The 54,981-nt window shown below is 70.3% G+C and carries 53 protein-coding genes and 2 tRNA genes (2 of these 55 cut by a window edge); 24 read left to right on the top strand and 31 right to left on the bottom strand.

Annotated features, from left to right (window positions below):
- The 4 genes from B0I28_RS01575 to B0I28_RS01560 all read right to left on the bottom strand — a co-directional run.
- Positions 1–2,035 carry the 5' portion of a polyribonucleotide nucleotidyltransferase gene (locus B0I28_RS01575; protein ID WP_106362055.1) on the bottom strand. The gene continues 398 nt to the left of window position 1, outside the view, so only the first 2,035 of its 2,433 coding nucleotides appear in the window; the start codon lies at positions 2,033–2,035; its stop codon lies off the left edge, out of view.
- Between the two features lie 317 nt (positions 2,036–2,352).
- Positions 2,353–2,628, bottom strand: coding sequence for a 30S ribosomal protein S15 (gene rpsO, locus B0I28_RS01570; RefSeq protein ID WP_106362054.1), 276 nt, complete (start codon positions 2,626–2,628; stop codon positions 2,353–2,355).
- Positions 2,629–2,716: 88 nt separating this feature from the next.
- Positions 2,717–3,646 carry a bifunctional riboflavin kinase/FAD synthetase gene (locus tag B0I28_RS01565; protein ID WP_106362053.1) on the bottom strand — a complete coding sequence of 310 codons (930 nt, stop codon included), beginning with the start codon at positions 3,644–3,646 and terminating at the stop codon, positions 2,717–2,719.
- A gap of 76 nt (positions 3,647–3,722) precedes the next feature.
- The gene (locus B0I28_RS01560; protein WP_106362052.1) at positions 3,723–3,962 is read right to left on the bottom strand and encodes a hypothetical protein; all 240 of its coding nucleotides are present in this window, start codon (positions 3,960–3,962) and stop codon (positions 3,723–3,725) included.
- 232 nt (positions 3,963–4,194) lie between these two features.
- On the opposite strand from B0I28_RS01560, the gene B0I28_RS01555 reads away from it, so the two are divergent.
- A complete protein-coding gene (locus B0I28_RS01555) occupies positions 4,195–5,301 on the top strand; it encodes a phospholipase D-like domain-containing protein (protein ID WP_181245597.1) in 1,107 nt (368 codons plus the stop codon).
- A 48-nt stretch (positions 5,302–5,349) separates the two neighbouring features.
- Here the strand turns inward: B0I28_RS01555 and B0I28_RS01550 are convergent, their stop codons facing one another.
- From B0I28_RS01550 to B0I28_RS01540, 3 genes are all read right to left on the bottom strand, one after another.
- Positions 5,350–6,315: a carbohydrate ABC transporter permease gene (locus B0I28_RS01550; RefSeq protein WP_106362050.1), complete on the bottom strand. Its 966-nt coding sequence runs from the start codon at positions 6,313–6,315 to the stop codon at positions 5,350–5,352.
- The gene (locus B0I28_RS01545) at positions 6,312–7,286 is read right to left on the bottom strand and encodes a carbohydrate ABC transporter permease (RefSeq protein ID WP_106362049.1); all 975 of its coding nucleotides are present in this window, start codon (positions 7,284–7,286) and stop codon (positions 6,312–6,314) included. The genes B0I28_RS01550 and B0I28_RS01545 overlap by 4 nt, the downstream gene beginning before the upstream one ends.
- A gap of 83 nt (positions 7,287–7,369) precedes the next feature.
- A complete protein-coding gene (locus B0I28_RS01540) occupies positions 7,370–8,701 on the bottom strand; it encodes an ABC transporter substrate-binding protein (protein ID WP_106362048.1) in 1,332 nt (443 codons plus the stop codon).
- Between the two features lie 334 nt (positions 8,702–9,035).
- On the opposite strand from B0I28_RS01540, the gene B0I28_RS01535 reads away from it, so the two are divergent.
- Positions 9,036–10,382: a GH1 family beta-glucosidase gene (locus B0I28_RS01535; RefSeq protein ID WP_106362047.1), complete on the top strand. Its 1,347-nt coding sequence runs from the start codon at positions 9,036–9,038 to the stop codon at positions 10,380–10,382.
- 9 nt (positions 10,383–10,391) lie between these two features.
- Here the strand turns inward: B0I28_RS01535 and B0I28_RS01530 are convergent, their stop codons facing one another.
- Positions 10,392–10,961 carry a thiamine phosphate synthase gene (locus B0I28_RS01530; protein ID WP_106362046.1) on the bottom strand — a complete coding sequence of 190 codons (570 nt, stop codon included), beginning with the start codon at positions 10,959–10,961 and terminating at the stop codon, positions 10,392–10,394.
- 158 nt (positions 10,962–11,119) lie between these two features.
- On the opposite strand from B0I28_RS01530, the gene B0I28_RS01525 reads away from it, so the two are divergent.
- Both B0I28_RS01525 and B0I28_RS01520 read left to right on the top strand, forming a co-directional pair.
- Complete coding sequence (locus B0I28_RS01525) at positions 11,120–11,902, top strand: maleylpyruvate isomerase family mycothiol-dependent enzyme (RefSeq protein WP_181245596.1); 783 nt, start codon at positions 11,120–11,122, stop codon at positions 11,900–11,902.
- A gap of 141 nt (positions 11,903–12,043) precedes the next feature.
- Entirely contained in the window at positions 12,044–13,327 is a 1,284-nt protein-coding gene (locus B0I28_RS01520; RefSeq protein WP_219926496.1) for a YibE/F family protein, read from the top strand.
- Here B0I28_RS01520 and B0I28_RS01515 read toward each other — a convergent pair.
- Positions 13,324–14,244: a LysR family transcriptional regulator gene (locus tag B0I28_RS01515; protein ID WP_106362044.1), complete on the bottom strand. Its 921-nt coding sequence runs from the start codon at positions 14,242–14,244 to the stop codon at positions 13,324–13,326. The two genes, B0I28_RS01520 and B0I28_RS01515, sit on opposite strands and share 4 nt — an antisense overlap.
- A 101-nt stretch (positions 14,245–14,345) precedes the next feature.
- On the opposite strand from B0I28_RS01515, the gene B0I28_RS01510 reads away from it, so the two are divergent.
- Positions 14,346–15,599 carry a pyridoxal phosphate-dependent aminotransferase gene (locus tag B0I28_RS01510; protein ID WP_106362043.1) on the top strand — a complete coding sequence of 418 codons (1,254 nt, stop codon included), beginning with the start codon at positions 14,346–14,348 and terminating at the stop codon, positions 15,597–15,599.
- 45 nt (positions 15,600–15,644) lie between these two features.
- Here the strand turns inward: B0I28_RS01510 and B0I28_RS01505 are convergent, their stop codons facing one another.
- From B0I28_RS01505 to B0I28_RS01495, 3 genes are all read right to left on the bottom strand, one after another.
- Positions 15,645–15,995 carry a hypothetical protein gene (locus B0I28_RS01505; RefSeq protein WP_106362042.1) on the bottom strand — a complete coding sequence of 117 codons (351 nt, stop codon included), beginning with the start codon at positions 15,993–15,995 and terminating at the stop codon, positions 15,645–15,647.
- Positions 15,996–16,114: 119 nt separating this feature from the next.
- A complete protein-coding gene (locus B0I28_RS01500; protein WP_106362041.1) occupies positions 16,115–16,405 on the bottom strand; it encodes a 4a-hydroxytetrahydrobiopterin dehydratase in 291 nt (96 codons plus the stop codon).
- 26 nt (positions 16,406–16,431) lie between these two features.
- Positions 16,432–17,043, bottom strand: coding sequence for a carbonic anhydrase (locus B0I28_RS01495; RefSeq protein WP_219926495.1), 612 nt, complete (start codon positions 17,041–17,043; stop codon positions 16,432–16,434).
- Positions 17,044–17,246: 203 nt separating this feature from the next.
- Between B0I28_RS01495 and B0I28_RS01490 the strand changes: the two genes are divergently transcribed.
- Complete coding sequence (locus B0I28_RS01490; RefSeq protein WP_181245595.1) at positions 17,247–17,921, top strand: winged helix-turn-helix transcriptional regulator; 675 nt, start codon at positions 17,247–17,249, stop codon at positions 17,919–17,921.
- Positions 17,922–17,933: 12 nt separating this feature from the next.
- Here B0I28_RS01490 and B0I28_RS01485 read toward each other — a convergent pair whose 3' ends face one another.
- A complete protein-coding gene (locus tag B0I28_RS01485; RefSeq protein ID WP_106362039.1) occupies positions 17,934–18,749 on the bottom strand; it encodes a putative hydro-lyase in 816 nt (271 codons plus the stop codon).
- A gap of 236 nt (positions 18,750–18,985) precedes the next feature.
- Between B0I28_RS01485 and B0I28_RS01480 the strand changes: the two genes are divergently transcribed.
- Together B0I28_RS01480 and B0I28_RS01475 are read left to right on the top strand one after the other, a co-directional pair.
- Complete coding sequence (locus B0I28_RS01480) at positions 18,986–22,018, top strand: AfsR/SARP family transcriptional regulator (protein WP_181245594.1); 3,033 nt, start codon at positions 18,986–18,988, stop codon at positions 22,016–22,018.
- 87 nt (positions 22,019–22,105) lie between these two features.
- Positions 22,106–23,086: a zinc-binding dehydrogenase gene (locus B0I28_RS01475; RefSeq protein WP_106362037.1), complete on the top strand. Its 981-nt coding sequence runs from the start codon at positions 22,106–22,108 to the stop codon at positions 23,084–23,086.
- A gap of 50 nt (positions 23,087–23,136) precedes the next feature.
- Here the strand turns inward: B0I28_RS01475 and B0I28_RS01470 are convergent, their stop codons facing one another.
- Both B0I28_RS01470 and B0I28_RS01465 read right to left on the bottom strand, forming a co-directional pair.
- The gene (locus B0I28_RS01470; RefSeq protein ID WP_106362036.1) at positions 23,137–24,327 is read right to left on the bottom strand and encodes an MFS transporter; all 1,191 of its coding nucleotides are present in this window, start codon (positions 24,325–24,327) and stop codon (positions 23,137–23,139) included.
- 188 nt (positions 24,328–24,515) lie between these two features.
- Positions 24,516–25,355, bottom strand: a complete 840-nt coding sequence (locus tag B0I28_RS01465) for a helix-turn-helix transcriptional regulator (protein ID WP_106362035.1) — start codon at positions 25,353–25,355, stop codon at positions 24,516–24,518.
- Between the two features lie 101 nt (positions 25,356–25,456).
- Here B0I28_RS01465 and B0I28_RS01460 point away from each other — a divergent pair, with 101 nt between their 5' ends.
- Positions 25,457–26,188 (top strand): SDR family oxidoreductase, encoded by a 732-nt coding sequence (locus tag B0I28_RS01460; RefSeq protein WP_106362034.1) that lies wholly within the window; start codon positions 25,457–25,459, stop codon positions 26,186–26,188.
- A gap of 67 nt (positions 26,189–26,255) precedes the next feature.
- Here B0I28_RS01460 and B0I28_RS01455 read toward each other — a convergent pair.
- Positions 26,256–26,329: transfer RNA gene (locus tag B0I28_RS01455), tRNA-Ile, on the bottom strand.
- 313 nt (positions 26,330–26,642) lie between these two features.
- Between B0I28_RS01455 and B0I28_RS01450 the strand changes: the two genes are divergently transcribed.
- From B0I28_RS01450 to B0I28_RS01435, 4 genes are read left to right on the top strand one after another with little or no spacing between them, the layout of a single operon-like run.
- Entirely contained in the window at positions 26,643–28,043 is a 1,401-nt protein-coding gene (locus B0I28_RS01450; RefSeq protein ID WP_181245592.1) for a branched-chain amino acid ABC transporter permease, read from the top strand.
- Between the two features lie 11 nt (positions 28,044–28,054).
- Complete coding sequence (locus B0I28_RS01445; RefSeq protein ID WP_106362032.1) at positions 28,055–29,098, top strand: branched-chain amino acid ABC transporter permease; 1,044 nt, start codon at positions 28,055–28,057, stop codon at positions 29,096–29,098.
- Positions 29,088–29,945 (top strand): ABC transporter ATP-binding protein, encoded by an 858-nt coding sequence (locus tag B0I28_RS01440; protein ID WP_106362031.1) that lies wholly within the window; start codon positions 29,088–29,090, stop codon positions 29,943–29,945. The genes B0I28_RS01445 and B0I28_RS01440 overlap by 11 nt, the downstream gene beginning before the upstream one ends.
- A gap of 8 nt (positions 29,946–29,953) precedes the next feature.
- Positions 29,954–30,787 (top strand): ABC transporter ATP-binding protein, encoded by an 834-nt coding sequence (locus B0I28_RS01435; protein ID WP_106362030.1) that lies wholly within the window; start codon positions 29,954–29,956, stop codon positions 30,785–30,787.
- Between the two features lie 69 nt (positions 30,788–30,856).
- Here the strand turns inward: B0I28_RS01435 and B0I28_RS01430 are convergent, their stop codons facing one another.
- Positions 30,857–32,113, bottom strand: a complete 1,257-nt coding sequence (locus tag B0I28_RS01430; protein ID WP_106362029.1) for an ABC transporter substrate-binding protein — start codon at positions 32,111–32,113, stop codon at positions 30,857–30,859.
- Between the two features lie 284 nt (positions 32,114–32,397).
- Here B0I28_RS01430 and B0I28_RS01425 point away from each other — a divergent pair, with 284 nt between their 5' ends.
- The gene (locus B0I28_RS01425; RefSeq protein ID WP_146147937.1) at positions 32,398–33,519 is read left to right on the top strand and encodes a hypothetical protein; all 1,122 of its coding nucleotides are present in this window, start codon (positions 32,398–32,400) and stop codon (positions 33,517–33,519) included.
- A gap of 50 nt (positions 33,520–33,569) precedes the next feature.
- On the opposite strand, the gene wrbA is transcribed toward B0I28_RS01425, so the two are convergent.
- Positions 33,570–34,166 (bottom strand): NAD(P)H:quinone oxidoreductase, encoded by a 597-nt coding sequence (wrbA, locus tag B0I28_RS01420; RefSeq protein WP_106362027.1) that lies wholly within the window; start codon positions 34,164–34,166, stop codon positions 33,570–33,572.
- Between the two features lie 115 nt (positions 34,167–34,281).
- Between wrbA and B0I28_RS01415 the strand changes: the two genes are divergently transcribed.
- A complete protein-coding gene (locus tag B0I28_RS01415; RefSeq protein ID WP_106362026.1) occupies positions 34,282–35,211 on the top strand; it encodes a carbohydrate kinase family protein in 930 nt (309 codons plus the stop codon).
- Between the two features lie 38 nt (positions 35,212–35,249).
- Here B0I28_RS01415 and B0I28_RS01410 read toward each other — a convergent pair whose 3' ends face one another.
- The 4 genes from B0I28_RS01410 to B0I28_RS01395 form a co-directional block, all read right to left on the bottom strand.
- Positions 35,250–36,419 (bottom strand): hypothetical protein, encoded by a 1,170-nt coding sequence (locus B0I28_RS01410; RefSeq protein ID WP_106362025.1) that lies wholly within the window; start codon positions 36,417–36,419, stop codon positions 35,250–35,252.
- 66 nt (positions 36,420–36,485) lie between these two features.
- Positions 36,486–37,337 (bottom strand): glutaminyl-peptide cyclotransferase, encoded by an 852-nt coding sequence (locus tag B0I28_RS01405; protein ID WP_106362024.1) that lies wholly within the window; start codon positions 37,335–37,337, stop codon positions 36,486–36,488.
- Between the two features lie 151 nt (positions 37,338–37,488).
- Positions 37,489–38,370 carry a putative RNA methyltransferase gene (locus tag B0I28_RS01400; protein ID WP_106362023.1) on the bottom strand — a complete coding sequence of 294 codons (882 nt, stop codon included), beginning with the start codon at positions 38,368–38,370 and terminating at the stop codon, positions 37,489–37,491.
- Complete coding sequence (locus B0I28_RS01395) at positions 38,367–38,975, bottom strand: TetR/AcrR family transcriptional regulator (protein ID WP_106362022.1); 609 nt, start codon at positions 38,973–38,975, stop codon at positions 38,367–38,369. Before B0I28_RS01395 ends, B0I28_RS01400 begins: the two co-directional genes overlap by 4 nt.
- Positions 38,976–39,115: 140 nt before the next feature.
- Here B0I28_RS01395 and B0I28_RS01390 point away from each other — a divergent pair, with 140 nt between their 5' ends.
- Positions 39,116–41,593 carry a glycoside hydrolase family 3 protein gene (locus B0I28_RS01390; RefSeq protein WP_106362021.1) on the top strand — a complete coding sequence of 826 codons (2,478 nt, stop codon included), beginning with the start codon at positions 39,116–39,118 and terminating at the stop codon, positions 41,591–41,593.
- A 53-nt stretch (positions 41,594–41,646) separates the two neighbouring features.
- On the opposite strand, the gene B0I28_RS01385 is transcribed toward B0I28_RS01390, so the two are convergent.
- Positions 41,647–41,979 (bottom strand): YtxH domain-containing protein, encoded by a 333-nt coding sequence (locus B0I28_RS01385; protein ID WP_106362020.1) that lies wholly within the window; start codon positions 41,977–41,979, stop codon positions 41,647–41,649.
- 224 nt (positions 41,980–42,203) lie between these two features.
- Here B0I28_RS01385 and B0I28_RS01380 point away from each other — a divergent pair.
- Positions 42,204–42,276 (top strand) — tRNA-Asn (locus tag B0I28_RS01380).
- Positions 42,277–42,332: 56 nt separating this feature from the next.
- Here the strand turns inward: B0I28_RS01380 and B0I28_RS01375 are convergent.
- Positions 42,333–42,602: a hypothetical protein gene (locus B0I28_RS01375; protein ID WP_146147936.1), complete on the bottom strand. Its 270-nt coding sequence runs from the start codon at positions 42,600–42,602 to the stop codon at positions 42,333–42,335.
- A 117-nt stretch (positions 42,603–42,719) separates the two neighbouring features.
- Between B0I28_RS01375 and B0I28_RS01370 the strand changes: the two genes are divergently transcribed.
- On the top strand, positions 42,720–42,977 hold the full coding sequence (locus B0I28_RS01370) for a hypothetical protein (protein WP_106362018.1): 258 nt from the start codon (positions 42,720–42,722) through the stop codon (positions 42,975–42,977).
- A gap of 530 nt (positions 42,978–43,507) precedes the next feature.
- Here the strand turns inward: B0I28_RS01370 and B0I28_RS01365 are convergent.
- From B0I28_RS01365 to B0I28_RS01355, 4 genes are all read right to left on the bottom strand, one after another.
- Positions 43,508–44,764, bottom strand: coding sequence for a hypothetical protein (locus tag B0I28_RS01365; protein ID WP_219926494.1), 1,257 nt, complete (start codon positions 44,762–44,764; stop codon positions 43,508–43,510).
- Between the two features lie 210 nt (positions 44,765–44,974).
- Positions 44,975–45,343, bottom strand: coding sequence for a DUF262 domain-containing protein (locus B0I28_RS27580; protein WP_219926493.1), 369 nt, complete (start codon positions 45,341–45,343; stop codon positions 44,975–44,977).
- A gap of 293 nt (positions 45,344–45,636) precedes the next feature.
- Positions 45,637–46,917, bottom strand: a complete 1,281-nt coding sequence (locus tag B0I28_RS01360) for a prenyltransferase/squalene oxidase repeat-containing protein (RefSeq protein WP_146147935.1) — start codon at positions 46,915–46,917, stop codon at positions 45,637–45,639.
- Positions 46,918–47,263: 346 nt separating this feature from the next.
- The gene (locus B0I28_RS01355; protein ID WP_106362016.1) at positions 47,264–48,619 is read right to left on the bottom strand and encodes a dihydrolipoyl dehydrogenase family protein; all 1,356 of its coding nucleotides are present in this window, start codon (positions 48,617–48,619) and stop codon (positions 47,264–47,266) included.
- A gap of 161 nt (positions 48,620–48,780) precedes the next feature.
- On the opposite strand from B0I28_RS01355, the gene B0I28_RS01350 reads away from it, so the two are divergent.
- From B0I28_RS01350 to B0I28_RS01335, 4 genes are read left to right on the top strand one after another with little or no spacing between them, the layout of a single operon-like run.
- Positions 48,781–49,602 carry an ABC transporter ATP-binding protein gene (locus B0I28_RS01350; RefSeq protein WP_106362015.1) on the top strand — a complete coding sequence of 274 codons (822 nt, stop codon included), beginning with the start codon at positions 48,781–48,783 and terminating at the stop codon, positions 49,600–49,602.
- Positions 49,603–50,277, top strand: coding sequence for an ABC transporter permease (locus tag B0I28_RS01345; RefSeq protein ID WP_106362014.1), 675 nt, complete (start codon positions 49,603–49,605; stop codon positions 50,275–50,277). It begins immediately after the preceding gene.
- Positions 50,274–50,978, top strand: a complete 705-nt coding sequence (locus B0I28_RS01340) for an ABC transporter permease (RefSeq protein ID WP_106362594.1) — start codon at positions 50,274–50,276, stop codon at positions 50,976–50,978. Before B0I28_RS01345 ends, B0I28_RS01340 begins: the two co-directional genes overlap by 4 nt.
- Positions 50,979–51,025: 47 nt before the next feature.
- Positions 51,026–51,949 (top strand): ABC transporter substrate-binding protein, encoded by a 924-nt coding sequence (locus tag B0I28_RS01335; protein ID WP_106362013.1) that lies wholly within the window; start codon positions 51,026–51,028, stop codon positions 51,947–51,949.
- Between the two features lie 42 nt (positions 51,950–51,991).
- Here B0I28_RS01335 and B0I28_RS01330 read toward each other — a convergent pair whose 3' ends face one another.
- Entirely contained in the window at positions 51,992–52,495 is a 504-nt protein-coding gene (locus B0I28_RS01330; RefSeq protein WP_106362012.1) for a riboflavin biosynthesis intermediates N-glycosidase, read from the bottom strand.
- A gap of 91 nt (positions 52,496–52,586) precedes the next feature.
- On the opposite strand from B0I28_RS01330, the gene B0I28_RS01325 reads away from it, so the two are divergent.
- Positions 52,587–53,231 (top strand): TetR/AcrR family transcriptional regulator, encoded by a 645-nt coding sequence (locus tag B0I28_RS01325; protein ID WP_219926492.1) that lies wholly within the window; start codon positions 52,587–52,589, stop codon positions 53,229–53,231.
- 10 nt (positions 53,232–53,241) lie between these two features.
- On the opposite strand, the gene B0I28_RS01320 is transcribed toward B0I28_RS01325, so the two are convergent.
- Both B0I28_RS01320 and B0I28_RS27030 read right to left on the bottom strand, forming a co-directional pair.
- Complete coding sequence (locus B0I28_RS01320) at positions 53,242–53,907, bottom strand: DsbA family oxidoreductase (protein ID WP_106362011.1); 666 nt, start codon at positions 53,905–53,907, stop codon at positions 53,242–53,244.
- Positions 53,907–54,068 (bottom strand): hypothetical protein, encoded by a 162-nt coding sequence (locus B0I28_RS27030; protein ID WP_181245591.1) that lies wholly within the window; start codon positions 54,066–54,068, stop codon positions 53,907–53,909. The genes B0I28_RS01320 and B0I28_RS27030 overlap by 1 nt, the downstream gene beginning before the upstream one ends.
- A 119-nt stretch (positions 54,069–54,187) precedes the next feature.
- On the opposite strand from B0I28_RS27030, the gene B0I28_RS01315 reads away from it, so the two are divergent.
- On the top strand, positions 54,188–54,981 hold the 5' portion of the coding sequence (locus B0I28_RS01315; RefSeq protein WP_106362010.1) for a DUF885 domain-containing protein. Its footprint extends 883 nt past the window's final position; only the first 794 of its 1,677 coding nucleotides appear in the window; it begins with the start codon at positions 54,188–54,190; its stop codon lies off the right edge, out of view.

Below are 54,981 nucleotides of genomic sequence, written 5' to 3'. Positions count from 1 at the left end.
GCGAGATGAACGCGCCGAAGTCGGTGGTCTTGACGACCGTGCCCAGGAACCGGTCGCCCACGTTCGGGAGCGTCGGGTTCGCGATGGCGTTGATCGTCTCGACCGCGGCGGCCGCGGCCTCGCCGTTCTCCGCCGACACGTAGATCGTGCCGTCGTCCTCGACGGTGATGTCCGCGCCCGTGTCGTCCTGGATCTGGTTGATCGTCTGGCCCTTCGGGCCGATGATCGCGCCGATCTTGTCGACGGGGATCTTCAGGGTCGTGATCCGCGGCGCGGTCGAGGCCAGCTCGCCGGGCTCGCTGATCGCGTCGAGCATGACGTCGAGGATCGCGTGGCGGGCGTCGTTGGCCTGCTGGAGCGCCTGCGCCAGCACCTCGGACGGCAGGCCGTCGAGCTTCGTGTCCAGCTGGAGGGCCGTCACGAACTCAGGCGTGCCGGCGACCTTGAAGTCCATGTCGCCGTAGGCGTCCTCGGCGCCGAGGATGTCGGTGAGGGTCACGTACTTGGTGCCCTCGTCGGTCTCCTCGGAGATGAGGCCCATCGCGATGCCCGCGACCGGCGCCTTGATCGGCACGCCCGCGTTCATCAGCGACATCGTGGACGCGCAGACCGAGCCCATCGAGGTCGAGCCGTTCGACGCGAGCGCCTCGGAGACCTGGCGGATCGCGTACGGGAACTCCTCGCGGCTCGGGAGCACCGGCACGAGGGCGCGCTCGGCGAGCGCGCCGTGGCCGATCTCGCGGCGCTTCGGCGAGCCCACGCGGCCGGTCTCGCCGGTCGAGTACGGCGGGAAGTTGTAGTTGTGCATGTAGCGCTTCTTCGAGACCGGCGACAGCGTGTCGATGGCCTGCTCCATGCGCAGCATGTTCAGCGTGGTGACGCCCATGATCTGGGTCTCGCCGCGCTCGAACAGGGCCGAGCCGTGGACGCGCGGCAGGATGCCGGCCTCCGCGCCCAGCGGGCGGATGTACGCGGGGAGGCGGCCGTCGATGCGGACGCCCTCGTTGATGACGCGCTTGCGGACCAGCTTCTTGGTGAGCGAGCGGAGGGCGGCCGACAGCTCGCCTTCGCGGCCCTCGAAGTCGGCGCCGACCTTCTCCAGCATGACGGACTTGACGCGGTCGAGCTCGTCCTGGCGCTCGGTCTTGTCGGCGATCTGGAGCGCCTGGTCCAGCTCGGCGGTCACGGCCGCCTCGACGGCCGCGTAGGCGTCGTCGAGGTAGTCGGGGAAGCGCGGGTAGTCGGCGACGGGCTTGGCGGCGACCGCGGCCAGTTCGGCCTGGGCGCGGACCAGCTCGGCGATGACCGGCTTGACGGCTTCGAGGCCCTCGGCGACGACCTCCTCGGTCGGCTTGGTGCCGCCCGAGGCGATGAGGCTGAGGGTGTTGTCGGTGGCCTCGGCCTCGACCATCATGATCGCGACGTCGCCCGAGTCGAGGACCCGGCCGGTGACGACCATGTCGAACGTGGCCTTCTCGATCTGCTCCAGGGTCGGGAACGCGACCCAGGTGCCGTCGATGAGGACGACGCGGGTCGAGCCCAGCGGGCCCGAGAACGGCAGCCCGGCGAGCTGCGTCGACATGGAGGCGCCGTTCATGGCGACCACGTCGTACTCGTCCTTCGCGTCGACGGCGAGGATCGTGCCGATGACCTGGACCTCGTTGCGCAGGCCCGACACGAAGGACGGGCGCAGGCCGCGGTCGATGAGGCGGCAGATGAGGATCGCGTTCTCGGAGGGGCGGCCCTCGCGGCGGAAGAACGAGCCGGGGATGCGGCCCGCGGCGTACATCCGCTCCTCGATGTCGACGGTGAGCGGGAAGAAGTCGAAGTGGTCCTTCGGGTTCTTCGACGCCGACGTGGTCGAGAGGACCACGGTGTCGTCCATCTGGACGATCGCGGAGCCCTGGGCGAGCTTCGCCAGGCGGCCGGTGCTGAAGTGGATCTTGCGGATGCCGTACTCGCCGTTGTCGATGACGGCGGTGGCGTGGTGATCCCCGAGGTTGTACGCCTCGGGTGTCCGGTCGTTATCGGACATAGAGTGTCGATCTCCTTGTGTAGTTCGGGAAGCGCGTCTCCCGCCACGCTTTCCGGTCTTCGATCGAAGCACTCGGATGTCCTGCCCCCTCGCGGGGTGATCCGGATGCCACTACCGAGGACCGGTGCGGTCTCAGGCGGGCCGCGCCGCGCCTCGCACGAGGCGCTGCGGTGGAGCGTGTTGCTCAACTGCCACCTTACGTTACCCGGCCGACGCGGCGGCAGCCGCGAAGCGAAAGTGAGGCGGGATAACGGCGGCGCCGGGCACGGCGAAGGGAGCGTCCCGGTGCGGGGCGCTCCCTGTCGTCAAGTCTGCGTTTAGGCGTTGTCGCGGATGCCGAGGCGCTCGATGAGGCCGCGGTAGCGCGCGATGTCTTCCTTCTTCAGGTACTTGAGGAGGCGGCGGCGCTTGCCGACCAGCAGCAGCAGGCCACGACGCGAGTGGTGGTCGTGCTTGTGCGTCTGGACGTGAGCCGTGAGCTCCTTGATGCGGTGGGTCAGGATCGCCACCTGCACGTCGGTCGAGCCGGAGTCGCCCTCAGAGGTGGCGTACTCCTTGATGATCTCGGCCTTCTTGACAGCGTCGAGCGCCATGTTCGAACACCCTTCCATTTCGATTCAAGGCCAGTCCGCGGTGTCCAGCAGGCTGGTCGATTGCAACCTTGCCAGGGTAGCAGGGGCGTTACTCCAGCTCCAAGGCCCGGCGGGTGTCTGCGACGTCCGTCTCGATCTGCTTGATCAGCGGCTCCATGCCGGTGAAGGCGACCTGGCCGCGCAGGCGGGCGGTGAAGTCGAGGCGCACGTGCTCGCCGTAGAGGTCGCCGTCGAAGTCGAGGATGTAGGCCTCGACCGTGCGGGCCGAGCCCTGGAAGGTCGGGTTCGTGCCGACGCTGATCGCGGCGGGCAGCCGCTGGGAGCCGCGGCAGAACCAGCCCGCGTAGACGCCGTCGGCGGGGATCGCCATCCCGGCGGGGACGTCGAGGTTCGCGGTCGGGAAGCCGAGCGCCGTGCCGCCGCGGCCCTCGCCGTGGACCACGGTGCCCTCGACGCCGAAGTCGCGGCCGAGGACCTCGGCGGCCGCGGCCACGTCCCCCTCGGCGACGAGCTTGCGCACGCGGGTGGACGAGTACACCTCGTCGTCGGCGGTGAGCGCCTGCGGGAGGACCTCGAAGCCGTACTCGGCGCCGAGTTCGGCGAGGGTCTCGACGTTCCCGGCGGCCTTGTGGCCGAAGCGCCAGTTCTCGCCGACGACGACGGCCTTCGCGTGGAGGCCGCCGACGAGGACGTGGCGCACGAAGTACTCGGGACTGAGCTGCGACAGCTCCTTCGTGAACGGCAGCACGCACACCGCGTCGACGCCGAGCGATTCGAGGAGCTCGATGCGGCGGTCGACGGACGCGAGCTGGGCCGGGACCGCGTGCGGCGCGACCACGGCCGTCGGGTGCGGGTCGAAGGTGACGACGACGCAGCGCGCCTCGCGCTCCGCGGCGGCCTTCGCGGCCGTGCGGACGAGCGCGGCGTGGCCGCGGTGCACGCCGTCGAACACGCCGATCGCGACGACGGATGCGGGCCAGCCCTCGGGAGTCGCGTCTATTCCACGCCAGGTTTCCACGTGGACGATCTTCTCACTGCCGGACGGCGGCGGCCATCCGGACGCGACCGCAGTGAGGGTTCTCGCTCGGCGCCCGTCAGAGCATCATCGACGAGTCGGCGTTGCCGCCCGACGCGAAGATGAGGAGCATCAGGACGCCCACCGCGACCAGGAGGAGGATGCCCAGCAGCAGCCAGGCGTTGCCGGCCAGTTCGGGCTGGCGGGGCTGGTCCTCCGCGAGGACCTGGGGCTCATCGTGTTCGGAGTCCTGCTTCACCGGATCGGTGAGCGTCTGCCGGAACTCCTCTGGCAGTTCACTTGCCGCGTACGAGCTCATGGGTCTCTCCTGACGACGAATTCCGGGTTGCTCCTTCAATTGTCGAGAGACCGTCGGCTATCCGACCGACGTTTCCAGGAATCCGCCTGACAACAACGCGATTTCGCCCTGGTGGAAATTACACGGCCGTGACCGCCCTACCTCGCCGAACGTCCTGTAGCCGACAGAAGTCTCCCCGCGTCACGTAAGACGTGACATCTTCATGTCCAGTACGACCGACAGGAGTCCTGGCATGAACCGCAAGCTCCTCGCGCTGGCCGCCGCCGGCGCCTTCCTCATGGCCGCCGTGGTGCCCGCCCCGGCGCAGGCCGGGGTCACCGGGTGCGTCCGCACCGGCGCCTACACGGTGTGCCGCGCCAACCCGGGCGGCGAGCGCAAGGACAGCACGATCATCAACGAGATCGTCAGGCAGATCAACGCCACCGGCAAGGGCGACACCGTCAGGGCCGCGGTCTACCAGTGGTCGCTGGACCAGCCGGTGACGCCGCTGGCCGAGGCCATGGTCGCCGCCGAGGGCCGCGGGGTCGACGTGCGGGCCGTCGTCGGGCAGCTCAGCTCCAAGCCCACCGCGAACGACCCGGTCATCAGGAAGCTGAAGAACGCGGGCGTGCAGGTCAAGCAGTGCAAGGGCGGGTGCCTGCCGAACGCCGACGGGACCCGCAAGGGCCCCGACCACAACCGGTTCTTCCTCATCGACAAGGGCGGCGAGCCCACGGTGCTCGTGACGAGCCTCAGCTTCGTGCGCTCGCACACGACGCAGGCGAACAACATGCTCGGCGTCCACGGCGACCGGGCGCTGTACGACTTCTACAGCGGGTTCTGGAGCCGCCTGTACGCCGGGAACTGGGACGGGTGGACCGACAAGAACAAGGCGACCACCACCGACCTCGCGCGGGCGTGGGTGTTCCCGCGCGGGCCCGACCCGGTGGCGGAGCAGCTCGGCGAGATCACCAAGTGCGGCGACGGCGACCGGGTCCTGGTGGGGCACGCGAACTTCCAGTCCAACCGGCCCGCGGTGCGCGCGGAGCTCGACCGGATCCAGGGGCTCGGGTGCCAGGTGCGGGTCGTGGTCCTCGACGCTGCCACGAGCAGTCCCGGGTGGCTGGAGGACAAGCTCGGCGCTTCCAATGTGCGCGTGCACGACTCGATGCGGAGCAAGTTCATCGTCGCGGAGGCGTACTTCGGGGGCACCCGCCGTGCGGTGGTGTGGACCGGCACGCACAACCTCCAGGGCAACGCGATGAAGCACGCCGACGACAACCTGCTGCGCGTCTCCAACCAGGCGGTCGCGGACCTGTACGCGGAGTTCTTCCAGGAGCTGTGGCGCGGCGCCAGATAGCGCGAGAGCGGGGAGGGGCACCGGCCCCTCCCCGCTCTGAGTTCGCCGCTAGCCCTTGACGGAGCCCGCGAGCAGCCCGCGCACGAAGTAGCGCTGGAGCAGCAGGAACACCACCAGGGGCACGATGATCGCGATGAAGGCCGCGGCCGGGAGCCGCGTCCAGCTGAAGCCCCACGTCCCGGCCATGTCGCCGAGGACGGCCGTGAGCGGCCGCGTCGACTCGCCGCCGCCGAAGGTGCGGCCGACCAGGAAGTCGTTCCACACCCACAGGAACTGGAAGATCCCGATCGAGGCCAGCGCGGGCGTCACCAGCGGCAGGACCACCTGTCGGAAGATCTGCGAGTGGCTCGCGCCGTCGATCCGGGCGGCCTCCATGACGTCGGCCGGCAGTTCCCGCATGAAGTTGTGCAGCAGGAAGATCGCCAGCGGCAGGCCGAAGATCGAGTGGGCGATCCACACCTGGACGATCGTCTCCACCCCGCTCAGCTCCCACGCCGGCATGATGGTGACCGATCCGATGTGGAGCCCCTGGCTGAAGAAGGACAGCAGCGGGATGAGCGCCAGTTGCAGCGGGACCACCTGGAGCGCGAAGATCGCGAGGTACAGGAGGTTCCGGCCGCGGAAGTCGATCCATGCCAGGGCGTAGGCGGCCATGGCCGCGAAGGCCACCGGGACGAGCACGCCGGGGATGGTGATGACGACGGTGTTGATCAGGTTGCGGATGAGCCCGCCGCCCTGCGACGTCGAGTAGAGGACGTAGTTGTAGGTGTCCAGCGTGAACGACGGGTTGCTGAAGATCGTCCACCAGCCGGTCTCGCGGATGTCGTCCTCGGGACGCAGCGACGAGATGAAGAGCCCGAGCGTCGGGACCGTCCAGACCGCGGCGATGACGATCGCCAGGACGGAGCCGAGGCGGCTGCCGAGGACCCGGCGCAGGCGGTCCCCGCGGCTCTCGCCGATGGTCGGGGGCTTCGGGGCGGCCTCGGTGTCGGGGCTGGTCGTGCCGGTGCTCATCGGGCCTCCAGTTCCTGGCGGCGCATGTTGCGCACCTGGTAGATGACGACGGGGATGACGAGCAGGAACAGCAGGACGGCCATGGTCGCGCCGCGCCCGTCGTTGCCGAGTCGGAACGCCTGGTCCCACATGTTGTGGGCGAGGACGTCGGTGCCGTGGTGGCCGCCGGTCATGGCCCGCACGATGTCGAACAGCTTGAGCGTGGCGATGAAGACGGTGACGGCGACGACGACGATGGCCGAGCGGATCGAGGGCACGGTGACGTTCCAGAAGATCTCGGCCGGGCTGGCGCCGTCGATGCGGGCGGCCTCCACGATCTCGGTCGGGACGCCCTTGAGCGCGGCCGAGAGGACCACGGTCGCGAAGCCGACCTCGATCCACACCAGGACGACCATGAGCAGGAGGTTGTTCCAGGGCGCCTCGTTGAGCCAGTTGATCGGGTCGTTCCCGAACCAGACGACGATCTGGTTGAGCAGGCCGGTCTGGTCGCCCGACGCCTCGTACTGGTAGACGAACTTCCAGATGATCGAGGCGCCCACGAAGGAGATGCCCATGGGGAGGAAGACGAGCGCCTTGTAGGTGCGCTCGCCGCGCCTGCCGTCGATGAGCACCGCGTACAGCAGGCCGAGCGCGGTCGACAGCAGCGGGACGATGACGATCCACAGCGCGGTGTTGATGAGCGTCTGGAGGGCGTCGGGGTCCGAGACCGCCCAGGCGTAGTTGTCCAGGCCGATGAACTCGGTGCCGTCGCCGTTGTAGAACGACATGGCGACGGTGCGCACCGCCGGGTAGACGAGCCCTACGAGCAGGAAGATGACGGCCGGGGCCAGGAACACCGCGGCGACGACGCGGCTGCGGTTGCGGCGCGAGGCGAGTTCGGCGAGCCCGTAGAGGGCCAGGAGGACGGCGGCGAAGACCACGAGGCCGACGGCCAGCAGTCCGAACCGCTCGGTGAGATCTGAGAGTTGCACGTTGTGACTCCAGGTGTCCGGGTGCCGGACCGGACGGGGCCCGAGGGTCCCGTCCGGTCCGGCATCGAAGGCTCAGGCCGGGGCTACGGCCAGGAGTTCTCGATGTCGTCGGCCATCTGCTGGGAGTCCTTGGCCCCGTCGGCCCACTCGACCATGCCGGTCCAGAAGGACGAGGCGCCGACCTCGCCGGGCATGAGGTCCGAGCCGTCGAAGCGGACGGTGACGGCCGGGTCGGTCAGGATCTCGGTCGCGAACTGGTTGATCGGCGTGGTGGCGTTGGCCGGGTCGACGCCCTGGCGGGCGGTGCTCCACGGGCCGGTCTGGAGGCGCGAGTTGTGGTACAGCTCGGAGGCGAGGAACTGGCGGGTCGCCTCGGTGGCCTCGGAGTCGCTGAACGCGGCCACGAACTCGCCGCCGACGAGCATGGTGTTGTCGCCCTCGTTGGACTCGGGGAAGCGGAACGCGAACACGTCGCCGTCCTCGGCGACCGTGGTGCCCTCGGGCCACATGGCGCCGTAGAAGGACGCCATCCGGTAGAAGGCGCAGGAGCCGTCGAGGATCGGGTGGCCCGCGGTCTGGAACGCGGTCGTGGAGATCGTGTCGGTCCCGTTGAAGATGTAGTCCTCGTTCTGGAGGATCGAGCCGGCCTTGTCGATCGCGGTGACGATCTGCGGGTCGTTGAACGGGATCTCGTGGCTCACCCACTGGTCGTACACGTCGGTGCCCTCGCGGAGCACGATGTCCTCGATCCAGTCGGTGCCGGGCCAGCCGGTGGCGCCGCCGGACTCGAAGCCCGCGCACCACGGCGTGACGCCGGACTCGGCGATGGTGTCCGACAGGGCGATCAGCTCGTCCCAGGTCTGCGGGACCTCGTAGCCGTTGTCGGCGAAGAAGGACGGCGAGTACCAGATGAACGACTTGGCGTTCGAGGAGTTCGGGGCCGCGTAGAGCGTGCCGTCGATGGTGCCGTAGTTGAGCCAGTCCTCGGTCCAGCCCTCGGTCGCGAGCGCGCTGAGCTCGTCGGACGCGGGAACGAGGTCGTCCTTGAACTGGGACATGAGGCCGGGCTGCGGGAAGAGCGCGATGTCGGGGGCGTTGCCGCCGTCGACGCGGACCTTCATGTCGGCCTCGAACTGGGCGGTGCCCTCGTACTCGATGGTGGCGCCGGTGCAGGACTCGAAGTAGGACCAGGCCTCCTGCATCTCGTCGGCTTCGGCGTCGAGGATCGAGCCCATGATGGACACGGTCTCGCCTTCGAGGTCGCCGTACTGCTCGTAGTTGGCGCAGTCGGTGGCGTCGTCCGGGAGGGCTCCGCGGTCGTCGCCGTCCTCCTCGGGTGCGCCGCACGCCGCCGCGGCGAGCGCGATGACGCTGGCGGCAGCCGCTAGGCAGGTGATTCGTCGGGTCTTGCTCATCGGGGTTTCCCTCTCTTCGCAGGTTTCGTGCGCCCGGCTGGGCGGCTGCCTCCCTGCCCCCGGCCTTCGGTGAAACCGCTCTCATCGGTCCCACACCAGGTAGGGGCTGCCTGACCCGCCGTCGTGGCGACGCTGGCAATGGTGCTCTGGGTAACAGTGAATGTCAAGTGTGCATTGCTGAATCGTTACCGGGCGCGATTGGATCGATATCTGTCCCTCCCTGTTCGATGGGAGCGATTCCAGTGGCGTATCATTCCGGAGCCCGGCAACTCGTTTCCATCCAGCGCCGCGCCGCGGAGGAACCCGGTCGCGCGGCGGAGAAAGGTGCCATCCGATGACGCAGCTGACCTTCCCCGAGGGATTCCTGTGGGGGACCGCGACGGCCTCCTACCAGATCGAGGGGGCGGCGAACGAGGACGGCCGGGGCCCGTCCATCTGGGACACGTTCTCGGCGACGCCGGGGAAGACGTGGCGCGGCCAGTCCGGGGCCGTCGCCTGCGACCACTACCACCGGGTCGACGAGGACGTGGCGCTCATGGCCTCGCTCGGCGTCGACACCTACCGGTTCTCGATCGCGTGGCCGCGCATCCAGCCCGACGGCTCCGGGCCCGCGAACCCCGCCGGGCTCGACTTCTACGACCGCCTCGTCGACAAGCTCGTCGCGGCCGGGATCAAGCCCATGCCGACGCTCTACCACTGGGACCTCCCCCAGAACCTGGAGGACCGCGGCGGCTGGCCCGAGCGCGCGACCGCCGAGCGGTTCGGCGAGTACGCCGCGATCGTCGGCGCCCGCCTCTCCGACCGCGTCCACACCTGGTGGACCCTGAACGAGCCGTGGTGCTCCGCGTACCTCGGCTACGGCAACGGCCACCACGCGCCGGGCCGCACCGAGCCCGCCGCCGCGCTCGCCGCCGTCCACCACCTCAACCTCGGTCACGGCCTCGCCGTGCAGGCGCTGCGCGCCGCCGGGGCGGAGCAGGTGTCGATCGTGCTCAACCCGACGCAGGTCCGCGGCGAGGAGGAGGCGGTGCAGACCGTCGACGGCATCGCCAACCGCGTGTTCTTCGACCCGATCCTGCGCGGCGAGTACCCCGCGGAGGTCCTGGCGCGCACGCAGCACCACACCGACTGGTCGTTCGTGCAGGACGGCGACCTGGAGGCGATCAACCAGCCGATCGACCTGCTCGGCGTCAACTACTACAGCCCGACCTGGGTGCGCGCCAAGGCCGGCGTGCCCGAGAGCCCGGTCGGCCCCGGCACCTTCAACGTGGAGAACTACACCCCCGAGGGCCTTGAGTACACCGACATGGGCTGGGCGATCGACGCCACCGGCCTGACCGACCTGCTGGTGCGCCTCCACAAGGACTACGGCGTCGCCACGATGGTCACCGAGAACGGCGCGGCCTACCCGACCGGGCCCGGGGAGGACGGCGAGGTCGACGACGTCGAGCGTGTCGCCTACCTGCGCTCCCACATCGCGGCCGTCCACGACGCGATCGAGGCCGGGGCCGACGTGCGCGGCTACACCGCCTGGTCGCTCATGGACAACTTCGAGTGGGCCTTCGGGTACGACAAGCGCTTCGGCATCGTCCACGTCGACTACGCGACCCAGCAGCGCACCCCGAAGTCGAGCGCGAAGTTCTACTCGAAGGTCATCGCCGCCAACGGCCTCGACCGCTAGCGGCGCCGTTCAGACCAGTGCGCCCCGGAGCGCGCGGATCTCGTGCTCCGGGTCCTCGGCGTGCATGACCTGCCCCATGACCGCGACCCCCGCCGCACCCGCCTCCCTTGCGGCGAGGGCCCGGTCCGGGCCGTCCACGCCGCCGAGCGCGTACACCGGGACCGGGCTCGCCGCGCAGACCTCGGCCAGCGCGGCGGGCCCGATCGCCGGGCCGTAGCCCGGCTTCGAGCCGCTGGGCCACACCGGCGAGTACGTGCAGTAGTCCAGGCCGGGGTCGATCGGCTCGCCCGCGTGGACGGACCGGCCGACCAGGACCGGCCGCGGGTCGGGGACGGCCCGGGCGGCCGAGAGGTGCGCGGCGGCCACCGGAGCCTCGGGGTCGGCGACGATGAGGACGCCGCCGTACTCGGCGACGAGGATGCCCAGTTCGGCGGCCAAGCGGTGGCGCTCCTCCCACGGGAGGTCCTTGTCGCGCAGGACGAGGGCGAACGGCCCGCCGCGGAGGGCGAGCGCGACCTGGTCGGCGAGCGGGCGCGGGCACCCGTGCCGGTCGGTGACGACGATGAGCCGGTGCTGCATCCGTCGAACCTACGCCCCGCACGGGAGTGCCCGGGCGACTCCCGTGGCGAACGGTCCCATTCATGTCCGACTCGCCAGTGCTACACCGGTTTAACACTTGTGTATCGGTCCACCGCCGAACTTGCGTAATTCACGACACAGGTGCGAAACTTCAGAGGATGAACATCGGCGACCAAATCAACGTGCTGCGCACCGAAGGGGAGCGGATCGCTGTCGCTGGTGGGGAACTCGCATTGAACGCGCTCGTGCCCACCTGCCCGGGGTGGATCGTCAAGGACCTCTTGACCCATATCGGGACCGTCCATCGCTGGGCGGCGGCGATCGTGGGCAGAGCCCTGCCCTACGATCCCCGCAAGCAGGACTTCCAGCGCATCGTGGGGCCCACGCCCCACGACGACCTGCTGGTCGACTGGGTCAGGGAGGGCCTCATGCGGCTCGCGGCGGTGCTGGAAGCCGCCCCCGACGACCTCCAGTGCTGGCAGGTGTTCCCCGCTCAGTCCTCACGGCGCTTCTGGGTCCGCAGACAGGCCCACGAGACGACCATCCACCGCGTCGACGCCGAACAGGCGCGCGGCGACGAGATATCACCGGTCGGCCCCGAATTCGCGGCCGACGGCATCGACGAGCTGCTGCTGGGGTTCCACGGCCGCCCGTCGAGCAGGGTGCGGGCACTGCGGCCTTCAGTGCTCCACATCCACGCCACCGACCTCCCGCCGGGCCGCGGCGACTGGTACGTGCACCCCACCGACACGGGACCGCTCGTGACGTTCAGCGAGGTCGAGTCCCCGCACTGCGTCATCGAGGGCCCGGTGGAGCTGCTGTACCTGGCGCTGTGGAACCGGCTTCCCTTCGACGACCTCGCCGTACACGGAGACCCGGCACTGCTCCACTTGTGGCGCAATTACTCCGCGGTCCGGTGGGTCGATCCCGTGGACGTTTGAAGGCCCTGACCCTCGGCGACTGGAGCGCTGCAGGACGGGTCCCCAGGCGGCCGCGGACGGTTCACGGCGCATGTCCGCTGCGGGCGGCTCCGGGCGCGCTGCTGCGCGCCCGGGCGGGCGCGGGGCCGTAGGCTCTCGGACGTGAACGACGATCCTGTGAAGCACGGCGAACCGGTGATGCACAGCCACGGCCACCTCATCCCCAACGACGCCGTTCCCCGGGCCGCGCTGTGGATCCTGGTCCCGGCCGCGATCGCCACGGCCATCGGCATGATCCTGCTGTGGCCGCAGGGCGTCGAGGACGCCGCGATCGACGAGTACGGGACCGAGGTCGACGGCCGGGTCATCGCCGTCACCGAGACCGAGTGCAGCGCCGAGGAGGCCGAGGTCGTCGACGTGTGCGGCGAGGTCGTCGTGACGATCACCAGCGGCGAGTTCTCCGGCGAGGAGGCCGTGGTCGACATCCCGAGCGGCCCTGGCGCGCCGGTGGTCGAGGCGGGCGACGACGTCATCCTCATCTACACGCCCGACTCGGTGTCGGGCCAGCAGTTCCACATCATCGACCACGACCGGGCCGGGGCGCTGTGGGCGCTGGTCATCGCGTTCGCGCTCGCGGTGGTGGCGTTCGGGCGCTGGAAGGGCGTGCGGTCGCTGGTGAGCCTGGGCGTCACGTTCGCGGTGGTGCTGCTGTTCATGGTGCCCGCGGTGCTCGACGGGTCCTCCCCCGTGCTCGTGGCGATCGTCGGGGCGGCCGCGATCATGCTCGTGTCGCTGTACCTGGCGCACGGGTGGAACCGGACGACGACCGTGGCGGTGGTCGGGACGCTCGCGTCGCTGGTGCTGACGGTGCTGCTCGCGGAGGCCGCGGTGCGGCTCGCGGAGCTGAACGGGGTGCTCGACGAGAGCACCACGAACCTCGCGCTCCAGTACCCGATCGACATGTCGGGCCTGCTGCTGGCGGGCATCCTCATCGGCGCGCTCGGCGTCATCGACGACGTGACGGTCTCGCAGGCGGCCACGGTGGACGAGGTGTCGAAGGCGAACCCGAAGTGGGGGCCCGCGCGGCTGTACAAGTCGGGGATGCGGGTCGGGCGCGACCACCTGACGTCGGTGGTGAACACGCTGGTGCTCGCGTACGCGGGCGCCTCGCTCCCGCTGCTGGTCCTCATCGCCGCGGCGAACCGGCCGCTGGAGCAGGTGCTCACGAGCCAGACGATCGCCACGGAGATCGTGCGGTCGGTGGCGGGCACGCTCGGCCTCATCGCGGCCGTGCCGATCACCACGTGGCTCGCGGCGTACCTGGTGCACTGGCGCCCGAAGCCGAAGCAGCCCAAGGCGAAAGAACCGAAGCGGCCCCGGCCGAAGCCCGAGGCGGCGGAGGGATGGGATTCCGAAGAGTCGCCGTACCCGCCGTCGCACCTTTAGAACCGCTCGGCGGCCGTCATGAGTTTCCGGGCCGCCTGGTGGAGGGCCTGGAGGACCGTCATCACGGCGGGACGGCCGGTGGAGGCCGTCCTGTGGACGACGTAGACGTCGCGGCCGGGGAGCTCCTCTGCGACGGCGCGGACGGCGACGTCGCGGCGTTCGGCGGCGGCCATCCACGGGGCCACCGTCACGCCGAGGCCCTTGGCGACGAGGGTGAGGATCGTGTCGAGGCCCTCGAACTCCGAGACCGGCACCGAGATGCCCTCCGCGCGCCAGAGGCGGTCGAGGGCCGTGCGGGACGGCTCGCCGCCCGGGGAGGCGATCCACGGCTCCCCCGCGAGCTCGTGCGCGGACAGGACCTCCTTCGAGGCGAGGCGGTGGCGGGCGGGGAGGACCGCGACGAGGGGGTCCTTCACGAGGTGGTGAAAGGTCAAGGGCCCCACGGTGGCCGGGCGGCGCTGGCCCGACCAGTCGTCGATGAGGGCCAGGTCGATCTCCCCCGAGCGCACGCGCGCCAGCGACTCGCTGACCGTGTGCTGCTGGCGCAGGACCATCTGGAGCTCGGGGTGGCGGCGCAGGCGGCGCACGATCGGGCCCGCCAGCGCGACCGCGACCGTGGGGAACGCGGTGACGGTGACCCGGCCGCGCGGCTCGGCGGACTCGGCGGCGAGATCGGTCTCGGCGGCGTCGATCGCCTCCAGGATGAGGGCGGTGTGCTCGACGAGGCGGCGCCCGGCGTCGGTCAGCTGGGCCGAGCGGGCGGTGCGTTCGAGGAGCGCGACACCGGCCTCCTTCTCCAAGGCGGCCAACTGCTGCGAGACCGCGGAGGCCGTCTGGCCGGTCGCGACGGCAGTGGCGGATATCGATCCCTGGGCGGCGAACTCGTAGAGGAGGCGCAGGCGGCGAACATCGAGCATAAGGCAATCTTATCCTCGGCAACAGGTAGAAATACTTGCGATGATGCTCCTTGTGGAGGACTCTGGGTCCCGTTCAGACAGTCTCCAACGAGGAGTCACCCGTGACCGTCTCCGCCACCCTCGCCGCCAACGAAGCCATCGCCGCCCGCCGCGCCGCCGGGCAGGAGGTGCTCGCGCTCGGGTTCGGGGAAGCGGGGATCCCCGTGCACCCCTTGCTGAGGCAGCGCCTCGCGCAGGCCGCCGGGCAGACCGCCTACGGCCCCGTCGCCGGGACCGACGCGGCCCGCGAGGCCGCCGCCGGGTACTGGACCCGCCGCGCGATCCCCACCGCCAAGGAGCAGGTGCTCCTCGGCCCCGGGTCGAAGCCGCTGCTGTTCGCGCTCCTCCACGCCGCCGGGGGCGACGTGGTCCTCCCCAAGCCCGCGTGGGTCTCCTACGGGGCCCAGGCGGAGATGCTCGGCCGCGACCCCATCCGCGTACCCGTCCCCGAAGGCGAAGGGGGCGTGCCGGACGCCGACGCCATGGACGCGGCCGTGCGCGCGGCCCGCGCCGCCGGGCGGGACCCGCGCATCGTCGTGGTCACCCTGCCCGACAACCCGACCGGGCGCCTCGCCTCCGAGCAGTCGGTCAAGGCCCTGTGCGAGGCCGCGCGGGAGCTGGACCTCATCATCGCCGCCGACGAGATCTACCGGGACCTCGTGTTCGAGCCCGGCGCGTTCCCCTCCCCCTCCGCGTGGGCGCCCGAGCGCACGGTGACCACCACGTCATTGTCGAAGAACTACGCGCTCGGCGGCTGGAGGATCGGCGCCGCCCGCTTCCCGGACTCGCCGCTCGGCGAGCGACTGCGGGAGTCGGTGCGCGGCACGGCCTCCGAGCTGTGGTCCTCGACGCCGATGCCGATGCAGCACGCCGCGGCGTACGCGTGGTCGGACCCGCAGGAGCTGGTCGACCGGGTGGCGCTGGCGCGGCGCCTCCACGGGTCGGTCGCGAACGCCGTCGCGGAGGTCTTCGCGGGCGCCGGATGCGAGGTCATGCCGCCGCAGGGCGGGTTCTACGTGTGGCCGGACTTCGAGCCGCTGCGCGCGTCGCTGGCCGCCGACTGGGGTATCGCCACGAGTGCGGACCTCGCGGAGGTCCTGCTGGAGCGGTTCGGGGTCGTGGTCCTGCCGGGGAGCGCGTTCGGCGACGACCCGGAGCGCTTGACGATCCGCGTGGCGGTGCCGGGCCTGTACGGCGAGAACGACTCCGAGCGGCTCGCGGCCCTCGTCTCCGACGAGCCCGCGTCGATGCCGTGGATCGGCGACGCCCTGGAAGGGCTCGCCCAGAAGCTCCGGGCGCTCACCGCGCCCGAGTGATCGCCGGGCGGCGCTGCCGAGGCCGATGCGGCAGCGCCGCCCGGTTCAGTTCACGTGCTCGGCGACCGCCACGACGCCCCAGACGAGGACGGCGGCGGCGATGAGCACGGCCACCAGGAGCGCGATGCCGACGAACCGCTGGATCTCCAGTTCGTGGCCTTCGCGCACGGGCCGGCGCCAGCGCCCGTAGCGCCAGTGGTCGCGGCCCTGCTCGTAGTCGGTGGCGAAGTCCTCCAAGAGGGCCTGGAGGTCGGCGAGGGTCTCGGCGCGGCGGGCGAGCTGGCGGCGGAGGCGGAACTCGTCGGCGTCGATCGCGCCGCGGCGGCGGGCCTGCGCGAGGCGGTAGAGGGCCATGCGCCGGTGGGCCCTGGTGGGGCGGGTGGCGAAAGCGTCCATGACGTGCTCCCGAGTGCAACCGAGGAGGCCGGTGTCCGGCGGGGTTCCCCGCCGGGCCGGTTCGTACACATTGGGACGCTTGCGGATCTCCTTGCGCGCCAGCCGATCGGCTGGGAAGGTCAGTCGAGGAGCGCGCTGACGGCCTGCGCGAGTTCGGTGTCCTTCGCGGAGACCTTGCTGCCCGCCGAGTGGGTGGTGACCGAGACGGTGAGCTTGTTGTAGTTGATCGTCAGGTCCGCGTGGTGGTTGCGGCGCTCCGAGAGCAGGCCGACGCCGGTGGCGGCGGCGAGCGCCTGGAGGTGGCCGTCGAAGGTCCACGTGCTCTGGAGCCGGTCGTGCTCGTGGGTCCAGCCGGGCAGGTCGGAGAGGGCGAGTTCGATCTCGGCCCCGGTCAAGGGTTGGTCGCTCATACCCCGATTGTGACAGCCCGGGGCCGTCAGTTCTCCTCGATGAGCGTCACTTCGCCGGTGTCCAGGTCGTAGACGGCGCCGACGACGAGGACCCCTTCGAGGTTCGCGCGGCGGCCGAGGTCGGCGACGGTGCGGCGGACCTGGAGTCGCAGGGCCTTCGGGGCCGCGTCCTCGCCGTCGGAGGTCTCCGAGAGGGCCTGGGACGCGGGCTGCCACAGCTGCTCGACGAGGTAGTCGGTGCGCGGGTCGTGGGTGTCGTCGGCGACGGCGTGGAGGGCCGCGTTGATGGCGCCGCAGCGCTCGTGGCCGAGGACGACGACGAGGGAGACGCCGAGCTCGGCGGCGGCGAACTCCAGGGAGCCGACGGCGGCCCGGTCGGGGACGTGCCCGGCGGTGCGCACGACCAGGAGCTGCCCGAAGTCGCAGTCGAACACGGACTCGGCGGTGACGCGGGAGTCGATGCACGTGAAGACGACGGCGCTGGGCTTCTGCCCGGGCGCGTGCTGGCGCGCGGAGGTGATGTCGCGCTTGTAGCGGGGCTCTCCGGCGATGAATCGGCCGTTGCCCTCAAGGAGCGCGACGAGCGTCTTGGCGGCTTCGTGGTGCTCCATGAGCGAGGAGGCGGTCAGTTCAGGCACGATCTGAATGGTGCCGCATGATCCGAGGGCGCGCAAGCGCGACGGGCGGTACGTCACGTACCTTTTACCGACCTCACGTTACCGTTCCGAGATGTTCCGGTCATTTCCCAGGACTTGTCGCTCGCGGAACGGGACCATAGGATGAACGGGAACTACCGCGTTGCCGTTCACCTGCGGTTTCTGTCCCTTTCCTGGAGGCCACCGTGCGCACTTACGGCGAAGGCTGCCCCGCGGCCCACGCACTCGACCTCGTCGGCGAGCGCTGGTCGCTCCTCATCGTCCGCGAGCTGCTGCTCGGCCCCAAGCGCTTCACCGACCTCCGCTCGGGGCTCCACGGCGCCAGCGCGAACGTGCTGTCGCAGCGGCTGCGGGAGCTCGAAGCCGCCGGGGTCGTCGGGAAGCGGCGGCTGCCGCCGCCCGCGGCGTCGAAGGTGTACGAGCTGACCGAGTGGGGCCGGGAGCTGGAGGGCCCGATCGTGCTGCTGCTGCGGTGGGGCGCCCGGTCGGCGGCGATCCCGCTCGACGCGCCGATGGGCGCCGACGCGCTGATCCTGTCGATGCGGTCGCTGTTCATGCCGCAGGCGGCACAGGGCTTCGACGCGGCGTTCGAGCTGTGGGTCGGGGACCGGCCGTTCATCGCGGAGATCATCGACGCGCAGCTGATCCTGGCGCCGGGCCGGCCCGAGCATCCGCACGCGGTCATCAGGACCGACGCGGAGACGCTCAAGCGGCTGACCCTGGGCGGGCGCAGCCTCGACGTGTCGCTGCACGCCGGGCGCGTCACCGTCCAGGGCGACCAGGCGATGGCAGAGCGCTTCCTGGGAATGTTCCGCCTCCCGGAACCGGCCGCGGCCTCGGCGTCGGCGGGCGCGGTGTGACCGTGCCGCCGCTCACCGGACGGTCCTGATCTCGCCGGAGTCCGCCGTGCGGGCACGGCGGTCCGTGATGAGCATGTGCCCGGGCGCGTGGGTGATCGCGAAGGGCAGCTTGGCTTTCACCACGGCCTCCTGGAGGGTCACGCCGCAGGCCCAGAACACGGGGACGTCGCCGTCGTGGAGACGCACCGGGTCGCCGAAGTCGGGGCGGCCGAGGTCGCGGACGCCGAGCATCGCGGGGCTGCCGACGTGGACGGGCGCGCCGTGGGCGAACGGGAGCTCCATGGTGATCTGGGCGGCGCGGGCGACCAGGTCGGTCGGGACCGGGCACATCGACACCACGACGGGGCCGCGGAAGCGCCTGGCGCCCAGGGCCTTCCGGTTGGTGCGGTACATGGGGACGTTGACGCCCTGCTCCAGGTGGCGCAGCGGGATGCCGGCGCGCTCCAGGAGCGGCTCGAACGTGAAGCTGCACCCCAGCAGGAACGTGACCAGGTCGCGGTCCCACAGGTCCGCGACGTCGGTGCGGCGGGCGACCATCTGGCCGCGGCTCCACACCTGGTAGGCGGGCAGGTCCCGGCGCAGGTCGGCGCCCTCGGCGAGGTCCGTGGTGAAGCGCCCGGCGCCCACCACGTCCAATAGGGGGCAGGCCCGCGGGTTGCGCACCGCGAAGCGGCGCAGGGCTATCGCGTACCTCCGCGGCACGCTGACCAGGTTCGCCTGGACGTACCCTTGCGACCAGCCGCTGGTGTGGGCCACCAGCCCGTCCCGGAACCTGGCGCGGGCCTCGCGGGGGCTGGTCTGCGCTTCGGGACGCTGTCTCGTGAACATCGCTCCTCCTCGATCTGCTGCTCGATGTGTCGAGAATCCGATACAAGGGGGTCAACACGTTCACGAGTGCTTCACGAGCAGGATGCGGATGCAGGCCGGGGCCGGTGCGCGACCGCGCGTTCACTGAGTGGAAAGGCTTGCGAGCGTTCCCAAATGATCAAGATATGCCCATAGACTGGAGCGAACCGCCAATTCCGGCCCGGCCCGCACCTCGACTCCCCCTGGAGGTGGCGCCCTTGGACTTCGGCATCCTCGGCCCGCTGCAACTGGCATGGGACGGCCTGCCCGTGCCGCTGCCCGGCCGGACCCTGCCCAGGCTCTTCGCCGTGCTCCTCCTGGAGCCCGGCAGCGTGATCCCCTTGCACCGCCTGGTGGACGCGGTGTGGGACGACGACCCGCCCGCGACGGCGAAGCGGCAGATCCAGAACACCGTCGCCACCGCGCGCGGCCTGCTGCTGCGGGCCGGGACCAGCGAGCTGGAGACCGTCGGCGACGGCTACCGGCTGCGCGTGGGCCCCGAGAAGCTCGACTCGCTCCGGTTCCAGCGGGCCGCGCGGATCGCGCGCGAGCAGGTCGCCGCGTCCGAACCCGAAGCGGCCCTTGAGTCCCTGCGCGAGGCCCTGGACCTGTGGCGGGGCCCGGCCCTGGCAGGCCTGACCGGGCGGCTCATCGAAGCGGGGGCGCTGCGGTGGGACGAGGAGCGCGCCGCCGCCGAGGAGGCCCGCGCGGAGCTGGAGCTGCGGCTCGCGACCGGCGCGCCCGTGGTCGCGGACCTGCGGCGGGTCCTGGAGCGGCACCCGTACCGCCAGCACGCGGCCGAGCTGCTCATGACGGCGCTGTACCGGGAGGACCGGTCCGCCGAGGCGCTGGACGCGTACGACGCGATCCGGCGCCAGCTCGCCGACGAGCTCGGCATCGACCCCGGCCGGCGGCTCAAGGACCTGTACACGGCGATCCTCCGCGACGACGCGTCGCTCAGGGCCGCACCGAAGACCGCGTCGTCGCGGTCGCTCCCGGCGCCCGCGCAGCTGCCCGCCGACGCCGTCCACTTCACCGGGCGGTCGGGCCAGCTCGCGGCCCTCGACGCGCTCACCGGGCCCGGCCCGCGCGTCGCGGTCCTGTCCGGGATCGGCGGCTCCGGCAAGACGACGCTCGCGCTGCACTGGGCGCACCGGGTGCGCGAGCGGTTCCCCGACGGGCAGCTGTACGTGAACCTGCGCGGGTGGGACCGGACGGCGCCGCTGACGCCGCTGGACGTCCTCGCGGGGTTCCTGCGGGCCCTCGGCGTGCCCACCGAATCCATTCCGTCCGATGTGGATGAAGCGTCGGCGCTGCTGCGCTCGCGGCTGGCCGACACGAGGACCCTCGTGATCCTCGACAACGCCCGGAACTCGCAGCAGGTGCTGCCGCTGCTCCCGGCCACCGACGGGTGCGTCGCGGTCGTCACCAGCCGGTCCCGGCTGCCCGACCTCGCGGCGCTGCGGGACGTGCGGCAGGTGACCGTCGGGACCCTCGGCACCGCCGACGCGGTGCGGCTCATGGAGGGCCTCATCGGGGCCGAGCGCGTTGCGGCCGAACCCGAAGCGGCCGACCGGATCGCGGAGCTGTGCGACGGGCTGCCGCTGGCGCTGCGGATCGTCGGCACCAACCTCGCGGCTCAGCACCTGACGCTCGCCGAGACCGCGACGGCCCTCGCCGGGAGGGACCGGCTCGCGCACCTCGCCGTCGAAGGCGACCCGACGACCACCGTGGCGGCCGCGTTCGACCTGTCGTTCCAGGCCCTGGACCCCGAGGAGGAGCTGCTGTACCTCAACCTCGCGTTCCTGCCCGGCGCGGACTTCTCGAAGGGCCTGGCGATGTCGCTCGTGTCGTGGGACCCGCCCGCGGCCGAGCGGCTCCTCGCGCGCCTGGTCACCGCCCACCGCATCGACGAGTACCGGCCCGGCCGCTACCGCTTCCACGACCTCGTGCGCGAATACGCCCGCCGCAAGGCCGAGACCGTGTTCGATCCGGCTGCGCTGCAAGGGCTCCGGGAACAGGTCGTGGAGTGGTACTGCCGCGGGTCGGCGCGGCTGCCGGTCGAGGAGTACCGCAACATCGTGGCGACGTTCCTCGAATGGAACGGGCACGCGAAGGTCTCGCGGCTGCTCGCGCGGCTCATCGCGTTCGCCGACGCCGGGTACAGCGAGGAGGGCCCCGACCGGCGCACGCTCACCGAGTCGCGGTACGAGCTGCCCGAGCTCGCGCACGTCGCCGAGCGGGGCGTCGAGAGCGGCGTCAAGTCCGACGACCCGATGGACGCGGTGCGCGCGTACGCGCTCGCCGACGCCGTCGCGTACGCGTCCGGGGAGCTGCACCAGTCGCTCGCGTTCGCGCAGAAGACCCTCGAATACCTCAGCCGCACCCCGCACGGGGACCGGACCGGCAAGGCCCGCAACGACCTCGGGACCACCCTGACCCACCTGGGCCGGTACCGGGAGGCCGTGTCGGTCCTGCGCGAGGCCGTCGGCGCGGCCGAGCGGTCCGGGAAGCGGTACGTCCACGTGGAGGTCCTCGCGTCGCTGGGGACCGTGCTGCGGCGCATGGGGATCTTCGCCGAAGCCGAGACGCTCCTGCTCAGGGCCCGGGACCTCGACGCGGCCTCCCCCGAGGGCCCGACCTCGGTGTACCCGCTGCTGTCGCTGTCGGAGCTGTACATCGACCAGGGCCGGGTCTCGGCCGCGGAGGACCTGTGCCGCGAGATCGCCGAGCTGCTGCGGGACCACCCGTCGAAGTACTACCGGGCGCGGCTGTACTTCCGGCAGTCGGCGGTCCACCGCGCCGACGGCGACTTCCCGCGCGCCGAGGCCGCCGTGCTCCACGGGCTCGAACTGGTCGAGCAGTCCAACGGCTGGCGGCACGTCCTGGTGTACACGTACTGGCTCGCGGAGATGCACGTCGACTCCGGCCGCCTCGACCAGGCCCGCGACGCGCTCGACCGGGTCGCTCGGCTCGACCGGTTCCAGACCTCCGAGACGCTCGCGGTCAAGGCCCGCGTGCTGTGCAAGCTGCACACCGCGGACGGGAACCTGCGCATGGCCGTGAAGATGGGACGCCAGGCGTGCGACGTGTTCGCGGCCATGCCCGACCCGCTGCGCCAGGCCCGGAGCCTGCTGGCGCTCGCCCGCGCCTACGAGGCCGCCGGTGCGTCGTACGAGGCCGCGCGGTGCGCGGTCGAGGCCCGGGAGCTGTTCGAGGCGCTCGGCGTCGACCCCGCGCGCCAGGCGTGAGGAGGCTCCAGTCGGTCGACGGATGCGGTGCCAGTCGGCTCGTCTCTACTGTTGCGGCACACCCATCGACATGGAGGGAACGACGACATGCACGCGATCCGACACCACGAGTTCGGCGGCCCGGAGGTGCTCCGGTACGAGGAGGTCGCCGACCCCGAGCCGGGCCCCGGCCAGGTCCGCATCGACAACCGGGCCGCGGGCGTCCACGTCCTCGACACGAGCTTCCGCAGCGGCAAGTCGGGCACGCCGTTCCCGCTGCCGGAGCTGCCGTTCATCCCCGGGCGCGAGGCCGCCGGGATCGTCGACGCCGTCGGCAAAGGAGTGGACGAGGCGTGGCTGGGCAAGCGGGTCGTGGCGCACCTCGGCCCCGCCTCGCAGGGGTACGCGGAGAAGGCCGTGCGCGAGGTCGAGTCGGTGCACGAGCTGCCCGACGGCGTGGACTTCGGCGAGGCCGTCGCGATGATCGGAACCGGCCGGACCGCGCTGCTGGTCCTAGCGGTCGGGCCCGTCCACGCGAACGACGTCGTCATCGTCCCCGCCGCCGCGGGCGGGCTCGGCACGCTCCTGGTGCAGGCCGCCAAGAACGCCGGGGCGTACGTGATCGGCCTGGCGGGCGGGGCCGACAAGGTCCGGCAGGTCGCCGCCAACGGCGCCGACGCGGCGATCGACTACCGGGCCGCCGACTGGACCGACGTCCTGGACCGGGCCCTCGAAGGCCGCGAGGCGACGCTGTTCTTCGACTCCGTCGGCGGCGAGGTCGGGCGGGCCGTGTTCGAGCGGCTCGGGTTCGGCGCCCGCATGATCGTGTTCGGCTGGTCCGCGGGGAAGGCCACCGAGGCGAACGTGGAGGACATCGTGGGCCGCGGGCTCACCGTCAGCGGCGCGCTCGGTCCGAAGATGATCCAGCGCATGGGCGGCGTGCGGGCCCTCGAAGAGCGCTCGCTCGCCGAGCTCGCGGCCGGGCGGCTGCGCCCGGCCGTGCACACGTTCAAGCTCGCCGAGGCCGCCGAAGCCCATCGGGCCCTTGAGAACCGGGGCACCACGGGCAAGGTCGTGCTCATTCCTTGAGCGACGCGAAAGGCCCCCGGCGCTGTGCCGGGGGCCTTCGTCGTGCCGTTTTAGGAGGCGGTGACCAGCTCCGCGGGCGCGATGTCCGGGACCTGCGCCTCGGCGTGCGCGCGGGCCAGCGGGAAGGACAGGACCAGGCCCGCCACGGCCAGGCCGACGCCGACGAGGATCGGCGCGGTCAGGCTCAGGCCGAGCGACAGCGCGAGGCCGCCGAGCCAGGCGCCGTTCGCGTTCGCGAGGTTGAAGGCCGCGTGGTGCAGCGAGGACGCCAGCGACGGGGCCGAGTGGGCGCCGTCGAGGAGCAGCCGCTGCATGATCGGGCCGACCAGCGACGAGGACGTCGCCATGAGCAGGACCCCCGCGATCGCGAGGACCGGGTTGCTCATGGAGAAGTACATCGCCAGGAGCACGGTCGCGATCGACGCGAACGCGCCGAACAGGCCCTGGATCGGGGCGGCGTCGGCGATCCGGCCGCCGAGGACGTTGCCGAGCGTGAGGCCGACGCCGAAGACCGCGAGGGTGATCGCGATGGCGAGGGCGTTCATGCCGGTGACGTCTTCGAGGATCGGCGTCAGGTAGGTGTAGGCGGCGAACATGCCGCCGAAGCCGACCGCGCCGGTCACGAGCGGGAGCAGGACGCGCTTGGAGCGGATCGCGCGGATCTCGTCGGAGGCCTTGGTGGCCACGATGACCCCGCGGGTGTCCGGGACCGTCGCCCAGATCGCGGCGGCCGCGACGACGCCGAGCGCGGCGACGGCCGCGAAGATCCAGCGCCACGAGATCTGGCCGATGACCAGGGCGCTCACCGGGACGCCGACGATCGTGGCGACGGTGAGGCCCGACATGATGCCGGAGATCGCGCGGGCGCGGCGGTCGTAGGACACGAGGCTCGCGCCGACCACGGCGGCGGCCCCGAAGAACGCGCCGTGCGGCAGGCCCGCGACGAAGCGGGACCCGAGCAGGAACGCGAAGTCGGGGGCCAGCGCCGTCGCGACGTTCGCGCCCGCGAACGCCAGCATCAGGGCGATGAGCAGCGGCTTGCGGGGCACGCGGGTGGTGGCGACGGTGAGCAGGGGCGCGCCGAGGACGACGCCGACCGCGTACGCGGAGACGGCGAGGCCGGCCTGGGCGAGCGAGACGTCCTGGGAGGCGGCGACCTGGGGCAGGATGCCCATGATCGCGAACTCGGCGGTGCCGATGCCGAACGCGCCGATCGACATGGCGAAGAGAGGCATGCGCATGGTGTGCAGCTCCGGTGGGATGAGAAGGAGGGTGAGAACGCTGAGGCTGTCACCGGCTGCTTCCTTGCCGTACCGGTCGCTGTCAAGACGGGGAGGCGGTGCGCCTCCGAGTCCAAGCGTAATAACACTCGCCGCACGAGTAAAAGTCCCCGAGGTGAAAACCCGGCGTGATGTCCGTCGCGGGCGGGTTACGCGGGCGGCGCGGGGGTTTCCGAAGTGACGGGCGCCAATCTCCGGAACGCCTCGGCCGTCGCCGAGTCCGGTTGCGGCACATACACGACCAGCCGCAGCCCGGTTCCGGGCACGTCGAGGGCCTGGCAGTCGAACTCCAGCGGCCCGACGACCGGGTGGACGACCCGCTTGGTCTGGGCCCGGCGCACGGCCACGCGGTGATCGGCCCACAGCTCCCCGAACTCCGGGCTGGTGCGCAGCAGCTCCTCCACGAGGGCCTTGAGCTTGCGGTCGCCGGGGTTGCGGGCATAGGAGGCGCGCAGGTCCGAGACGCTCTCGCCGAGGAACCGGCGAATCGAGGGGTCGGCGAGCCGCTCGGCGACGCCGGGGCCGGAGAAGTTGGTGCGCAGGATGTTCCGCTGGGCGTCGGTCAGCGCCGACAGGTAGCCCATGAGGTGCTCGGCCTTCTCGTTCCACGCGATCATGTCGTAGCAGGCGTCCATGGCGTACGCGGGGAAGTCGTCGAGCCCGGCGAGGAGGTTGCGGATCGCCGCCGGAACCTCGCGGCTGGAGTCGGCCTCGGGCAGCTCGTCGACGAGGTGGAACAGGTGCGCCCGCTCGTCGTGGTCGAGCACGAGCGCGCGGGCCAGCGCCCCGAGCACCTGCCGGGAGGGCTTCGGACCGCGAGCCTGTTCGAGCCGGATGTAGTACTCGACGGAGATCTCCGCGAGCTGAGCGACCTCCTGCCGTCGGAGCCCGGGCGTGCGCCGCCGCGGCCCGCTCGGCAGTCCCACGCCCTCGGGCGTGATCGCGGCGCGGCGGGTGCGGAGGAAGTCGGCGAGCTGCTGGCGGTCCATGCGTCCATCCTCCCCCGGTTCGCGGACCGCAGCCAGGTACCGGATGTACCACCATAAGCGGTGCTCTTTGCAGGTCCCGGAAACCGGCGCAGGCTCATGGCATGGCAAAGAAGACGGCGCTCGTCACGGGCGCGAACAAGGGAATCGGATACGAGATCGCCAAGGGCCTGGGGGCGAAGGGCGTCAAGGTCCTGGTGGGGGCCCGTTCGGAGGAGCGGGGCCAGGAGGCCGTCGAGCGGCTCCGCGAAGCGGGAGTCGAGGCGGACTTCCTCCAGCTCGACGTCACGGACGAGGACTCGATCGCGGCCGCGGTGAAGCAGGTCGACAAGCTCGACATCCTCGTGAACAATGCGGCGGTCGCTCTGGCCGACGGCGGCTGGAACACCAGCGAGCTGACCGTGGCGACCACCCGGAAGGTCTTCGAGACGAACGTGATCGGCGTGGTCGCGGTGACCAACGCGTTCCTCCCGCTGCTGCGCGAGTCCGCCTCCCCGCGGATCGTGAACGTCTCCAGCGAGGTCGGCTCCCTGACCTTCATGACCGGCGACCACGAATTCGCCCAGATGCAGGGCGGGGCTTACGGCGCCTCCAAGTCGGCCCTCAACATGCTCACGATCTCCTATGCCAAGGAGTTCAAGGACGGCCCGGTCAAGATCAACGCCATGACCCCCGGCTACACGAAGACCGACCTCAACCACAACCAGGGCTGGCGCGACCCCGCCGTCTCCGCCAAGGTCGCCATCGACCTCGCCCTCATCGACGACGACGGCCCCAACGGCGGCTTCTTCCAGGAAGGATTGGAATACCACAAGGACACGACGGTCCCCTGGTAATCGAGTTCCATTGGTGCGCAAAGGAAAGTGAAAGACGAAAGGCCCCGCAGAAGCGGGGCCTTCTGCGTAGGGCAGGCAGGACTTGAACCCGCGACCCAGGGATTATGAGTCCCCTGCTCTAACCAGCTGAGCTACTGCCCCGAGCGGGCAATATCCTCTCACACCCCGTGTCGGCGCGGTGGCCCCAGGGTTGCGGAGGGCGGGGTGCGGGTGCGGGCGACGGGAGCAATAAGTGTTCACTGGTGTCGAACGAGACCGAAACGACCGTGTGGCACGGCCCCTGGGGCGCGGGCGACGCGGCGGTAACATTCGCGCCACATTTGCAACGGTTCTATAACGACACGTGCTGATGTTAGACAGGTCTCTTTAAGATCCGACTCACTCCCGCCGTTCGGTGTTTCTCGAACATTGCACCCGGCGGGTTCCGACGCCCGAAACCTCCCGAGGGGGCCCATTGAGACGAGCATTGTTGCTGCTGTCGGCTGCGCTGGCCGGCCTGTCGCTGTGTCTGGGGGTGAGCAGCAGTGCCGCCGCACAGGACGCGTACGGCATCCACGGCACACTCGACGACCAGCAGGACCAGCCCGTAGAGGGCGTGTCGATCACCGTGTCCGACGCGTCGGGGGCGGAGATCGCCACCGTCACCACCGCGGCGGACGGCACCTGGGCCGTACCGCTCGACGCGGAAGGCGACTACGTCGTCACCCTGGACGAGTCCACCCTGCCCGAAGGACTCGTCGTACGCAACTGCAAACCGCAGCTCGAAGTCAACGTCACCGGCGACCGCACCGCCCTGTTCCCGCTCGACACCCAGGTGGACGGCTGCACCCCGGGCGAGAGCCCCGGCGGCGGCGAGACGCCCTCCTCCTCCGAGGACGAGAGCGGCGAGCCCGGCGAGGAGTCCTCCGAGAGCGAGGACGCCGCCGCGGACGACGCCGCCGCCGACGAGGTCGGCGAGATCGAGGGCGAGGGCGGGGCGACCCGCGCCATCAGCCTCCTGGTCTCCGGCCTCCACTTCGGCCTCATGATCGCCCTCGCCGCCGTCGGCCTCTCGATGGTCTTCGGCACGACGGGCCTCACCAACTTCGCCCACGGCGACCTGGTCACCTTCGGCGGCGTCATGGCGCTGCTGTTCAACGTCACGTTCGGCCTGCCCGTGTGGATCGCCGCCATCGCGGCGGTCGTCCTGGGCGCCGCGTTCGGCTGGGCGCAGGACTGGGGCTTGTGGTCCCCGCTGCGGCGCAGAGGGACCGGCCTGGTCTCGATGATGATCATCTCGATCGGCGTGGCCCTGCTCATCCGCTTCGCGACGCTGTTCTTCGTCGGCGGCGAGCGCCAGCGCTACACCGAGTACGTGGGCCAGCCTCCGTGGGACTTCGGCTGGCTCGTCATCTCCCCCAAGGAGGTCGTCACCGGCCTGATCGCGCTCGCGGTCTGCGTCGCCGTCGGGCTGGCGCTGGTGTTCACCAGACTCGGCAAGGCGACCCGCGCGGTCGCGGACAACCCGTCGCTCGCCGCGTCCACCGGCATCGACGTGAACAAGGTCGTGCGCCTGGTGTGGACGATCGGCGGCGCGCTCGCCGCCATGTCGGGCGTGTTCCTGTCGATCAGCGACGGCGTCAAGTTCGACATGGGCCAGCACCTGCTGCTGCTCGTGTTCGCGGCCGTGGTCCTCGGCGGGCTCGGCACCGCGTTCGGCGCGTTCGTCGGCGCGATGCTCATCGGCGTGTTCGTGCAGATGTCGACCCTCGTGGTGGCGCCCGAGCTCAAGTACGTCGGCGCGCTGGCCGTCCTCATCATCATCATGCTCACCCGTCCCCAGGGCATCCTGGGCCGCCGCGAGCGAATCGGTTAGGGGGCCCCGCGATGGATTGGCAATTCGTATTCAGCCAGGCGCTCACGCAGGCCATCGGTCCGACGATGCTGGTGTACGCGCTCGGCGCGATCGGCCTGAACCTCCAGTTCGGCTACACCGGTCTGCTCAACTTCGGGCAGGCGGCGTTCGCGGCGATGGGCGCGTACGGCCTGGCGCTCAGCGTGGTCGCGATGGGCCTGCCGTTCTGGTGGGGCATCGTGATCGGGCTGCTCGCGGCGTGCGTGATGGCGCTGCTGCTCGGCATCCCGACGCTCCGATTGAGAGCCGACTACCTGGCGATCGTGACGATCGCGGCGGCCGAGATCGTGCGGCGCATCGCGCGCGCGACGGTCTGGTCGGACACCACCGGCGGCTCGGACGGCATGCGCGGCTTCTCGGAGCCGTTCTTCGAGATGATCCCGTGGGACCGCGACACGACCTGGTCGTTCCTGTTCGTGTCGATGGACAACGGCCGCCTGGCCGTGGACTTCGGGATCTTCGAGCTCCAGTACTCCTACCGCGACACCTGGGTCATGATCGTGGGGTGGACGCTCGTCGCGGTCATCCTGGTGGTCATGGCGTTCCTCATCCACAGCCCGTGGGGCCGGGTCCTCAAGGGCATCCGCGAGGACGAGGAGGCCGTGCGCAGCCTCGGCAAGAACGTCTTCGCGTACAAGATGCAGGCGCTGGTCCTCGGCGGCATCATCGGCGCGATCGCGGGCTTCGTGTTCGCGCTCAGCCGCGCGAACGTCCAGCCGGACGCGTTCACCACGGACTTCACGTTCTACTTCTACGTGGTGCTCATCCTCGGCGGCGCGGCCCGGATCTTCGGGCCGGTGCTCGGCGCGGCGCTGTTCTGGTTCCTGTACAACATCCTCGCGCAGGGGCTCATCCAGGCGATCTCCGCCGACGTGATCCCGCCGAGCGTGATCGACTCGACGCAGGTGGGCCCGCTGGTGTTCTTCCTGCTGGGTCTGGGAATGGTCCTGCTGCTGATCTTCCGGCCGCAGGGGCTCATCGGCAACCGGAAGGAGCTGATGTTCGATGTCCGATGACGTGAAGGCGGGCGTCGCGGCGGCGAAGGCGGCCCTCGCGGGCGTGCCCGCCGAGCCGGGCGCGCCGAAGCAGGACGCGATCCTCACCGCGACCGGGGTGCGGCGCGCGTTCGGCGGCCTCGTGGCCGTGGACGTCGCGCACATCGAGGTCCAGCGGGGCGCGATCACCGCGCTGATCGGCCCGAACGGGGCGGGGAAGACCACGTTCTTCAACCTGCTCACCGGGTTCGACCGGCCGAGCCGCGGCTCGTGGGAGTTCGACGGGCGCCGGGCCGACCGGATGCGGTCGTACCAGGTGGCCCGGTCGGGCATGGTCCGCACGTTCCAGTTGACGAAGGCCCTGTCGCGCATGACGGTCCTGGAGAACATGCTCATCGGCGCCGACCGCCAGCGCGGGGAGCGCCTGTGGGCGGCGCCGTTCAGGTGGCTGTGGCTCAAGGAGGAGGCGCAGAACGCCGCCCGGGCCCTGGACCTGCTGGAGCGGTTCAAGCTGGCGGACAAGCGCGACCACTACGCCGGGGAGCTCTCCGGCGGGCAGCGCAAGCTCCTTGAGATGGCGCGGGCGCTCATGCTCAAGCCGAAGATGATCATGCTCGACGAGCCGATGGCCGGGGTGAACCCGGCGCTGAAGCAGTCGCTGCTGGAGCACATCAAGGACCTGCGCGAAGAGGGCATGACCGTGCTGTTCGTCGAGCACGACATGGACATGGTCCACGAGATCGCGGACTGGGTGGCCGTCATGGCGGCCGGGCAGCTCATCACCGAGGGGACGCCGGACCAGATCTCGGCCGACCAGCGGGTGATCGACGCGTACCTGGGCGCCCACCACGACGCGGCACAGCATTAGGAGGCGTGATGAGCGACAACGAGACCGAGGGGATCGGCCCGACGGGCGCCCCCATCGACGAGGCCGCCGAGTCGTCCACCGAGGTGTGCAGCCGCGAAGGGCACCTGGCGGCCTCGCAGGACGCGCTGCTGCGCGCCGACGAGGTCGTCGCGGGGTACCTCCCGGGCGTGTCGATCCTGAACGGGACCGACCTGTACGCGAACGAGGGCGAGCTGGTCGGCATCATCGGCCCGAACGGGGCCGGGAAGTCGACGCTGCTGAAGGCCATGTTCGGCCTGGTGGGCATCACGTCCGGGAAGGTCGTGCTGCGCGGGGAGGACATCACCAACCGCAAGGCGCACCAGCTGGTGCCGCTGGGGGTGGGGTTCGTGCCGCAGACGAACAACGTGTTCGCGGCGCTCACGGTCGAGGAGAACCTCGAAATGGGGGTGTTCCTGCGGCCCAAGGCGTTCAAGGAGCGGTTCGAGTTCGTGACGGACCTGTTCCCGGTGCTCGGGGACCGGCGCGCGCAGCGGGCCGGCTCGCTCTCGGGCGGCGAGCGGCAGATGGTGGCGATGGGCCGGGCGCTCATGATGGAGCCGTCGGTGCTGCTGCTGGACGAGCCGTCGGCGGGCCTGTCCCCCGCGATGCAGGACGAGGTCTTCTTCAACACGAAGCAGATCAACCAGACCGGCGTCACGGTGGTCATGGTCGAGCAGAACGCGCGGCGGTGCCTCCAGATCTGCGACCGCGGCTACGTGCTGGACCAGGGCCGCAGCGCCTACACCGGTCCCGGTGACGGCCTGATCGACGACCCGAAGGTCGTGGAGCTGTACCTCGGCACGCTCGGCCGGGCCAGCTAGCGGAGAGCAAGGCGGAGCCCCCCGGGTCCTGTGGTCCCGGGGGGCTTCTTTTGGCTTGCGCCGCTTCGGTTAGCTCAGCTCGCCGAAGGTGTAGGTGAGGTTCTCGTAGGTGTTGTCGGGCAGGTACTGGTAGACGCCGATCGTCGCCGCGTTGACGTCGCCCTCGGGCGAGAACTCGATCGGGCCGGAGTAGCCCTCGTAGTCGATGTCGGCGGTGTTGTCCTCGGCGAGCAGCTCGGCGCACTCGGTGAAGCCGGTGCACTTGGTGCCGCCGCTGGAGACGTCGATCAGGTTGTCCTTGATGGTCTCGGAGTCGATGCTGTCGCCGGCGATGGCCGCGAGGGCGACGAGCGAGGTGGCGTCGTAGGACTCGGGGCCGTACGTGAAGTCGGTCAGCTCCGGGTCCACTTCGAGGAGGCGGTCGCGGATCTCCGCCGGGTCGGCGCCCGGGAAGGTGCCCTTCGCGCCCTCCATGAAGCCGGCCGGGAAGGTCTCGCTGTAGTCGGCGAGGTTGCCGTCGACGAGGTACCAGGGGATGTCCTGGGCGCTCAGGCCGCCTTCGGCGAGGGCCGGGCCGAGGTTGACGATCTCGTTGAAGGTGACCAGGACGATCGCGTCGGCGCCGGAGTCGGCGACGGCGCTGACCTCGGCGGAGAACTCGGTCGCGGTCGGGTCGTAGATCGTCTTGAGGACGACCTCGCCGCCGAACTCGGTGAAGTTCTGCTCGACGGAGTCGGCCAGGCCGGTGCCGTACGCGTCCTGGAGGGCGAGGATCGCGATCTTCTCGTGGCCGTCCTGGATGATCGTGTCGGCGAGGACGCGGCCCTGGAGGACGTCCGAGGGCGCGGTGCGGAAGTAGTAGTCGCCGCGCTCATAGGTGGTGAAGTCCGGCGACGTGTTCGCCGGGGACACCTGGACGATGCCCTCTTCGTACAGCTTGTCGATGAACTGGAAGGAGACGCCCGAGGAGGCCGCGCCGATGACCGCGTGCACGCCCTGCGCGATGAGGGCGTCGGCGGACTGGCTGGCGATGTCGGTCGAGGTGTCGCCCGAGTCCTGGTCGAGCACGTCGACGCAGCTGCCGAGGACGCCGCCGTACTCGTTGATCTCCTGCTGGGCCAGGTGGACGCCCGCGAATTCGGGCGGGCCGAGGAAGGCGAGGGAACCGGTCTGCGGCAGGATCGTGCCGATCTTCAGTGCGTCGTCGCTCTCGGTGCATTCACCTCCGGACGCCGACGGGTCCTCGTCCTCGCCGCAGGCGGCCAGCGACAACGCTGTGATGCCGGCGGTGGCTACAGCGAGCAGTGCTCGGGGAAAGCGAGCCATGGTTTCTCCTATTGAGTGTTCGAGATGGATCCGCAGGTGGACATGGAGGTTGACGTGATCCGAGTTACACCCTATGGCAGGCGGGGAGTGGATGCCACATGCCGTGCCCGAACCCGTTCCAGTTCGTGATGGCTCCGTGACCTTGCCGATCCGGTATTGCAATCGCTTTGCGGGGAAGGAAAGCCCGCGTTTCGCAGCGGCCTCGGGAATGTTCCCCCGCGAGGGGGAGGCGGTTCGCCCGCGCGCGGGAGGGGCCGGGGCGCGTCCGCCGCGAGGCTGAAGGCATGACAACGCAACCCGCCACCCAGCGCTTGGAAAAGCTGCGCCCCGAACGGCACCGCCGCACCGGACGCGCCGCCCTCGCGGCGTTCCTGTGGTCCCTCACCGTGATCCCCATCGGGCTCTGGCAGCTCCTCGACCCCGCGACCGGGCCGTTCTCGCACGAGCTGTACGACCCCACCGTCCGCCTCCCCGAGGCCGTCCCCGACTGGGCCGGACCCGCCGCGCTCATCGCCGCCGGGGTCCTCGGCCTCCTCGCCGCCCGCTCGACGCGCTGGGCCCTCCCGGCCCTGTTCGCCGTCGCCTTCGGCGTCGTCATGAGCACCACCGCGCCGATGTCCCTCGCCGGGTACCTGTGCGCGCTGTTCATCCCGCTCCTGATCGCCGCGAGCCCGGTGCTCATCGCGCGCGGGCCCATCGCGAAGACGATCGCGGGCCTCGCCGTCGTCGGTGTCTTCACGGCCCTGGGCCTCACCGGGGTGATCGACTTCCCCGCCGTCGGCGACTTCCTGTCGATGCTCGGCGGCCGCTTCGCCGACATCGCCGCCTACATGCTCGTCCAGGTGTGGATGACCGTCGGCGGCGGCATCTGGGCCGCCCTGGCGCTCACGCTGCTCCTCAGCGGACGCGACGGGCAGCCCGCGCCCGCATGGCTCGCCCCCGAGCGCGCCGCCCGCTGGGGCCGCACCGCCGCGTGGATCGCGTTCGCCTGCTCGCTCCCCTACGGGCTCGTGCGCATGTCGTGGCTGACGCCGTGGGCGTGGATCGGCGGCCCGCTCGACAGCTCCATGATCGACCCGGCCACCCGCGTCTGGGGCCTGTGCCTGGGTCTCGCGGCCCTCGGCGGCGGCGTGCTGTGCCTCGGCATGACCTACCGGTGGGGCGTCCGCTGGCCGTTCTGGATGCCCGGCCTCAAAGGCCGGCCCGTGCCGCCGATGGTCGCGATCGTCCCCGCCTCGGTCATGGCCGCGATGTTCACGTTCATGGCGCTCCCCTTCGCGGCCTTGGCGATCCGCCAGGACGCGCCGGAGCTGATCTGGTCGTTCCCGTTCTACGTCTGGGGCCCGGCCCTGGGCGCGGCGACCCTCGCCTACGCGATCCGCCGCGGCGTCGTCCAGCCCCGCTGAGCGGCGGCGAAGGGCCCCGAGGCGATCCCTCGGGGCCCTTCGCCGCGCCTTCAGCCGTGCAGGCGCCGCGCGATCGACACCACGCGCTTGGTCTGGATCGCCACCGCGGCGCGGTCCTTCTCCGACACCGGGCCCTTGAGCCCGATGTGGCTGGCGCCGTAAGGGTTCCCGATCTCCACGTCGAACTGGAGCGGGTCGGTGTAGCCGGGCGAGACGATGATCGCGCCCCAGTGGTAGAACGTGTTGTTCATCGCGAGGATCGTCGACTCCTGGCCGCCGTGGCTCGTCTGCGTCGACGTGAACGTCGACATCACCTTGTCGGCGAGCCTCCCCTCCTGCCACAGCGGGCCCGTGATGTCGATGAACTGCTTGATCTGCGCCGTCGGCAGCCCGTACCGCGTCGGCGTGCCCCACAGGACCGCGTCGGCCCAGTCGAGGTCGTCGAGCGCCGCCTCCTCGACGTCGGCGGTGGCCTCGGCGTGCTCGGCCCATGCCTCGTTCGACGCGATCGCCTCGGGCGGGGCCAGCTCGCGCACCTTCCGCAGGCGCACCTCGGCGCCGGCGTCCCGGCCCTCCCTCGCGGCGGTCTTCGCCATCTCGTAGACGTTCCCGGTCTGCGAGTAGTAGATGACGGCCAGCTTGACCATGATGCGTCCCCCTTGCGTGAGAATCGGTGTTGACCCTGGCACAGTCGTTCCCATAGGGTTGCCCTCGCAACAGATTCCACACAATCCTGCAAATTTTTTCAAAGGAAGCAATCACATGCTGGACATCCTGGTCGTCGGCGGCGTCGGCGTCGACACCATCGTGCGCGTCCCGGAGATCGCGATCGGCGACGGCGACTCCACGCACGTGGAGCCGATCCTCGACTACGTGGCGCACACCGGGAACGGCGTCGCGCTCGGGTGCCTCCACCTCGGGCTCGCGACCCGGTTCATCGACTACATCGGCGACGACGAGCAGGGCGCGCTCATCCGCCGCCACTACGACGCGCACGGGCTGGACTTCCGCTACCTCATCTCCCCCAACGGGACCTCCCGCTCGGTGAACCTCGTCGACGCCGGTGGCCGCCGCTACTCCTTCTACGACTACCGCCACGACCCCGACCTGCGGATGCCCGAGTCCTTCTTCGGACCCCATGTGGCCGAGGCGAAGCACGTCCACGTGTCGATCCCCAACCACACCCGCGACGTGCTGGCGGCCATCCCCGAGGGCGTCACCGTCTCCACCGACCTGCACGGCTGGGACGGCGAGGCCGAGCACCAGAAGGACTTCGCACGCCGCGCCGACCTGGTGACCCTCTCCGCGGCCCGCCTCGGCGGCGACCCGGAGAAGGCCATGCGCTGGATCATCGACAACGGCCGCGCGGCGGTCGTCATCGCGACCGACGGCGAGCACGGCGGCTACGTCCTCGAACGCGGCGGGTCGCTGGAGCGGTACCGGGCCATCGACCCCGTGGCCGAGCTCGGCGCGGTCTCGCCGGAGTGGGCCGAGTGGGCGCCGGTGGACTCCAACGGCGCGGGCGACGCGTTCGTGTCGGGCCTGCTGTGGGCGCGCGGCAAGGGCTACGGGCTCGCCGAGGCCCTCGACGCGGGCCGGATCTCGGGCGCGTACGCGTGCCGCACGAAGGGCACGAGCACGGCCCTCATCTCCGACGCGCTCATGGCAGAAAGTCTTGCGGCCCTGAAGTAGTCAAGGTCGGCCGCCGTCCGCGGGCGGCGGCCGACCCCCTACTGCTGCTCGGTGCCGCGGTTGGCGGTCATGGCCTTCGCGCGGGCGATCACGTCGTCGAACGGCGACGGCTCGGCCGGGCTCGGGCGGACCGCGTCGCGGTGCTCGGGCTGGACCACCAGCATGAACAGGCACCCGACCGCGGCGGCGACCACGGGCGCGCCGATGCCGATCTCGGCGACCGGCCAGTTCCCTGCGTGCGCGCCGGTCGCGATCATGTATGCCGCCCACACCGGGACCGCCCAGCCGCCCGCGAGGACCATGAGGTCGCGGCGGCGCCGCAGCTCGGGCCGGATGAGCCAGATGAGGAAGTCGAGCCACGCGCCCGACAGGAGCAGCACCCACACGTAGGCGCCGTTGTCGAAGCCGGTGAACGCCCCGGCCATGATGCACGGGTACGCGAACGCCACGGTGAAGAACCCGAGCGGCAGCCGGAACCGGCCGGTCGTGAAGACCGCCAGCGCGAGCACGAGCACCGTCGTGAACACCATGCCCGCCACGGGGCCCGAGTCGTAACCGAAGCGCCCTTCGAGGGCCACGCCCGTGGCGAACGGCGTGTCGGTGAACGGGACCAGGTAGTTGAGGAACAGCACGAGCGTCGCGATGGCGAAGCCGAGGGACAGCGCGGGCGCGGCGAGGCGCGCTTCGATCGGGATCGGCTCGGGCTCGACGGAGAGGACCTCGCGCCGCCACGCGGACAGCCACGGCGCCAGGGCGATGAGGCACCCGGCGGCGGCGAGGCCGAGGTGGGAGGGGCTGAAGAAGATGTCGAGGTCGGCTTCGACGCCGAGCAGCTGGTGCCAGATCATGTCGGCGATCCCGGAGACCAGGAACAGCGGGACGCCGATGATCGCGGGGCCGTAGCCGTGGGGGACGGCGGCCATGCCGGTGCGCCCGTCGGCGCGGTGGGCGCGCACGAGCATCCAGGCGATCCATGCGGCGGTGGCGAAGAAGCCGGTGTAGAACGCCAGGTGCCACCAGGTGAAGAAGGACTCGGCCCAGCCGCGGGCGTGGGCGTTGACGTCGAGGATCAGCCCGCCGATGAACCACGCGGAGAACGCGGCGGTGGTGAGGTCCTGCCACCAGGCGGCGAAGACGCGGGGCTGCCGGGAGTCGGCCAAGAGGTGCATCTTGTACTCCAGCAATCGGTCAAGGGGGGTGATGGCCATGAGGCCATCATGGCCCACCGCGACCAGCGGCGCAATCGCCGGATCGTCACGGTCTGCGCACTGTGCTCACACGAACCGCACGAGGAACAGCTTCGGCCAGTGCTTCCCGGTGATGTAGAAGGTGCCGTCTTCTTCGGCGGCGGCGATGCCGTTGAGGACGTCGGCGCCCGCGGCTTCGTCGTCGCTGAGGAGCCCGGCGGCGTCGACGACGGCGCAGACTTCGCCTGTGGCGGGGTCGATGCGGACGATCTGGTCGGTCTGCCAGAGGTTGGCCCAGACCTGGCCGCCGGTGCATTCGAGCTCGTTGATCGAGTAGACCGGTTCGCCGTCGAGGGTGACCTTGACGGTCCCGGTGGGCTCGAAGGTGGCCGGGTCGCGGAAGGTGAGGGTGTCGGAGCCGTCGCTCATGACGAGCTGCTCGCCGTCGTAGCAGATGCCCCAGCCCTCGCCGTCGTAGTCGACGGTCTCGACGATTTCGAGTGTGGCGGGGTCCCTCTTGTAAGCGTGGTGCTCCTGCCAGGTGATCTGCCAGACGGCGTCGTCGGTGAGGGTGAGGCCCTCTGCGAAGTCCTCGGCGGGGAGGTCCTGGGAGGCGAGCACTTCGCCGGTGGCGGGGTCGGTGATGCGCACGTCGGACTCGCCGTAGAGGCCCGCGGACTCGTAGAGGACCGCGCCGTATTCGGGATGCTCGGCGAGTTCGAGGCCCTGAGTGAACGAGCCGGGGTCGTGCGGGTAGGACTCGATGACCTCGACCGTGAGCTCCTCGACCTCGCCCGCCGCGACCGCCTCGTCGGGGACGGTCACGGATTCCTGGGCGTTGGCGTCGCCGGTGCTGCACGCCGCGAGGGCGAGGAGCCCGGCGGCGGTGAAGGCGAGGCCGTGCCGGGCCGCCCGCTTCTCATCGAACACTGAACTCATCTCCAGGTGCTTCAGGGGTGATGCCTCGTACCGTATCGGTCATGGCAAACGAGGACAAGACTTCCGTGCGAAGCGTTTGCCGTGCAACGGGGAGGGCATCGGGGGCCGACCTCGTCCGCGGCACCGGGAGGGGTCGGCTCGCAGGCCGCTCTCAGCCCTTGCGGCGCCAGCGGGCGACGGTCGCCGCGACGGTGACGTCGATCCGCTCGGGGAGCGCGGCGACGGCCGCGTCGAGCTCGGCGGGGCCGTGGTGGCGGGCGCTGGGGCCCATCCCGACGAGCCGGCGCACGTCCTCGTGTCCGAGGCCAATCGAATAGGAGATCTCGTCGGCCCGCTCGGCCTCGAACACCGAGCCGAGCTGGTCGGCGGTCCGCTGCGGTTTGGCGGGGTCGACGCTCAGCAAGTCCAAGGCGTCGACGAGTTCGCGGAGGTGGTCCAGCCGGGGGGTCAGGACCACTAGAGCGCCTCTTGGGTGGAGGACGCGTGCGAGCTCGTCGGCGTTGCGGGGAGCGAAGACGTTCAGCACCGCGGCGGCGGCGCCGTCGCGTACCGGAAGTCGATTCCACGCGTCGGCGAGCACCGCGGCGAGTCGCGCCTGAGTTCCGGCGGCTCGCCGCGGTTCGTCCGTTTCCGCTTGGAGCAGTTGCCGTTTGGCGCAGCGCCGCAGCGCGTACTTGGAGGTGTCGAGGCCGATGCCCTCGCGTCCGGGGGCGGCCGCGAGCGCGGCGGCGAGGTAGTGGCCGGTGCCGCAGCCCGGCTCGATGACGACGCCGGGGGCGTCGGTGAGCGAGGCTTCGGCGACGGCTGTCAGGAGCGGGTCGTAGAAGCCCGCGGAGAGGAACTCCTCGCGGGCGGCGACCTGGTCGGCGGTGTCGCCGGTGGTGGCGTTGGAGCCGGGGGCGAGCAGCGGCGCGTAGCCCTGCTTGGCGAGGTCGAAGGAGTGGCCGGAGCGGCAGGACAGGCGCCGGTCGGCCTGGTCGAGGGCCTGGCCGCAGTTGGGGCAGGCGAGCGCGTCGAGCGCGGGCAGCGTCACGCGAGGGCCTCGGGGTCGATGAGGCGCAGGAACGCGCGGAAGGATGCGGGCATGTCGACGCCTTCGGGATCGTGGAGCCACTGGAACTGGAGACCGTCCATGATCGCCACGACCAGCGGCGCCACCTCCTCCGGGGTGAGCCCGGAGGGGAGCCGGTCACCCCACTGGGCGCGCAGCGTGGCGGCCATCTCGCCGCGCACGCGGCGGTAGCGCTCGCGGAAGTAGGGCTCGGCCGGGTGGTCCTCGGTGACGGACTCGCCGAGCAGGGCGGAGAAGGTGCGGATGATCGCCGACCGGTGCGCGTTGGCCTCGACCACGCCGACGGTCTGGGCCACGGTCATCGGGTTGCCGTCGGAGGAGACGCGGTCGCCGCGGTCCCATTCGTCGCGCATGGTGAGCACCGCGATCAGCAAGTCCTCTTTGGACGGGAAGTAGTGGAGAAGGCCCTGCTGGGTCAGGCCCACCTTCTCGGCGACGGCGGCGAGGCTGGCCCCGCGGTAGCCGCGCTCGGCGATGACCTCCATGGCGGCGCGCACGATCTCCTCGCGGCGGGCCTGCCCGCGGGCACCGTGGCGGACGCCGTGCGGTCGCGGCGGGTTCGGCATTGCTGGCCTCGATCTGGGCTCGGTCTCGATGGCACTCCAGCATAGATAATCACGATTCGGCCACAGGCACTACCGGTCGCTCGGTAGCGGTGGCAGACTCGGGGCGGCGCACCGCAGCGCAGACCGAAGAAAGGCACGCCATGAGCGACTGGACCGTCCCCGCCGACCGGCCCGACTACGAGGAGGCCGTCGAGGCGGCGCTCGCGAAGCTGGACCTGGAGACCAAGGCCGACCTGCTGGCCGGCATCGACATGTGGCGGACCCTCGCCGCCCCCGACGCGGGCCTGCGGTCGATGACCGTCTCCGACGGCCCCATCGGCGTGCGCGGCCGCTTCTGGACCGCCGCCGACCCGTCCCTGGCGCTGCCCAGCCCCACCGCGCAGGCCGCGTCCTGGGACCCGGAGCTGGTGCGCCGCACCGGGAACCTCCTCGCCGCCGAGGCCCGCCGCAAGGACGTCGACGTGCTCCTGGCGCCGACGATCAACCTGCACCGCTCGCCGCTGGGCGGGCGCCACTTCGAGGCGTTCAGCGAGGACCCGTACCTGACCGGGCGCATCGCCGAGGCGTACGTCGCGGGCGTGCAGGAGCGCGGCGTCGGCACCACCATGAAGCACTACGTCGCCAACGACGCCGAGACCGACCGGTTCACCGTCGACAACGTCATCGGCGAGCGGGCCCTGCGCGAGCTGTACCTGCGGCCGTTCGAGATGGTCGCCGCCGCGGTCAACCCGTGGGGCGTCATGACCGCGTACAACACCGTCAACGGCACCACCATGACCGCGCACAAGGAGCTCATGGACGTCCTCCGCGAGGAGTTCGGGTTCGACGGCTTCAACGTCTCCGACTGGGGCGCCGCGCGGCACACCGTCGAGGGCGTCGAAGCAGGGCTCGACCTCGCGATGCCCGGGCCGCTCACCGTGTTCGGGAAGGCGCTGGTCGACGCGGTCCGCGAGGGCCGGACCACCGAGGCGGCCGTGGACGCGAACGTCCGCCGCATCCTCAAGCTCGCCGCCCGTGTCGGCGCTCTCGACGGCGTCGAGGCCGCGGTCACCGGGCGTCTGGAGGCGATCGAGGACCCCGACGCGCTGCTGCGCGAGATCGCCCGGCGCTCCTTCGTCCTCGCCAAGAACGACGTCCCCGCGGGCGACGAGACGCGCATCCTGCCGCTCCACGCCGACGTCGTCCACAGCCTCGCGCTCATCGGCCCCGCCGCGGCCGAGGCCCGCGTCCTGGGCGGCGGCTCCGCGACGGTGTTCCCGCCGCACGTGGTCTCCCCGCTCGACGGCCTGCGGGCCAAGCTCGGCGACCGCGTCGTCTACGCCCAAGGCGTCGACCTGTTCGAGCAGATCGAGGCCGCGAACCGCGGCTTCACGCTCACCGCGCGGCCCGTCGCGAAGGACGGGACGCAGCTGCCCGCCGAACCGCTCGCCAACGGCGACGTCAAGTGGATGGGATACGTCCCCGGCGGCCTCACCGCCGACGAGTTCGACCACGCGCTCGTCGAGGGCCGCTACGTCGCGACCAAGACCGGCGAGCACGTCTTCGGCACCCGCGGCTTCGGGCACCACAAGCTCGTCATCGACGGCGAGACCGTGTTCGACCAGGACCAGGAGTTCGTCAGCGACGACCCGTTCGAGGCGTTCTTCGGCCCCGGCGTCGAGCGCGTCCGCATCCGCCTCGACGAAGGCCAGGAGGTCGAGCTGCGCCACGAGTTCACGCCGTTCGACTTCCCGCCCGGGTTCCCGCCCTCGGTCCTGTTCGGACTCATGCACACCGAGCCGCGGCCCGACGAGCAGACCCTCATCGACGAGGCCGTCGCCGCCGCCCGCGGCGCCGAGATCGCCGTGGTCGTCGTCTCCACCACCGCCCTCACCGAATCCGAGGGCTTCGACCGCGCCGACCTGCGCCTCCCCGGCCGACAGGACGAACTCGTCGCCGCCGTCGCCGCCGCCAACCCGAACACGGTCGTCGTGGTCAACACCGGCTCCCCGGTCGAGATGCCCTGGGCCGCCGACGTCGCCGGCATCCTCCTCACCTGGTTCCCCGGCCAGGAGGGCGGCAACGCCCTCGCCGAGGTCCTCCTCGGCGCCGAACCGGGCGGCCGCCTGACGACCACCTGGCCGAAGACCCTCGCCGACGCCCCCGTGACGCAGGTCGTCCCGGACGACGAGGGCAAGCTCCACTACGAAGAGGGCGTCTTCATCGGCTACCGGGCCTGGCAGCGCAGGGGGACGGTCGAGCCGGCGTTCTGGTTCGGCCACGGCCTGTCCTACACCGACTGGGCGTACGAGTCGATAGAGGTGGTCGGCAGCACCGTCAAGGTCAAGGTGAGGAACAAGGGGGCGGTGACCGGCCGAGAGGTGGTCCAGGTCTACCTGTCCCCGGACGAGTCCGCCGAGGTGGCAGGCGGCATCGAGCGAACCCGCCTGGCAGGCTTCCAGGCGGTGGAAGCGGGCCCCGGCGAAGAAGTCGAAGTGACGATTCCCCTGGAAGCACGCTCGCGGCAGTTCTGGAACGAGCAGACCCACTCGTGGGAGACCGTCCCGGGCACCTGGAAGGTGAAGGCCGGAAGGAACGTGGCGGACCTCCCCCTCGAAACCTTGCTGGTTGAGGGATAAGAGAGAAGGGCGGGATCTCGGGATCCCGCCCTTCATTCTCAGTCTGCTCTGACTCAAAAACCCGGAGAGTCCTCGCGAAGGGCCCGTTCACTCCGCGCAGGGGTGGTGACCCCGGCGGAGTCCCAGGGCTCGGCCTTCGGGGGCTCGTCGGCGCTGGTGGTGAAGTTCTCGATGATCTCGCCGAACTTCGTGTCCTTGATCTTGTCCTGCGCCGCGTTCACGGCCTTCCCCGCCTGGTTGCGCACAGACGAGGCGACCTGCTGGACCTTGTCATTGCCGGCCACCCGGCGCGTGTAGTCGACGATCTGGTCGTACCGCTCGCGGCCCGCCTTCGCCCCCAGGATGTACCCGACCGCGAACCCGGCCACGAGATACCACTTCCGCATAATTGCCTCCCCCGGCCGGCCCTCGGGCCGGACGCTCCTCGTTATCCGTGCGTCCCCCGCACACAGCGGCCATTCTGCCGCATCCCGGGGTGCCCCGCCCGCCCAAGCACGAAACGCACCCCCGATTCCACCCACCCGAGGACCCACACCACACCCACCCCCGTGGCACCCGCCCCCTCCCCTCCTGTACTCTCGTATCCGGTTCGCCACCACGGCAGAACCATTCCCCAATAGCTCAATTGGCAGAGCAGCCGACTGTTAATCGGCAGGTTCTTGGTTCGAGTCCAAGTTGGGGAGCAGACACAGAAAGGCCGGTCATTCATGACCGGCCTTTGCTTTTTTCTCGGTTCTGGTCACGGCTTGTCGGCGGGGGTGGAGATGTCGAGGAGCTGGCGGCAGACCACGGCCGCAGTCCAGGCAAGGGCGAGAAGCATGAGGCCGAAGCCGGCGATCGAAGCGCCGATGAACTGGCCGGCCGGGTTGGACTCGTCCATGCCGCTGTATGAGCTTGGGTCGAAGTCCGTCGTGGCGATCCAGATCACGGTGCCCAGAACGAGCGCGCCGACACCGGTGGAGATCATCCCGGTGAGCAAGGGGTTGTCGAGAGGTTTTCTGTCGTCCATCCGTTGACGGTAGATGGGGCCGGACGGGCTGGGAAGCGCACGAACGGGCGAGCCGGGCCCGGCCTTTCGAGGATCGCCGGGACCCCGAATACGGGCTGCGGCCCATATGGTGGGGGCATGAGGGAATTCGACGATGAAATCGAGAAGGCGGTCAAGCGGGCGGGGAAAGCTGCCGGGTGGATGTTCGCCATCGGAGTGTTGACGCTGTTGCTGGGGCTCTTTGCGAGCTTCGGGACCTATGGGTTCGGGTTCTTGGTGGCACTCCCCGGGGCGGGGTTGATGTTCGCGCTGGGAGTCATCATCAACTTGCAGGGCATGCAGCTCATGGAGACCTGGCGCCAGGGGTGCCGGGACGCGGAGACCTCCGAGCGCTGAAAAGCCCGGGCGAGAAGATCGACCGCCCTCTCGTCTTCTTGTCATACGGCGTTGCTAGTTCCAAGCGGCAGATACCCTCGATCGTTGGGAACCGGTCAGTTTCGCGGTGTCCGCAGGATCCAGCGGCTACCACCATCGAATCGGTCCGGTCGTAAAGCGGACGGCCGTAGCCGACGAATGCCTCCATCATGTGGGGGTCGCTGCCGACCAGGAGCAGGAGCACGGGTTTGCTTCGCAGGAGGCGGTTCCACGCGGTCTACAGAGAGTCTTCAAGCCGCGCATTCTGCTGGAACAGCCAGGAGACCTCATCGACGACCACAATCGAGGCGCGGCCGTGGAGCAGCGCGAGCGCGAGAAGTTCGAACGCCTCCAGCCACGGCGCTCGGGAGCGCCTCGGCTCCGGGAAGATCGGAGACGCGAAGCGCGACCATGACAGTTCCAGCGTTTCGGCGCTACCGCCCCTGCTCGCCTGAAAACACAGCCTCGGCAGTCCAGTCTCTGACTTAGATCATATCTAAGTTCGCTGAGATCTAAGTTGACCAACCCGCCCGCAGAGATCTTCTGCCTGCGAGAACAGACACGCAAAGGCCCTGATCAGCTGAGCCGGCACAGAAAGGCCGATCGAAAATGACCGGCCTTTCGTCATTCCGACCGCTTGGAGCGGCCGATACCGTTCTCCTCGATATTGCACAACATCGCGGTCCCCGCCTGAACCGCATCACTAAACTCGATAAGAAGAGCCTCGCATCAGGGTCGTCGAGCCCGGCCAAGCGAAGCGCTTCCTCTTGCAAGTGACTGGAACGAGCGGCAAGAAACCCCATGTAGTCGTCAGCCAGCGCCGCCTCATAGGCGGCTTCAGGCACCATGCAAGACCGAAGCCGAGATCGGAGAACTCCCTCACCGACCGTTTGCGATATGGATCGCAAGTACTCGGATGGCGCTCGATCTCGAATGCGAATATTACTCATCGAGGTAAGCATCACGATGTTGGCGATGACATTCGTCTTCTTTGCGATATTGGTCGACTTCAAGAATCCGCGAGGAAAGAAGTGATGGAACTCTTTGTCGTTGTTCCAGGCCAACGCCTTGGCCACGTCGATCGCCTGGCCGGTGATGAGGTCGACGGGCTTCTTCTGGCCTAGCATAAGCGCCATCATCTTCGATGTCGCACTGTTAGAGCGGAAGTCTCGGGTCGACCAGATCGACGCCGCAGGCGCCGACGCCGAGGTTTGGATGCTCGAGGTGTCGCCGTTCGCGAACGCGGTGACAGCGTCACGATCCGCGGTCATCTGGCCAGTATTCCAGCCGCCGAAGTAGCTTCCGAGAGTGGTTCGCCAGAACCATCGGATTACTTGGTCGTACTGCTTCGACGTTGGGGAGGGGAGTTGCCGGAACAGCTCGCACAAGACTGCGAATTGGTTGACGTACGGCAACGCCCGTGCGCCGGGCACACCGATCTCGGTGGCAAGGAAGTCGCTGGTGCGCTTGGCAGCCGCTTCAACTGCATTGACTGCCGCGAGAAGATCCTCCTTGCTACGGTGCCGGAGATCGTCAATCGATGCAGAGTCGAACCCATGGCCCGCGGCTGAAGCGATAGCTCGCAGCAGCGTCTTCCGGTCGATCGCATCGAATTGCTTCGGCTCAAGCGAGGCCGAGAGTCGGTCAATGGAGTCGACAAGGTCGAAGGTCGGCTTCCATGTAGCCGCGCGCATCAAGTCGACTATGGTCAGCGGAGTTCCGGTGCTGTTGATACGTTCAAATACGGGGGCGACGTCTTCGATCGACATGTCGCCCAGGGTCACTGTCGCGACCTGGTAGTCCGTGAAACGGTCAAACAACGCCTTCGCCCTTGCTTGGAGCTCGTCGTCAAGCCCGGTCAGTCTGCTGAAGTACTTCGACGCGGTCGAAAGATACCGAAGAGGAACGATTTGTAGCGCCGGCTCTCCTGGCGTGTCAAGGTGCAGGAAAGCTTCCGCTTTCAGGTCATACGCAACGTTTCATACACTCATGGGATCGCCTGGGGTCCAATGAAGGGCGCCGCAGATCGTCGAGAGTCTCTGCTGCCCGTCGAGCAAGTAGTTCACAGGGTAGTCGGGCTTGGTCTCGGCGACGGGAAGGTCGGCGATCGCGCGTTCGTTCGCCAGCTCCTGACGAGACTGCCAAAGCAGCATGCTCCCGATCGGGTAGTTGCGGGCGACGGAATCGAGCAGGTCGATGATCTGTTTTCTGCTCCAGACGAAGTTCCGTTGGAACCTGGGAAGAAGAATATCCCCTGTAAGCACTCGCTGCGCAAGCTGGACAATGCGCTCCGCGCTCGGCTTCGGGTCCTTAAAAGGGGGTTTAGGGTCGGAAGCGGGGGTGCTCAAGTTGCTCCATCAGGCGGTTCATGGCCACGGCTTCAATGCCGACAACTAGGACAGGACACTCACCGCGGTGGTTCGGCCGGTCCTCCGGCGTTGTCGAGCCAGAAGCATATGGGAACCGCTCCAATGCGATTGAGTGATGATAACGCAATAAGTGCTCACAGTGGCGTCGGCCGCCGCAGGTCAGGCGAGCATCGATATAGGAGCCATGGCCCAGCTTTCCGCGGACTCTGAACTGGCTCGGCACCCCATGCCCTACCCAAGCCCTGGGACGATGCCCTCAGAAATGTGGCCACTCAGTCGCGGCGGCGGCGGGCGCGCCAGTTTCGGGCGCCTCGGTAGAGCCAGGTGATCGCGCCGAGCATTGCGGTGCCGAGCCCGGAGGTCAGGAGGCTCTGGCGGAAGGTCACGCCGTCGCCGAAGAGTTGATAGCGGAGTCCCGCGTCGGTGCTGTCGATCGTGAGGGCCACGACCGCGCCGAGGACGCCGAGGGTCGAGATCAGGGGCGCCCGGCTGACGAGGAAGTCGAAGGCGGTCAGGAGCCAGGTCGTCAGGCGCATGCCCTCGCGGTGGAACCCTTCGGGCGGCAGCGCGTTGCGCCAGGCCGCGAGCGCCACGACGATCTGGCCGGTGAGCCAGACGTGCCGCTGCGCTCCGTCGTCCGAGAGCTTCCAGGAGCCACGGTCGGCGGTCGGGCCCGAGACCGTCTGGTCGCCGGCGATGAGGTAGTTGACGGCGCGGAGGCAGGCCGTGCGGGAGCGGTGGTCCCGTCGCTTCGCGAGGGCGAGCAGGGACCACGCGGTGCCGCTGTTGGCGCACTTGTTAGTGAGGCGCTCCGCCACCCACTCGTCGAGGCTGTTGGGCCACCGGCCGCTCTCGCGCTGCTGGTCCACGAGGTATTCGACGGCGAGCCGGTAGTCGTCCTCGGCGACCCGTGCGGCCTGGAACGCGACGAGGACCTGGGCCGTCGTCGCGGGGTTCGGCCGGGCCGAGCTGGTCACGCCCCAGCCGTGGCTGGAGGTGTCCTGGCAGCGCAGCAGGTAGGACGCGATCTTCGATCGGAGGTCGTCATGGTGCCGCCAGAGCGCGAACGCCCAGAGCGTCAGTGCGGTCGGCATGGTGCGCGGCAGGTCGCCGTTCGGGGTGGAGGACACCGACCCGTCGTTCAGGTCGACGCAGGATTCCAGGTAGGCGAGGGCCGCTTTGACTTCGCGGCTCGGCTCGTCGGGGGTGATCTGGTGGAGTGCGATGAGCGTCCACGCGGTCGGCTCCGCGCCGGAGAACGCGAACTCGCCGCTGCGGAACGACCCGTTCTTGTTCTGCTGCGTCATGGCCCAGCGCTTCGCGGCGCCGAGGTCGACGTCGTCGAGGACGCTGACGTCGAACCATCCCGACCTCCGGAGCGCGGTGATCGCGCAGACCGCGTCCACGGTTCCGCCCCACAGGGACGGATCCGCCCCGCCCGCCGAGACCGGCCATGCCTGCATGCCCGGCATCCGGTGCCGCCGGATCCACATCGCCGCGAGCGTCAGGCTCTTGTTGAGTTCGGCCTCAGTGGGCCAACGCCTTCTGGGCATCGCGCACCTCCACGGAGAGGGCGGAAGCGGCGCCGTGAATCGGGTGGAGCAAGGCGCACTTCTGCCATCGGGTTCGTTTGCTCAGCGCGCCATTGCAACTGAAACATGCGGACCTTCAATGATGGCAGAGGCGTGCACATTACGCATGTAAGGATCTACTTACTTCGATTTGTTTTGAATTCCGCGACCGAGTGGTCTTGGCAAGCCGGTTCCGTTGCGCCCCAATATTTTTCGTCGAGACCCGGTAATATCCGCTCTTCAGGCGGATGATGCGGTTCCACAGCCGGAATTGTGGGATCGGCACAATGCCGAATGTGCCGATCCCCGAGTCGGATATACGACAGGGCTACGGCAGGCGGCTCAGGGCGTCTTCTACTGCGCGGTGGAAGGTCGGGTAGGCGTAGATCATTTGGCGGAGGCGGGGGATGGGGGTGTGTTCGTGGACGGCGAGGGTGAGCATGGAGAGGACTTCGCCGCCGGTGGGGCCGGCGGAGGTGGCTCCGACGAGGATGCCGCGGTCGGTGTCGGCGACGAGTTTGATGAAGCCCTCGTTGCCCGACTTGTGGATCCAGCCTCTCGACGAGGACGGGATCTCCGAGACCGACGTCGCCACCTGGATGCCCTGGTCCTTGGCCTGTTGTTCGGTGAGGCCGACCGCGCCCACCTCCGGGTCGGTGAAGGTCACGCGCGGGACGGCGTGGTACTCGGCGCCCGGGTTGTCGTTGCCGAGGATGTGGTCGACGGCGATCCTGGCCTGGTACATCGACATGTGGGTGAACGCGCCCTTACCCGCGATGTCGCCGATCGCGTAGACGCCATCGGCGACCTTCATGTGGTCGTCCGGGGACAGCGAGCGGCCGCCCGCGTCGACGCCCACCGTTTCGAGGCCCAGGTCCTTGATGTTGGGCTTCCTGCCCGTCGCCACCAGGAGCCGGTCGGCTTCCACGGTCACCGTGCCCGCCTTGACGGCGAAGCGGCCGTCGTCGTGGGAGACGTGCTCGACGGCGGCGCCCGTGTGGAGGGCGATGCCCTCGGTGCGGAAGACGTTGGCGATGAGGTCGCCGGATTCGGGTTCTTCGAGGGCGAGGAGGCGGTCGGCGGCTTCGAAGACGGTGACCTGGGTGCCGAAGCGGGAGAACGCCTGGGCCATTTCGAGGCCGATGGCGCCGCCGCCGAGGACGATCAGCGAGTCGGGGGCCTCGGTGGCGGCGACGGCGTCGCGGTTGGTCCAGTAAGGGGTGTCGGCGAGGCCGGGGATGGGCGGGACGGCCGGTTCGGTGCCGGTGTTGAGGATGATGGCCTTGGCGACGGTGAAGTCCTGGTCGCCGACGCGGACGGCGCCGGGGCCGGTGATGGCGGCGGCGCCGCGGACGAGGCGGCCGCCGGCGTCGGTGAAGCGGTCGGCGGCGACCTGGTCGTTCCAGTCGTCGGTGGCCTCGCCGCGGATGCGGGCGGCGACGGTCGCGAAGTCGGGGGTGACGTCGGCCGAGCCGGAGAGGCCGGAGACGCGGCGGGCCTCGGCGAGCGCGTCGGAGCCGCGAACCATCATCTTGGTGGGGATGCAGCCGTAGTAGGGGCATTCGCCGCCGACGAGGCGGCGCTCCACGCCGACCACGGTGAGTCCGGCGCGCGCGAGTTCGGCCGCGGCGGACTCACCTCCGGGGCCCATGCCGACGACGACCACGTCCACTTGCTCCGCCATGTCCGGCTCCCTTCCTTGTCTTTGCGCCCCACCATACCGGCGCGGGGGCGCACCGTATCCGAGTCGAACACTCTGTTTCGGAAAACGTAAGAGCGAGGAGGAGTAAGGCTGGTGCAAATCGGGTAGGGTCGCGTGAGCGCCCGGACCCGAGGAGCAGCCCGATGATCGAGTTCCGCAACGTCACCAAGCGATTCCCGGACGGGACGGTGGCCGTCGACTCGTTCGACCTGGTGATCCCGTCGCACAAGACCACCGTGTTCGTGGGGTCCTCGGGCTGCGGGAAGACCACGCTGCTGCGGATGATCAACCGCATGGTCGAGCCGACCTCGGGCACAGTGGAGATCGACGGCGAGGACGTCGCCGCCAAGCAGGCCGTGCACCTGCGCCGCTCCATCGGGTACGTGATGCAGAACAGCGGCCTCATGCCGCACTTCACCGTCGCCGAGAACATCGCCACCGTGCCGCGGCTGACCGGGGAGACGCGGCGGGCCGCGAAGGCCAGGGCGCTGGAACTGATGGCGACCGTGGGCCTCGACGCGTCGATGGCCGACCGGTACCCCAGCCAGCTGTCGGGCGGGCAGCAGCAGCGCGTGGGCGTGGCCCGCGGGCTCGCCGCGGACCCGAACATCCTGCTCATGGACGAGCCGTTCGGCGCGGTCGACCCGATCGTGCGGGCCGAGCTCCAGACCGAGCTGATCCGGTTGCAGCGGGAGCTGGACAAGACCGTGGTGTTCGTGACGCACGACATCGACGAGGCGTTCCTCCTGGGCGACCAGGTCGCGATCCTCGCGAAGGGTGCCGAGCGCCTCCAGGTCGGCAGCCCCAGCGAGATCACCGAGGACCCCGCCGACGAGTTCGTGGCGGCGTTCATCGGCGCCGAGCGCGGCAAGCGGGCGCTGCGCGTGAAGCAGACCCCGCACGGGCCGGTGCTCGTGGACGCCGAGGGCCGCACGCAGGGCGTCCTCGTCGAAGGCGGGGCCTGAATGGACTGGGTGTCCGACAACCTCGACCTGATCGGATCCCTGACGCTCGACCACCTGCGCCAGAGCGTCATCGCCATCGTCGCCGGGTTCCTCCTGTCCCTGCCCCTGGGGTGGGTGGCGTGGCGGTACCGGCTCCTGCGCGGCTGGGTCATCACCGTGACCGGCCTGCTGTACACGATCCCCTCGCTCGCGCTGCTGATGATCCTGCCGGTCGTCGCGGGCTATCCGGCGACGAGCGAGACGAACCTCGTGATCGCCCTGACGATCTACGCCGTCGCGATCATGGTCCGGGCCGTCACCGACGGCCTCGACTCGGTCGACCCCGCGGTGCGCCGCGCGGCCACCGCCGTCGGGTACGGCGACGCGCGCCGGTTCTGGGCCGTGGACCTGCCGCTCGCCGGGCCGGTGATCCTCGCGGGCCTGCGGGTCACCGCGGTCAGCACCATTTCGCTCGCCACGGTCGGGATTCTCGTGGGCGTCACGAACCTCGGCTACCTGTTCACCAACGGCCTCCAACGGCGCATCATCCCCGAAGTGCTCGCCGGGATCGTCGCCGTCGCGCTCATCGCGCTCCTGGTGGACCTGCTGCTCATGCTCGCCGGACGGTCCCTGATGCCTTGGGCCCGAAGCAAGACGCCCGCGCGGCGCCGCGCCTCCGCAGGGGCCGCCGCGTGAACCTGCTCTCCGAGGCCTTCGCCTGGCTCACCGACCCCGAGCAGTGGACCGGGCCGAACGCGTTGCAGCACCTGCTGTTCCAGCAGCTGTACTTCACCGCGATCGCCGTCGGCATCGCCGCGGTCATCGCCGTCCCGCTCGGCTGGGCCATCGGCCACACCGGCAAGGGCCGCGAAGTCGCCGTCGCGTTCGCGGGCGCCGCGCGCGCCGTGCCCTCATTCGGCCTGCTGGTCCTGCTCGTGCTCCTCTTCGGCGTGCTCCACAAGCCAGAAGCGGCCGTCGTGACGTTCGTGATCCTCGCGATCCCGCCGCTCCTGGCCGGGGCGTACTCGGGGTTCGAGGCCATCGACCGGCGCACCGTCGACGCCGCGCGCGCCGTCGGCATGACCGAGGCGCAGGTCCTGTGGCGCGTGGAGGTCCCGCTCGGGCTGCCGCTGCTCGTCGGCGGGCTCCGCTCCGCGGTCCTGCAAGTGGTCGCGACCGTGACGATCGCGGCGTACGTCAACCTCGGCGGCCTGGGCCTGCCGATCATCACGGGCCTGAGCCTGCGCCGGTACGAGGTCGTCCTCGGCGGCGCCGTCCTGGTCGCGGTCCTCGCGCTCGTCCTCGACGCGCTCCTGGCCCTCGCGCAGCGGGCCGCGGTCCCCCACGGCGTGCTCGCCGCGCAAGGCCACGCGCCGCGGCGCCGCACCGAATCCTGACCCGACACCACCACCCGAGCAATGACCCATCAGTGAGAGGAAGACCCATGTTCACAATGCGGGGCACACGCAGAGGACTCGCCGCCGCCGCCGTCCTCGGCACCGCGATCGCGATGACCGGCTGCTCCTCCGACGACCCGCTCGGCGAGAACGAGTCGACCGGCGAGGCCGCGAACGGCGCCATCGTCATCGGATCGCAGGCCTACTACTCCAACGAGATCATCGCCGAGATCTACGCCCAGGCCCTCGAAGGCGCCGGGCAGGAGGTCGAGCGCCGCTTCAGCATCGGCCAGCGCGACGCCTACATCCCCGAGCTGGAGAGCGGCGCCATCACGCTGTTCCCCGAGTACACCGGGAACCTCCTCCAGTTCTTCGACGCCGAGACCGAGGCCCGCTCCCCCGAGGACGTCTACGCCGCGCTCGGCGAGGCCCTCCCCGACGGCCTCACGGTCCTGGAGCAGTCGACCGCGAGCGACCAGGACTCCTACACCGTCACGAAGGCGTTCGCCGACGCGAACTCCCTCACCTCGATCGCCGACCTCGCGAACGTCTCCGAGACGCTCACCCTCGGCGGCCCGCCCGAGCTCGCCGAGCGCCCGTACGGGCCGACCGGCCTCGAAGACGTCTACGGCGTGCAGGTCGAGTTCTCCGCGACCGGCGACACCACCGTCGAGGACCTCGTGGCCGGGACCGTGAACGTCGCGAACGTGTTCACCGCCGACCCGCGCATCCAGACCGACGACCTCGTGGTCCTGGAGGACCCCGAGTCGCTGTTCCTGGCGTCGAACGTGGTCCCGCTGGTCAGCGAGGACATCGCCGACGAGGTGTCCGAGGTGTCCGAGGTGATCAACGCGGTGAGCGCCGCGCTCACCCCGGAGGGCCTGATCGCGCTGAACGTGCAGAGCACGGTCGACCAGATGTCGACGCCCGACATCGCGAAGCAGTGGCTCGAAGACAACGGATTGAGCTAGACGCAACGGGAAAGGCCGGTCGCGGTGCGACCGGCCTTTTCGCTACGCGGCGAGCTGCGCGCGGGCCTCCATGAGGGCCTGCCCGAGGAGGTTGAGGCCGCGCCACGTCGCCGGGTCGGCGGCGCGCGGGTCGTCCCCGGCGAGGCCGATGCCCCAGATGCGGTCCTTCGGGCTCGCCTCCACGAGGACCCGGTCGCCGGTCGAGCGGAGGTAGGCGAGGAGCTCGGGGTGCTGGCCGAACTTGAGCACGTTGCCGCGCACGACGATGGCGAACCGCTCGGCCTCCCAGACGTCCTGGGCGTAGCCGCGGACCTGGCGGCCGAGTTTCTGGGCGTTCCGCGGGTGGCCGGAGGCGAGGATCCTGTCGGCGGCCTCGGTGTCGCCGAACAGCCATGCCTTGTGCGCCATCATGTAGTGCTCGGCGGTGTCGTAGCGGCGGCCGTCGTCGGTGAACACCGAAGGCCACCACTGGCTCAGGCAGCCGCGGCCGGGGCCGTCGGGCTCGGGCTTCTCGTTCCAGAAGAACAGGTAGTCGGGGGTCGGCATCGGGCCAGCTTCGCACGGGCGCGGGCCGCGCGCAACGCGGTAAAGTTGAGGACATTGTCAAGATGGGATCGTCGGGATGGAGGGGGCGGCCGTGGGCGAGGCGCGGACGGTGCGGGCGGACGCCCGCCGCAACATCGAGAAGCTCCTGTGCGCCGCCGCCGAGGTCTTCGGCGAGCGCGGCCTGCACGCGCCGCTCGACGCCATCGCGCAGCGCGCCGGGGTGAGCACCGGGACGATCTACCACCGGTTCGGCAGCCGCGAGGGCCTCATCGACGCCGTGGTCCCGCAGTACGCGGAGGAGCGGCTCGACGCCGCCGCGGGGCGGGCGCTGGCGTGCGCGGACCCGTGGGAGGGGTTCGCGCAGTACGTGGAGCGGGTGTGCGAGCTCCAGGTGCAGAACCTGGCGTTGAACGACGTGATCTCGCGGAACCACCCGGGGACGGCGCGGCTCGCGGAGGTCTGCCACCGGTCGCAGGAGCAGGCGCGGCGGATCGCGGAGCGGGCGCAGGCCGACGGGTCGCTGCGGGCGGACTTCGCGGCGGAGGACCTGCTGTTCGTGTTCTGGTCCACCGCGATGCTGGTGCGGTTCACGGCGGAGGACGCGCCGGACGCGTGGCGGCGGAGCCTGGCGTTCACGCTCGACGGGCTCAGGTCGGAGGGGGCGCGGCCGCTGCCGACCGCGGCTCTGACGCCCGAGCAGGTCGAGCGGGTCATGCAGAGCCGCGGCGGCGCGTAGCCGGCGGGCGTTAGCGGTCGGACCAGGCGGTGTCGAGGGCCTGGAGGAACGCCTCGACGGGCTGGGCGCCGGAGACGCCGTACTTGCCGTCGATGACGAAGAACGGGACGCCGGTGACGCGCAGTTCGCGGGCCTGCCGGATGTCGGCGTCGACGGCGTCGTCGTAGTCGCCGTTCTTGAGCGCGCTCAGCGCGGCGGCCCGGTCGAGGCCGGTCTCGGCGGCGAGGTCGGCGAGCACGTCGTGGTCGGCGACGTTGAGGCCGTCGGTGAAGAAGGCCTTGAAGAGGCGGTGGACCAGGGCGGTCTGGCTGCCGTGCGCGGCGGCGAAGTGGGAGAGCCGGTGGGCGTCGCGGGTGTTGACCGCGAGGGCCGTGTCGAACCGGTAGTCGAGGCCGAGGCTCTTGCCGCGCTCGGCGACCTGGGCGTTCATGGCCTCGGCCTGGGCGCGCGGGAAGCCCTTCTCCCGCTCCAGGATGTCGAGCACGTTCTGCGGCTTGTCGCTCGGCAGCTCCGGCATGAGCTGGAACGCGTGGTAGCGGGTGACGGTCTCGTGCGGGAAGCGTTCGAGGGCCTGGCCCAGGAGCGCGTCGCCCATGTAGCAGAAGGGGCACATGACGTCGGACCAGACGTCGATCGACACGGGGTCGGCGCTGCGGCCGAAGACCTCGCCGGCCATCACTCGCACACCCCGTCCGCGCCGCACACGCCGTAGGCCTCGTCGGAGGTCACCAGGAGGAGCGGTGCCTTGAGCGCGACGGGCCGCTGCGGCTCGGGCGCTTCGGTCTCGGGAGCCTCGGGCTCCTCGGTCGCTGTCGCGTTCTCGTAAGTTGACGCCATAGTCAACAACGCTACCGCAACTTGAGGCCGCCGCCAAGTTAGCGCACGACGGAAGCTTGCTTGCCGGGCGGCTAGCGGGGGCAGTAGGGTCGGGGCACCTCAGATTCGGAAGGGTGCACATGGGCGATCCGCAGCTCGCTGCGCTGGCGCAGCGGTACTTCGACTTTCACCTGGCCGACAACCCCATGTCGGCGAGCTTCTACGGGATTCCCGGTTACGACCACCTCCTGCCGGACCCGGGCCGGGACGGCGACGCCGCTCGCCTCGCCCACCACGCGGAGGTCCGCGAGGGCCTCGCCGCGCTCGACGCGGGCGGGCTCGAAGGCCAGGACCGGATCACGCACTCGATGCTCGGGCGGCTCGTGCGCGACCAGTCCGCGGTCATCGAGTCCCGGCTCGGCGAGGTCGCGCTGAGCAACACCATCAGCGGGCCGGTCACCTCGATGCTGTCCTCGCTGCCGCGCCAGAGCCTCGACTCCGAACAGCGCAGCCGCGACTACCTCGTCAGGCTCGGGAAGCTCGACGACTACTTCGGCGCGGTGCTGGACCGGTACCGGCAGGCCGGGGCCGAAGGGCGGCACCAGACCCGGGGCGGCGTGCTCGGGGTCATGGAGCAGGTGGCCGATTACCTTGCGACCGATATAGAACGGGACGCCCTCGCGGCGCCGGAGCCGTCCGGTGTGGACGTCGACGAGTGGAAGGCCGAGGCCCGCGCGCTCGTCGCCGAGCGGGTCCGGCCCGCGCTCGCGCGGTGGCGCGAGGCCCTTGAGGCGGAGTTCCTGCCGGTCGCCCGCGGCGACGGCGAGGTCGGCGTGTGCCACGTGCCGGGCGGCCTGGAGGGATACGCGGCCGCGTCGCGGCAGTTCACCACCACCGACCTCGACCCCGAAGCGGTGCACCGGATCGGGCTCGA

The sequence above is a fragment of the Glycomyces artemisiae genome (genome assembly GCF_003002955.1).
Classification (GTDB): Bacteria; Actinomycetota; Actinomycetes; order Mycobacteriales; family Micromonosporaceae; genus Glycomyces; species Glycomyces artemisiae.
This window is presented reverse-complemented; position numbering and strand designations above follow the sequence as displayed.

What these genes read in the sequence shown, in the direction of transcription:
- B0I28_RS01435 (WP_106362030.1), top strand. Translation starts at nt 29,954, where the DNA reads ATGAGCGACAACGAGACCGAGGGGATCGGCCCGACGGGCGCCCCCATC.
- B0I28_RS01345 (WP_106362014.1), top strand. Translation starts at nt 49,603, where the DNA reads ATGGACTGGGTGTCCGACAACCTCGACCTGATCGGATCCCTGACGCTC.
- B0I28_RS01415 (WP_106362026.1), top strand. Translation starts at nt 34,282, where the DNA reads ATGCTGGACATCCTGGTCGTCGGCGGCGTCGGCGTCGACACCATCGTG.
- B0I28_RS01375 (WP_146147936.1), bottom strand. Translation starts at nt 42,602, where the DNA reads ATGGACGACAGAAAACCTCTCGACAACCCCTTGCTCACCGGGATGATC.
- wrbA (WP_106362027.1), bottom strand. Translation starts at nt 34,166, where the DNA reads ATGGTCAAGCTGGCCGTCATCTACTACTCGCAGACCGGGAACGTCTAC.
- B0I28_RS01475 (WP_106362037.1), top strand. Translation starts at nt 22,106, where the DNA reads ATGCACGCGATCCGACACCACGAGTTCGGCGGCCCGGAGGTGCTCCGG.
- B0I28_RS01500 (WP_106362041.1), bottom strand. Translation starts at nt 16,405, where the DNA reads ATGAGCGACCAACCCTTGACCGGGGCCGAGATCGAACTCGCCCTCTCC.
- B0I28_RS01405 (WP_106362024.1), bottom strand. Translation starts at nt 37,337, where the DNA reads ATGAGTTCAGTGTTCGATGAGAAGCGGGCGGCCCGGCACGGCCTCGCC.
- B0I28_RS01440 (WP_106362031.1), top strand. Translation starts at nt 29,088, where the DNA reads ATGTCCGATGACGTGAAGGCGGGCGTCGCGGCGGCGAAGGCGGCCCTC.
- B0I28_RS01465 (WP_106362035.1), bottom strand. Translation starts at nt 25,355, where the DNA reads ATGGACCGCCAGCAGCTCGCCGACTTCCTCCGCACCCGCCGCGCCGCG.
- B0I28_RS01470 (WP_106362036.1), bottom strand. Translation starts at nt 24,327, where the DNA reads ATGCGCATGCCTCTCTTCGCCATGTCGATCGGCGCGTTCGGCATCGGC.
- B0I28_RS01365 (WP_219926494.1), bottom strand. Translation starts at nt 44,764, where the DNA reads ATGTCGATCGAAGACGTCGCCCCCGTATTTGAACGTATCAACAGCACC.
- B0I28_RS01335 (WP_106362013.1), top strand. Translation starts at nt 51,026, where the DNA reads ATGTTCACAATGCGGGGCACACGCAGAGGACTCGCCGCCGCCGCCGTC.
- B0I28_RS01370 (WP_106362018.1), top strand. Translation starts at nt 42,720, where the DNA reads ATGAGGGAATTCGACGATGAAATCGAGAAGGCGGTCAAGCGGGCGGGG.
- B0I28_RS01395 (WP_106362022.1), bottom strand. Translation starts at nt 38,975, where the DNA reads ATGCCGAACCCGCCGCGACCGCACGGCGTCCGCCACGGTGCCCGCGGG.
- B0I28_RS01385 (WP_106362020.1), bottom strand. Translation starts at nt 41,979, where the DNA reads ATGCGGAAGTGGTATCTCGTGGCCGGGTTCGCGGTCGGGTACATCCTG.
- B0I28_RS01330 (WP_106362012.1), bottom strand. Translation starts at nt 52,495, where the DNA reads ATGCCGACCCCCGACTACCTGTTCTTCTGGAACGAGAAGCCCGAGCCC.
- B0I28_RS01525 (WP_181245596.1), top strand. Translation starts at nt 11,120, where the DNA reads ATGAACATCGGCGACCAAATCAACGTGCTGCGCACCGAAGGGGAGCGG.
- B0I28_RS01320 (WP_106362011.1), bottom strand. Translation starts at nt 53,907, where the DNA reads ATGGCCGGCGAGGTCTTCGGCCGCAGCGCCGACCCCGTGTCGATCGAC.
- B0I28_RS01555 (WP_181245597.1), top strand. Translation starts at nt 4,195, where the DNA reads ATGAACCGCAAGCTCCTCGCGCTGGCCGCCGCCGGCGCCTTCCTCATG.
- B0I28_RS01540 (WP_106362048.1), bottom strand. Translation starts at nt 8,701, where the DNA reads ATGAGCAAGACCCGACGAATCACCTGCCTAGCGGCTGCCGCCAGCGTC.
- B0I28_RS01350 (WP_106362015.1), top strand. Translation starts at nt 48,781, where the DNA reads ATGATCGAGTTCCGCAACGTCACCAAGCGATTCCCGGACGGGACGGTG.
- B0I28_RS01560 (WP_106362052.1), bottom strand. Translation starts at nt 3,962, where the DNA reads ATGAGCTCGTACGCGGCAAGTGAACTGCCAGAGGAGTTCCGGCAGACG.
- B0I28_RS01505 (WP_106362042.1), bottom strand. Translation starts at nt 15,995, where the DNA reads ATGGACGCTTTCGCCACCCGCCCCACCAGGGCCCACCGGCGCATGGCC.
- B0I28_RS01355 (WP_106362016.1), bottom strand. Translation starts at nt 48,619, where the DNA reads ATGGCGGAGCAAGTGGACGTGGTCGTCGTCGGCATGGGCCCCGGAGGT.
- B0I28_RS01460 (WP_106362034.1), top strand. Translation starts at nt 25,457, where the DNA reads ATGGCAAAGAAGACGGCGCTCGTCACGGGCGCGAACAAGGGAATCGGA.
- B0I28_RS01430 (WP_106362029.1), bottom strand. Translation starts at nt 32,113, where the DNA reads ATGGCTCGCTTTCCCCGAGCACTGCTCGCTGTAGCCACCGCCGGCATC.
- B0I28_RS01485 (WP_106362039.1), bottom strand. Translation starts at nt 18,749, where the DNA reads ATGTTCACGAGACAGCGTCCCGAAGCGCAGACCAGCCCCCGCGAGGCC.
- B0I28_RS01515 (WP_106362044.1), bottom strand. Translation starts at nt 14,244, where the DNA reads ATGCTCGATGTTCGCCGCCTGCGCCTCCTCTACGAGTTCGCCGCCCAG.
- B0I28_RS01535 (WP_106362047.1), top strand. Translation starts at nt 9,036, where the DNA reads ATGACGCAGCTGACCTTCCCCGAGGGATTCCTGTGGGGGACCGCGACG.
- B0I28_RS27030 (WP_181245591.1), bottom strand. Translation starts at nt 54,068, where the DNA reads ATGGCGTCAACTTACGAGAACGCGACAGCGACCGAGGAGCCCGAGGCT.
- B0I28_RS01390 (WP_106362021.1), top strand. Translation starts at nt 39,116, where the DNA reads ATGAGCGACTGGACCGTCCCCGCCGACCGGCCCGACTACGAGGAGGCC.
- B0I28_RS01530 (WP_106362046.1), bottom strand. Translation starts at nt 10,961, where the DNA reads ATGCAGCACCGGCTCATCGTCGTCACCGACCGGCACGGGTGCCCGCGC.
- B0I28_RS01445 (WP_106362032.1), top strand. Translation starts at nt 28,055, where the DNA reads ATGGATTGGCAATTCGTATTCAGCCAGGCGCTCACGCAGGCCATCGGT.
- rpsO (WP_106362054.1), bottom strand. Translation starts at nt 2,628, where the DNA reads ATGGCGCTCGACGCTGTCAAGAAGGCCGAGATCATCAAGGAGTACGCC.
- B0I28_RS01425 (WP_146147937.1), top strand. Translation starts at nt 32,398, where the DNA reads ATGACAACGCAACCCGCCACCCAGCGCTTGGAAAAGCTGCGCCCCGAA.
- B0I28_RS01360 (WP_146147935.1), bottom strand. Translation starts at nt 46,917, where the DNA reads ATGCCCAGAAGGCGTTGGCCCACTGAGGCCGAACTCAACAAGAGCCTG.
- B0I28_RS01410 (WP_106362025.1), bottom strand. Translation starts at nt 36,419, where the DNA reads ATGGCCATCACCCCCCTTGACCGATTGCTGGAGTACAAGATGCACCTC.
- B0I28_RS01550 (WP_106362050.1), bottom strand. Translation starts at nt 6,315, where the DNA reads ATGAGCACCGGCACGACCAGCCCCGACACCGAGGCCGCCCCGAAGCCC.